Below are 57,671 nucleotides of genomic sequence, written 5' to 3' on the forward strand. Positions count from 1 at the left end.
GGCCGTCCTCGTCCAGCGCCGCACCCTGCGCGACGACTGACCCTCCTCACATCCCCCCGCACCAGCCCCGCCCCTCCCGGAGGTCGATCCGCCATGCCCGAGTCCCGTATCCCCAGCCGCAGAGGACTGCTCCTCGGCTCCGCCGCCGTCTCCGCCGGAGCGCTCCTCACGGCCTGTACCAGCAACGAGCCCAAGAACCAGGCCGCCCCCAGCGCCGCCGGCAACGCGCCCGTCGCGGACGACAAGCCCGGCCGGCCCGTCACCATCGGCTTCGCAGGACCCCAGGCCGACCACGGCTGGCTCAACGCCATCAACCAGAACGCCAAGGACCGCGCGAAGAAGTACGCCGACGTCACCCTGGAGATCACCGAGGGCTCCAACGACACTGCCGCGCAGATCGGCCAGATCCAGACCCTCATCAACAAGAAGGTCGACGTCCTGGTCATCCTCCCGGCCGACGGCAAGGCCCTCACCCAGGTCGGCCTCCAGGCCATGGCCGCCGGCATCCCCGTCGTCAACCTGGACCGCGTCTTCGGCTCCCCGCAGGCCTACCGCTGCTGGATCGGCGGCGACAACTACGGCATGGGCCTCAACGCCGGCCGCTACATCGGGGAGCAGCTCAAGGACAAGCCGAACGCCAAGGTCGTCGAGCTCGCCGGTCTGGACAACCTCGAACTGACCAAGCAGCGGTCCCAGGGCTTCGACGACGCCCTGAAGAACTACCCCAACATCACCAAGGTCGCCCGGCAGGCGGCCGAGTTCACCGTCGAGTCCGGCCAGGCCAAGATGGCCCAACTGCTCCAGGCGCAGCTGCAGTTCGACGCCCTGTGGAACCACGACGACGACCAGGGCGTCGGCGCCCTCCGCGCCATCGCCCAGGCCGGCCGCAAGGACTTCCTCATGGTGGGCGGCGCCGGGGCCAAGTCGGCCATGGACGCCATCAAGGCCGACGACGGCGTCCTCAAGGCCACCGTCCTCTACCCGCCGACGATGGCCGCCTCCGCCATCGACCTGGCCCGCGCCCTCGGACAGGGCAAGGGCATCGGCGGCATGGCCGAACTGGAGATCCCCTCGTCGGTGACCCTCTACTCGGCCGTCGTCACCAGGGACAACGTCGGCGACTACCTGCCCACCGGCTTCAACTGACCGCCCGCGCGCCGCCCCGGGCGGGCCCGGCGGCCGCTCCGCCGCCCGCCCGGGACCCCGGCGCACCGGGCACCACGGAGCCGACAGCTCCACCGGCCGCCACGGCCGGTACCGCGAGAGGAGACCCATGGAACAGAGGGACAGCGAGACCGCGCCGGCACTCGGCGTCGGCCTGATCGGGTACGCGTTCATGGGCGCCGCCCACTCCCAGGGGTGGCGCACCGCCGGACGCGTCTTCGACCTGCCGCTGCGTCCGGCCCTCGCCGCCGTCGCCGGCCGGGACCGCGCCGCCGTGCACGCCGCGGCCGCCCGGCACGGCTGGGCGGCCGCCGAGACCGACTGGCGGCGCCTCATCGCCCGCGACGACGTCCACCTCGTCGACATCTGCACCCCGGGCGACCGCCACGCCGAGATCGCCGTCGCGGCGCTCGACGCCGGCAAGCACGTGCTGTGCGAGAAGCCGCTCGCCAACACCGTCGCCGAGGCCGAGGCGATGGCCGAGGCCGCCGAACGGGCCGGGAGTCGCGGCCAGGTGGCGATGGTCGGCTTCAACTACCGGCGCGTCCCCGCGCTCGCCCTCGCCCGCCGGCTCGTCGCGGAGGGCCGCGTCGGCGCCCTCCGCCACGTTCGCCTGACGTACCTTCAGGATTGGCTCGTGGACCCGGACTTCCCGCTGACCTGGCGGCTGGAACGGCAGCACGCGGGCTCCGGCGCCCTCGGCGACCTCGGTGCGCACATCGTCGACCTCGCACAGTTTCTGGCGGGGGAGCCGCTGGTCGGGGTCTCGGCGCAACTGGAGACCTTCGTCAGGGAGCGTCCCCTGCTCGCGGGTGTCTCCGCCGGGCTGAGCGGGGCGGGCGGCGCCGGCCGCGGCCCCGTCACCGTGGACGACGCGGCCGTCTTCACCGGCCGGCTCGCGTCCGGGGCCCTGGCGACCTTCGAGGCGAGCCGCGTGGCCCCCGGCCGCAAGAACGCCCTGCGCCTGGAGATCAGCGGCGAACTCGGCTCCCTCGCCTTCGACCTGGAACGCCTGAACGAACTGCTCTACCACGACCACCAGGAGCCGGCCGCCACCGCGGGGTTCCGCCGCATCCTCGTCACCGAGCCCGACCACCCCTACCTGGAGGCGTGGTGGCCGCCCGGCCACGTCCTCGGCTACGAGCACACCTTCGCCCACCAGGCGCGCGATCTGGTCATGACCATCGCCACGGGGGCGGAGCCCTCGCCGTCCTTCGCCGACGGCCTCCAGGTCCAGCGGGTCCTCGCGGCCGTCGAGGAGAGCGCCGGGCACAACGCCGTCTACACGCCCGTACCCGTGCCCCGCACCGCGCCCCCGCCCCCCGCGACGGCCGCCCCCGCCCGTACCGAGGCCCAGGTCTGAGGAGGAGACACCATGGCCCGTCCGTTCACCCTGTTCACCGGCCAGTGGGCCGACCTGCCCCTGGAGGAGGTCTGCGCACTGGCGCGCGACTTCGGCTACGACGGGCTCGAACTCGCCTGCTGGGGAGACCACTTCGAGGTCGACAAGGCCCTCGCCGACCCGGCCTACCTCGACGGGCGGCGCGCCCTCCTGGAGAAGTACGGCCTGCGCTGCTGGGCCGTCTCCAACCACCTCGTCGGCCAGGCCGTCTGCGACCACCCCATCGACGAACGCCACCAGGGCATCCTCCCTCCCCGGATCTGGGGCGACGGCGAGCCGGAAGGGGTGCGCAGGCGCGCGGCGGCCGAGCTGAAGGACACCGCCCGCGCCGCCGCCGCCCTCGGCGTCGACACCGTCGTCGGCTTCACCGGCTCCTCGATCTGGCACCTGGTCGCCATGTTCCCGCCCGTCCCCGAGCGCATGATCGAGCGCGGCTACGAGGACTTCGCCGAGCGCTGGAACCCGATCCTCGACGTCTTCGACGCGGAGGGCGTCCGCTTCGCCCACGAGGTCCACCCGAGCGAGATCGCCTACGACTACTGGACCACGAAGCGAGCCCTGGACGCCGTCGACAACCGGCCCGCCTTCGGACTCAACTTCGACCCCAGCCACTTCGTCTGGCAGGACCTCGACCCGGTCGGCTTCCTCTACGACTTCCGCGACCGGATCTACCACGTCGACTGCAAGGAGGCCCGCACCCGGCTCGACGGGCGGAACGGCCGCCTCGGCTCCCACCTGCCCTGGGGCGACCCGCGCCGCGGCTGGGACTTCGTCTCCGCCGGCCACGGCGACGTCCCCTGGGAGGACGTCTTCCGGATGCTCCGCTCCATCGGCTACGCCGGTCCGATCTCCGTCGAGTGGGAGGACGCGGGCATGGACCGGCTCGCCGGCGCGCCGGAGGCCCTCGCCCACCTCAGGCGCTTCGACTTCGACCCGCCGAGCGCCGCCTTCGACGCGGCCTTCTCGGGACGGGGCGAGTAGCCCCGCCGTACGGGCTCCGCCGCGCGACACCGCGCACGCGGGGCCACCCACGAGCGACGGCGGGCGAGGGGGCGCCGTACCCCCCGCCCGCCGTCTCCACCCCGATGACACCCCACATGTCAGGGAGGCAGCGCGTGCACCACGGGAACGCTCAGCGAACGCCGGCCGACGACCGGACCGGACGCACCGGAGTCTGGTTCGTCGGAGCTCGTGGCTCGGTGGCGACCACGGCCGTCGCCGGCTGCGCCGCCGTCACCGCCGGACTCCATCCTCCGACCGGCATGGTCACCGAGACGCCGCCGTTCACCGACGCCGGACTCCCCGGCCTCGACACCCTCGTCTTCGGCGGCCACGACACCTCCGACTGCCCGTTGCCGAAGCGCGCCGAGGACCTCACGTCGGACAGGGTCCTGCCCTCCGGACTCGCCCGCGCCGTGCACACCGAACTGGCAGCGGCCGACGAGGAGATACGGCCCGGCGGGCCGCTGCCCGGCGACCGCAGGACCGACGAGGAACTGATCACCCGCTTCACCGGCGACCTCGCCGGCTTCCGCACCCGCCACGCCCTCGCGCGGGTCGTCGTCGTCCACGTCGCCTCCACGGAGCCGCTCCCCGAGCCGGACGCCCCCCGCCTCCCGGCGAGCGCGCTCTACGCCGCCGCCGCGCTCCGAGCCGACTGCCCCTACGTCAACTTCACCCCCTCCACCGGCCTGTTCGCCCCCGCCCTCGCCGAGGCCGTCGCGGCGAGCGCCGTCCCGTACGCGGGCCGCGACGGCAAGACCGGCCAGACGCTGCTGCGGTCCGTCCTCGCCCCGATGCTCGTGCAGCGGGCGCTGGCCGTGCGCGCCTGGTCCGGCACCAATCTGCTGGGCGGCGGGGACGGCGCCACACTCGCCGACCCGGCCGCCGCCGCGGCGAAGAACGCGGGCAAGGAGCGCGTGCTCGCCGACATCCTCGGCCCCGGTGTCGAGGGCACCGTCCACATCGACGACGTCCCCGCCCTCGGTGAGTGGAAGACCGCCTGGGACCACATCGCCTTCGACGGGTTCCTCGGCTCCCGCATGATCCTCCAGACCATCTGGCAGGGCTGCGACTCGGCCCTCGCCGCCCCCCTCGTCCTGGACCTGGCCCGGTTCGCCGCCCGCGCCCACGAGGTCGGTCTCACCGGACCCCGTCCCGAACTCGGCTTCTACTTCAAGGACCCGGACGGCGGCCCCGCCGCCCTGGCCGCGCAGTTCGACGCCCTCGTCGCCTTCGCGGGCCGGCTCCGGGACGGGGCCCGATGACCGGCGCGCCGGGGCCGCGCCCGGGGACGGCACGGGCGTGGGGAGAACTGCTGCGGGTGTCGGCGCTGCCCAGCGTCCCCGGCGACGCCCTCGCGGGCGCGGCGGCCGCCGGACTGCGACCCGGCCGCGGGACCGCGTGGGCCGTAGGTGCCTCCGTCTGCCTGTACGAGGCGGGCATGGCGCTCAACGACTGGGCGGACCGCCACGTCGACGCCGTCGAACGCCCGCGGCGGCCCCTGCCGTCGGGCCGCGTCGCCCCGGCCGCCGCCCTCGGCGCGGCCGGCGCCCTCACCGCCACGGGCCTGGCGCTCGCGTCCCGGGCGGGACGGCCGGCGCTGGCCGTCGCCTCGGCGCTGGCCGCGACCGTGTGGGCCTACGACCTCCGGCTCAAGCACACGGCCGCGGGCCCGGCGGCGATGGCCGCCGCCCGGGGGCTCGACGTCCTCCTCGGCGCCCTCGCGACCGCCGCCCCTGGGCGGACGCGGGACACCCGACCCGCGGTGCCGAACCCGCCGCGAACCGCCGCGACGGCGAGCGGCGGGCGCGCCGGGCCGGCCGGTCGGGCCGGGATCGACGTGCTGGCCGCCGCCGCGCCGTCCGCCGCGGCCCTGGCCGCGCACACCTACGCCGTCACCGCCGTCTCCCGGCACGAGGCCGACGGCGGCTCCACGGCGGCTCCGGCGGGGGCCCTCGTCACGGCGGTGCTGCTCGGTCTCCTCACCGCCGGTGCCGGGCCGTACCCGCCGGGCGAGGTACGCCGCACCCGTGGGCGTACCGACCGCCGCGACCGGTCCGGCCCCGCGCGAGGACCCCGCCGCGCGACACCCCGGCCGGACGCCGGGCCGACCGCCCCCGGTGCCGGCCCCTCTCCGGCCCGCCACCGCCGCGTCGCGTCGGACCGGGTCGCGGTGCTCATGGCCGGCGCCTACCTCCGTACCGCCGCCGGCCCCCTCCTCCACGCCGTCCTGAACCCCTCCCCGTCCCTCACCCGGCGCGCGGTCGGCGGCGGCATCCGGGCCATGATCCCCCTCCAGGCCGTCCTGGCCGCCCGCTCCGGATCGCCGGTCGCGGGCGCGGCGCTGCTGGGCCTCGCGCCGGTCGCCCGCCGCCTCGCGCGAAAGGTCAGCCCCACATGACCGAGCGCCGCATGACCGAGCCCCGCGTGGCCGAACCCCACATGACCGGGCCCCACTCAACCGATTCCCACTCGACCTATCCCCACTCGACCGATCCCCACATGACCGAAGCCCGCTCCTCCACCGCGTCCTCCGCCCTCCGATACGGGTACGGCACCAACGGGCTGACCGACCTCCGCCTCGACGACGCCCTCGCCCTCCTCGCCGACCTCGGCTACGACGGCGTCGGCCTCACCCTCGACCACATGCACCTCGACCCCCTCGCCCCCGACCTGGCCGCCCGCACCGCCCGTGTCGCGCGCCGACTGGGCGCCCTCGGCCTCACCGTCACCGTCGAGACCGGCGCCCGCTACGTCCTCGATCCGCGCCGCAAGCACGGCCCCTCCCTGCTGGACCCCGACCCGGAGGCCCGCGCGGCGCGTGTGCGGCTGCTCCTCACCGCCGTGCGGACCGCCGCCGACCTCGACGCCCACGCCGTGCACTGCTTCAGCGGGCCCGCCCCACCGGGTACCGACCCGGACACCGCCTGGGCGCGTCTCGCCACCACCCTCACCCCGGTGGTCGAGGCGGCCGACGCAGCGGGCGTACCGCTCGCGATCGAACCCGAACCCGGCCATCTCCTCGCCACCCTCGCCGACTTCCACCACCTGCGCGCCCTCACCGGAAGCCCCGCCGCCCTCGGCCTCACGCTCGACATCGGCCACTGCCGATGCCTGGAACCCGCACCGGTCGCCGACTGCGTCCGGGCAGCGGGCCCCTGGCTGCGCCACGTCCAGATCGAGGACATGCGGCGCGGCGTCCACGAGCACCTTCCGTTCGGCGACGGCGAGATCGACTTTCCTCCGGTCCTCGACGCCCTCGCGTCCACCGGATACCAAGGGCTCACCGTCGTCGAGCTGCCGCGCCACTCCCACGCCGGCCCGGAACTCGCCCGCTCCTCCCTGTCCTTCCTCCGCGCCGTGCAGCCGAAAGGACCGCTGACCGCGTGAACGCGACCCCGCCCCAGGACACCCTCCGCCACCTGCGCACGCCGCTCCCTCCAGGGCCCCGGGCCTGGCTCGACGACGCCTTGGCCGAGGCGGAACGGACCGGCGGCCCGTCCTCGACCGACCCTCCGGGAACCACCCCCGCCTGGGAACTGCGGTTCGCCGCCGCCGGACGTTCCTGCGGAGCCGAGCACGCCGACGCCGTCCGCACCGCCCTCCTCGCGGCGGTCCGCCCCGCACCGGAGGACCTCGCGCGCCTCTACCACCACGGCAGCGCCGCCGAACGCCGCGCCGTGCTCCACGCCCTGCCGCACCTCCTCACCGGCCCCCACGCCCTGCCCCTCGTCGAGGACGCCCTGCGCACCCACGACGCACGGCTCGTCGCCGCCGCCGTCGGCCCCTACGCGGCAGCCCACCTCGACCAGCACGCGTGGCGGCACGCCGTCCTCAAGTGCCTCTTCACCGAGGTCCCCGTCAGCGCCGTCGCCGACCTGCCCCGGCGCGCCCGCGGCGACGCCGACCTGGCGCGCATGCTCGCCGACCACGCCGCCGAGCGCACCGCCGCCGGCCGCCCCGTCCCCGACGACCTGTACCACGTGCTCGCCCTGGCCGCCCAAGGCCCCCGCCGACCCGCGGAGGAGTGCTGATGCGTCTCTTCGACCCGCACATCCACATGACCTCCCGCACCACCGACGACTACGAGGCCATGTACGCCGCCGGGGTGCGCGCCCTGGTCGAGCCCGCCTTCTGGCTCGGCCAGCCGCGCACCTCCCCGGCGAGCTTCCTCGACTACTTCGACGCGCTCCTCGGCTGGGAGCCGTACCGGGCCGCCCAGTACGGCATCGCGCACCACTGCGCCCTCGCGCTCAACCCCAAGGAGGCCAACGACCCCCGCTGCGTCCCCGTCCTCGACGTCCTGCCCCGCTACCTCGTCAAGGACTCCGTCGTCGCGGTCGGCGAGATCGGCTACGACTCGATGACCCCCGCCGAGGACACCGCCCTCGCCGCCCAGCTCCAGATGGCCGCCGACCACGGGCTGCCCGCCCTCGTCCACACCCCGCACCGCGACAAGCTCGCGGGGCTGCGCCGCACGCTCGACGTCGTGCGGGAGTCCGCGCTGGCACCCGACCACGTGCTGCTCGACCACCTCAACGAGACGACGGTGGGGGAGGCGAAGGAGAGCGGCTGCTGGCTGGGCTTCTCCGTCTACCCGGACACCAAGATGGACGAGGACCGGATGGTCGCGGTCCTGCGCGCCCACGGGCCGGAGAAGGTGCTCGTCAACTCGGCGGCGGACTGGGGGAGGAGCGATCCGCTCAAGACCCGCGCCGTCGCCGACGCGATGCTCGCCGCGGGCTTCGGCGAGGACGACGTGGACCTGGTCCTGTGGCGCAACCCCGTCGCCTTCTACGGGATCAGCGGCCGCCTCGCCCTCGACGTGCCACCGGCCCTAGGCACCCACGAGGGCAACTCCGTGCTGCGCGGCGGGGAATGAGGAGGCGGTACCGAGATGCGCTTCCGCCATGCCGACGGCTCCGTCGTCCACCTCGCCTACTGCACCAACGTCCATCCGGCCGAGACCCTCGACGGCGTCCTCGCCCAGCTCCGCGATCACTGCGAACCCGTCCGCCGCAGACTCGGCCGCGACCGGCTCGGCATCGGCCTGTGGCTCGCCAGGCCGGCGGCCCGCGCCCTCGTCGACGACCCCGGTGCCCTGCGGGGCCTGCGGGCCGAGCTGGAGCGGCGCGGCCTGGAGGTCGTCACACTCAACGGCTTCCCGTACGAGGGCTTCGGCGGGGAGGAGGTCAAGTACCGCGTGTACCGACCGGACTGGGCCCATCCCGCCAGACTGGCCCACACCACCGATCTCGCCCGCCTCCTCGCGGCCCTCCTGCCCGACGACGTCACCGAGGGCACGATCTCCACCCTGCCCCTCGGCTGGCGCACGGGTTTCGGGCCCGCCCGGGCCGAAGCCTGCCGCGCGGCCCTCACCACCCTCGCGGAGCGTCTCGACGCGCTGGAGGAACTGACCGGCCGGTCCCTCCGCGTCGCGCTCGAACCCGAACCCGGCTGCGTCGTGGAGACGACCACCGACGCCATCGCCCCCCTCACCGCCGTCGGGGCACCGCACCGCATCGGCGTCTGCGTCGACACCTGCCACCTCGCCACCTCGTTCGAGGACCCGCCCGCCGCGCTCGCCGCCCTCCACGCGGCGGGCGTCCCCGTCCCCAAGGCCCAGCTCTCCGCCGCCCTCCACGCCGAGCACCCGCACCTCCCCGCCGTGCGCGAGGCGCTCGCGGCGTACGTCGAACCCCGCTTCCTCCACCAGACCCGCGCCCTCACCCCCGAGGGCCGACGCGGCACCGACGACCTCGACGAAGCCCTCACCGGAGCCGCCCTCCCCGGCACGACCCCCTGGCGCTCCCACTTCCACGTCCCCCTGCACGCACGTCCCGCCCCGCCGCTGACCTCCACGATGCCGGTCCTGAGGGAGACCCTCGGGCTGCTCGTCGGCGGTTCCGTCCCCCGCACCCGCCACCTGGAGGTCGAGACGTACACCTGGCAGGCCCTGCCTCCGGCACTGCGGCCGCGCACGCGGGCCCGGCTCCACGACGGCATCGCCGCCGAACTCGACCTGGCCCGCTCCCTCCTGACCGACCTCGGCCTCAAGGAGCTCCCATGACCACTCCCACCGCCGCGCCGACCGCCCGCCCCACGCCGCTCCTCGTCCTGGACGTCGTCGGCCTCACTCCCCGGCTCCTCGCCCACATGCCGAACCTGCGGGCCCTGGCCGCGTCGGGCTCGCACGCCCCGCTGACCACCGTCCTGCCGGCCGTCACGTGCACCGTCCAGACCACCTTCCTGACCGGCGCCCTCCCCTCGGAGCACGGCGTCGTCGCCAACGGCTGGTACTTCCGCGAACTCGGCGAGGTCCTGCTCTGGCGCCAGCACCACGCCCTCGTGGGCGGCGACCGCGTCTGGGACGCCGCCCGCCGCACCTGGCCCGACTACACCGTCGCCAACATCTGCTGGTGGTACGCGATGGGCGCGGACACCGACCTCACCGTCACCCCCCGCCCCGTGTACCACGCCGACGGACGCAAGGAACCCGACTGCTACACCCGTCCGGCCGCGCTCCACGACGAACTCACCGCGCTGCTGGGCACCTTCCCGCTGTTCCGCTTCTGGGGCCCCGGCGCCGACATCGTCTCCAGCCGCTGGATCGCCGACGCCACCCGGCACGTCATGCGGACCCGCCGCCCCGACCTCACCCTGTGCTACCTGCCCCACCTCGACTACGACCTCCAGCGCTACGGCCCCGACGACCCGCGCGCGCACCGGGCCGCCGCCGAACTCGACACGGTCATCGGCCCGCTGCTGGAGGACGCCCGGCGCGAAGGGCGCACGGTCGTGGCGCTGTCCGAGTACGGCATCACCCGTGTGCGCCGTCCCGTCGACATCAACCGCGCCCTGCGGCGCGCCGGACTCCTGGAGGTCCACACCCAGGCCGGCATGGAGTACCTCGACCCGGCCGCCTCCCGCGCCTTCGCGGTCGCCGACCACCAGCTCGCCCACGTGTACGTCCGCAGGCCCGAGGACGTCCCGGCCGCGCGCGAAGCCCTCGCCGACCTGCCCGGGGTCGACCGGCTCCTCGACAGCGACGGCAAGAAGGAGCACGGCCTCGACCACCCGCGCTCCGGCGAGCTCGTCGCCGTCGCCGAGCCGGACGCGTGGTTCACGTACTACTACTGGCTCGACGACGCCAGGGCTCCCGACTTCGCGCAGCTGGTCGACATCCACCGCAAGCCCGGCTACGACCCCGCCGAACTCTTCATGGACCCCGAGAACCCCTACGTGCGCGTCAAGGCGGCGACCGCGCTCGCCCGCAAGAAGCTCGGAATGCGCTACCGCCTCGCCGTGGTCCCCCTCGATCCCGCCCCCGTCCGCGGCAGCCACGGCCGCCTCCCCGCCGCCGACGACGAAGGCCCGCTCGTCCTGTGCTCGGCGCCGGGCGCCCTGCCCGGCCGCCTCGCGGCCACGGAGGTGAAGGCCCTCCTGCTGGCCCTGGCCACGACGCCGCCGGACTGACCCGCCGGGGAGAAGCCGGACAGCATCGACACGGCGCCGACGGCGCGGTCGAACGCGCGGTGGCCGGTCCCCGTGCTCCTCGTCACCCGGTCAGCGCCGCCGGCCCCGCAGCCCGTGCAGGTGCGGCAGCAGGCGGTCCGGTGTCAGGGGCAGGTCGCGCAGGCGCACGCCCACGGCGTGGTGCACGGCGTTCGCCACGGCGGCCGCCGTGCCGACGATGCCGATCTCCCCGATCCCCTTGCTGCCCATGGGATTGAGGTGGGGATCCTCCTCGTCGAGCCAGTGCGCCTCCACGGACGGTACGTCGGCGTTGACGGGGACGTGGTACGAGGCCAGGTCCCGCTCCACGAACTCCCCGGACCGAAGGTCGAGGGTGCTGCCCTCGGTCAGCGCCATGCCGATGCCCATGGTCATGCCCCCGACGAACTGGGAGCGGGCGGTCCGCGGGTTGAGGATCCGGCCGGCGGCGAAGACGCCGAGCAGCCGGCGCACCCGCACCTCGCCGGTCACCGCGTCCACCTCGACCTCCGCGAAGTGGGCACCGAAGGCGTGCCGGGCGTACGAGGACTCCTTCCCCGCCTCGTCCGCGGTGTCGGCCCGCGCGGTCAGGCCCTCGGGCGGCAGCGGGCCGGAGCGGGTGCGCAGCCGTTCGGCGAGGTCGGTGCAGGCCTGGTGGACGGCCCAGCCCCAGGACGACGTGCCCGAGGAGCCGCCCGCCAGCGGGGCGTCGGGCAGGGCACTGCTGCCGAGTTCCACCCGGACCGAGTCCACCGGGGTGCCGAGCGCGTCGGCGGCGATCTGTGCGAGGACGGTGCGCGCCCCGGTGCCGATGTCCGTGGCGTCGAGCCGCACGGTGTGCGTGCCGTCGGGTGCGGCGTGGACGGTCGCCGTCGACGGGCCGACGAGGTACGGGTAGGTCGCCGAGGCCACGCCCGTGCCCGAGAGGAGGTCGCCGGAGCGGCGCACGCCCGGCCGGGGGTCGCGGCCCTCCCAACCGAAGAGCCGGGCGCCCTCGCGGAGACAGCCGGCGAGGTTCCTGCTGCTGAACGGCCGGCCGCTGTCGGGTTCCCGGTCCGGTTCGTTGCGCAGGCGGAGTTCGACGGGGTCGAGGCCGGTGGCGGCGGCGAGCTCGTCCATGGCGGCTTCGAGGGCGTACATGCCGGACGCCTCGCCGGGGGCGCGCATCCACGAGGGCGTGGGGACGTCGAGGGCCACCACACGGTGGGTCGTGCGGCTGTGCGGCGAGGTGTACATGACGCGGGCGGGGACGGCGGCCTGCTCCACGAACTCCTTGACGGTGGAGGTCTGTGTGGTGACGTCGTGGGCGAGTGCGCGGATCACGCCGTGGGTGTCCGCGCCGATGCGGACGCGCTGGACGGTGGGGGCGCGGTGGCCGACGACGGCGGGCAGGTGGCGGCGGGGGAGCGAGAGCTTGACGGGGCGTCCGGTGTACCGCGCCGCCATGACCGCGAGGACGACCTGGGGGCGCGGGGTGCCCTTGGAGCCGAACCCGCCGCCGACGTGGGCGGCACTGACCGTGACCCGCTCCCGGGGCACGGCGAACAGCCGGGAGAGGACCTTCCGTACGGTCGTGGACCCCTGGTTCGAGTCATGGACGGTCAGGTCGCCGTCGGTCCACCAGGCTGTGGAGGCGTGCGGTTCCATGGGGTGGTTGTGCAGGGCGGTCAGGGTGTACGTGGCGTCGACGCGGACGGCCGAGGCGGCGAAGGCGTCGTCGAAGTCGCCCCTCTCGCGGACGGCGGGGTGGCCGCCGTTCGCCTCCTCCGGGGTGTAGAGGCGGGGATGGCCGTCGGCCGGTCCGGCGTCGTGTTCCTCGGGGGCGTACTCCACGCGCAGGGCGTCGGCGGCCTCGCGGGCGTTCTCCGGGGTGTCGGCGACGACGAGGGCGACGTACCACCCGCGGTGGGGGACGCGGTCGTTCTGGAGCACGGCCAGGGTCGGGTCGTCGGTCTCGCCGAGCCGAGGGGCGTTCTCGTGGCTGAGGACGGCGTGGACGCCGGGCCGGCGCAGGATCTCGTCGGCGTGCACGGCGGTGATCCGGCCCCGGGCGACGGTGGCGGGTACGGGCGCGGCGTGCAGACAGCCGGGAGGGGTGTGCTCGGCGGCGTAGCGGGCGGTTCCGGTGACCTTGTGCCGGGCGTCGCGGCGTTCGGTGTCGGCGCCTGAGGCCGGTGCGGAGGGTGTCGGCGGGGGGCACATGCGGGGTGGCTCCTCAGCTGGCGGCGGCGAGGTCGGTGAGCACGCGGACGGCGAGGCCTCGGGCGAGCGGCACCTTGAAGCCGTTGTCGCGCAGCGGCCGGGCTGCCGCCAGTTCGGCGTCGACGGCACGGCCGAAGGTCTCCTCGTCGGCGGGCGCTCCCCGCAGGACCTCCTCGGCGGCGCGGGCACGCCAGGGCCGGTGGGCGAGTCCGCCGAAGGCGAGGGCCACGTGCCGGACGCGGCCGTCGGCGACGTCGAGGACGGCGCCGACGGAAGCGAGGGCGAAGGCGTACGAGGCGCGGTCGCGGGCCTTCCGGTAGGCGCTGGTTCCCGCGGCCGGAGGGAGGACGACCTCGGTGACGAGTTCTCCGGGGAGCAGGACGGTGTCCTGTTCCGGCCGGTCGCCCGGCAGCCGGTGGAAGTCGGTGAGCGGGACCTCGCGCGCGCCGTCGGGGCCGAGCAGGCGCACCCGGGCGTCGAGGGCGGCCAGGGCGACGGCCATGTCCGACGGGTGGGTGGCGACGCAGTGCGCCGAATGGCCGAGTACGGCGAGATCGCGGTGGACGCCTTCCCGCGCGGGGCAGCCGGTGCCGGGTTCCCGCTTGTTGCACGGGTGGGAGACGTCCTGGAAGTACGGGCAGCGGGTGCGCTGGAGGAGGTTGCCGCCGGTGGTGGCGGCGTTGCGGAGCTGGGGGGAGGCCCCGGAGAGGAGGGCCTGCGACAGGGCGGGGTAGCGGGCGCGGACGAGCGGGTGGGCCGCCAGGTCGCTGTTGCGGACGGTGGCGCCGATGCCGAGGCCCCCGTCGGACGTCTCGGCGACGATGTCCAGCGGCAGCCGGCCGATGTCCACGAGGAGCGGAGGGTCGGCCACGCCGAGCTTCATCAGGTCGACGAGATTGGTCCCGCCCGCGAGGTACTGGGCGCGGGGGTGGCGGGCGTGGGCGGCGAGGGCCTGCTCGGTGCGCTCGGCGCGCACGTGCTCGAAGGGCTTCACCGGACGCTCTCCCGGTGCGCGTCGGCGACGGCGTCGACGATGCGGGGATAGGCGCCGCAGCGGCAGAGGTTGCCGCTCATGCGCTCGCGGATCTCGTCGCGGGTGAGATCCGCGGCGCCTTCGGCGCCTGCGGCGCGCGGTGGCGTCACATGGGAGGGGTGCCCGGCGGCCGCCTCGTCGAGGAGGGCGACGGCGGAGCAGATCTGCCCGGGGGTGCAGTAGCCGCACTGGAGGGCGTCGCGGGCGACGAAGGCCTCCTGGAGCGGATGGAGCCGGCCGTCCCGTGCGAGGCCCTCGACGGTGGTGACGGGCTCGTCGCAGGCGACCGCGAGGAGCAGGCAGCTGTTCACGCGGCGCCCCCCGACCAGGACGGTGCAGGCACCGCACTGCCCGTGGTCGCACCCCTTCTTGGCTCCGGTCAGGTCCAGGTGCTCGCGCAGGGCGTCGAGGAGGGTGGTGCGGTTGTCCAGCCGGAGGTCGTGGACGGCCTCGTTGACCTGGAGGGTCACGGACGACGTGGACTTCTCCGGCCCGTCGCGTCCCTCGCCGCGACCGTCGTCGCGGCCGGCCGTTCCGTCGCGGTCCACGGTGTCCGCCTTCCGTCGGTGGTGGGGGTCGCGTACCCCCGTCCCGGGCTTGGATTCCCCGCCCGCCGCGCCTGCCCCGCCGCCGGACCGGAGCCCACCCGTCCGAGGGGCGGCCGTCCGGCCGTCCACCGGCGTCGGAGCGGCGGCCCGGAGCCCCGGTGTCCGTGCGGGACCGCCGCATGCGGGTGCCCGCCGGAGGGACCGGCCGGGCCGGACGGTGCCGTGGCTGCGACCACCGTCCGGCCCGGAGCGTGTGTGCCCGGTGCGTCAGGCCGCCTGCTCGTGCGCGCAGGTGTCCTCGACGCCGTACGTCTCCCAGGCGGGGAAGTCGTCGTCGGCGGGAACCGGCTCGCCCGGCGCGAGCAGGCAGGCGTCGAGTGCCGCGCGGAGGGCGTCGGCGCGCAGGCCGGTGCCGATGAGGACCAGTTCCTGGCCCTGCGTGCTGTCCCGGTCGTGCACGCCTGAGGGCTCGAAGCGCGCGACGGCGCCGGCCTGCGACCACAGGCCGATCACCCGGGGCCTGCTCGCGAGCCGGAAGAAGCCCTTGGAGCGCAGGACGCGTCCGTACGAGCCGCCGTCGAGGTCCCGGGTGACGAAGTCCCACAGCCGTCCGGGGTGGAAGGGCAGCTCGGAGCGGAAGACGAGCGAGGAGATGCCGTACTCCTCGGTCTCGGGCACGTGGTCGCCGTTGAGCTCCTTCACCCAGCCGGGGGCCTGCTGCGCCTTCTCGACGTCGAACAGGCCGGTGCCGAGGACGTGCTCCAGGGGGACCCGTCCGCGTACGGCGGGGACGATCCGCGCCTCCGGGTTGAGCCGCGCGAGCGCGGCACGCAGCCGGCGCGCCTCGTCCGGGTCGACCAGGTCGAGCTTGTTGAGGACGATGACGTCCGCGAACTCGACCTGGTCCACGAGGAGGTCGCTCACGGTGCGCTCGTCGTCCTCGTACGGGGCCAGGCCGCGCGCGGTGAGTTCGTCGCCGCCGTCGAGCTCGGGCAGGAAGTTCGCGGCGTCCACGACCGTCACCATCGTGTCGAGGCGGGCGAGGTCCCCGAGGGTGGCCCCGTCGTCCCTGGGGAAGGAGAACGTCGCCGCGACCGGCAGGGGTTCGGAGATGCCGCTGGACTCGATGAGCAGGTGGTCGAACCGGTCCTCGCGGGCGAGGCGGTCGACCTCTTCCAGGAGGTCGTCGCGCAGGGTGCAGCAGATGCACCCGTTGGTCATCTCGACCAGGCGCTCCTCGGTGCGGGAGAGGGCCGCCTCGCCGCCGCGCACGAGGGCGGCGTCGATGTTGACTTCACTCATGTCGTTGACGATGACCGCGACCCGCAGCCCTTGGCGGTTGCCGAGGACATGGTTGAGCAGCGTGGTCTTGCCCGCTCCGAGGAAGCCGGAGAGGACGGTGACCGGCAGAGGCGCGTACGGGGGCACGTCCTCAGCCCTCGGGGTGGATCAGGCCGCGCTCGTACGCCTTGACGAGACGCTGGGGGACCTGGTGCACGACGCCGTCGACGGTGACCGGCACGAGCTGGGGCGTGGTCGCCTTCCACCGGGCGCGGCGGTGGCGGGTGTTGCTGCGGGACATCTTCCGCTTGGGGACGGCCATGGTGGAACTCCTCGGTTCGGGGTGACACCGGGACGCTATATGGAAATGGATGCCATTATCAAACTTACTCGGAGTGACACTGCTGATCCGGTGTGTCGGCAGGGGGCACGCCGATGCGCCCGGATGCCGGGCTGCGGGCCTCGTCCGGTCGAAGAGTGCCGTGACACGGGGCATGGCTCGGGAGGAGCGGGAAGACGTGTGCCATGACCCCTACGGAATCCTCCACGCTGCGCGCCGTGGCACTCGTGTGCACGCTGTCTCCTTCCCCCGCGCGCTCCAGCTCCCAACTGCTGGCCGAGCAGACCCTGGAGGCGCTCGGCGACCACGGAGTGACCGGTCAGATCTTCCGGATCGTGGACCACGACGTGAAGCCGGGCGTGGAGACGGACATGGGCGGCGGCGACGCCTGGCCGCGGATCCGTGCGGAGATCCTCGACGCGGACATCCTGGTCCTGTCCACGCCGATCTGGCTCGGGCACCCCTCCAGCGTCGCCCAGCGCGTGCTGGAACGCCTGGACGCGGAGCTGTCCGAGACCGACGACGAGGGCCGCATGCTCACCTACGGCAAAGTCGCGGCCGTCTGCGTCGTCGGCAACGAGGACGGCGCCCACAAGGTCGGCGCCGACCTGTTCCAGGGGCTCAACGACGTCGGGTTCACTCTCGCGCCGAACGCCGTCACCTACTGGGTCGGCGAGGCCATGCAGGGCACCGACTACCAGGACCTCGACACCACCCCGGAGAAGACCGCCGCCACCACGGCCACTCTCGCGGCCAACACCGCTCACCTGGCCCGTCGCCTCAAGGCCGCCCCCTACCCGCCCTCATCCTGATCTTCCCGGGAGCCCCCATGGACGACACTCAAGACATGGACCGGGCGCATCAGGTGCCCGACGAGGTCGATGAGAAGACGGTGCGCGCGCTGGGCGCCCTCTCGAAAGCGCTGGAGACCACGGAGCGGGCCCGCGGCCACCTCTACGGCTTCCATCAGCTGACCGGGACCGCCGACTTCGAGCTCGGCGACGCCGTCCGGCTCCTGAGGGAGGCCGGGCACGAGGAGCAGGCGGCGAGGGTGGAGCGCGAGCTCGTGGGGCGCAACGTGATCCCGGGCCATTGGACGTTCCAGATCATCGAGGCGTACAACGCCACCTACTACCGGCCCTTCGCCGCGATGGAGCAGTACATCGTCGACGAGCTGGCCGACGGCCGCGACCACCTCCTGGAGGCCCTCTTCAAGACGGATCGCCGCACCCACCACCATCCGGACCACACCGCGACGCCCCCCGAGACCTGAGAGGCCCGCGCCCGTCCGAAGACGGCCTCGATCACCGTCCTGGGTCGCCGGGTGCGTCTTCCACCTCCGGATCGGCGAGCAGCCCGGCGTGCAGGGTGGTGAGGATGCGGGTGAGCAGGCGGGAGACGTGCATCTGGGAGAGGCCGAGCCGGCGGCCGATCTCGGCCTGTCGGCGGCGTTGCCGCGACCGACCTGACATGGCGGGGCGAGACGATCGCGGAGAACACCTCGATCACGAGGTCCCCGCACAGGACCTGTCGATTCCACTGTCCAGGATCCCCACCCGCCTTTTACATCGGCCGGCCCGTCCCCGTCGCCCCGTCGCCCCGCCGCCCCGAAGGCTCCCCGGTCCTGTGCGGCCCCGGGAGTCAGACGTCGGTCTCGTGGACCGTGGTGAGCTCGGCGAGGCCGGAGATCGTCAGGACGGGAGTGAGCAGCGGGGGCGCGACGAGTTCGACACGGTGGGAGTGGGTGAACAGCACGCTCAGGGCGGCGCTGTCGAGGTACTCCACCTCGGTGAGGTCGACGACGAGCGGGCCCGGCAGGTCGTCGAGGGCGGAGGCGAGGGCGTCGGCGTTGCTCATGTCGATCTCGCCGACCGCTCTCAGGACCGGGGTGCCGTCCGCCCGGCGGCCGGGGGTGAGGGTGAGCGGAGTCGTGGTCATGGGGCGATCCTCGTACACATGTCGACGGTGGTGCCGGCCGGGCCGGGGGTGATGGTGACCTGTCGCATCAGGGCGCGCATGAGGGTCACTCCGCGGCCGCGGTGGGGATGGGACCCGGGATCGGGCCGCTTCCAGCGGCCCGTGTCCGCGACACTGAGCCGCAGTTCGCTGCCGAGGGCCTCGGCGCGCAGGCGCACGGCGCCGCCGGGGGAGTCGCGGTGGCCGTGCTCGATCGCGTTGGCGCACGCCTCCCCGGCCGCGACAAGAGCGTTCTGGACCGTCCGCGAAGGCAGGTCGCACCGGTCGAGCCAGCCGCGGAGGTCCTGCCGCACCGTCGCGAGCTGTCCCGATTCCGCGGGGAACGTCACGTCGAGGGGCGCGGGGAGGCGGTGGAGCAGGAGGGCGACGTCGTCGTCGTAACCGTCCGCGGGGGCCAGCCGGGCCATGATGTCGCCGGCCAGGACGTCGAGGCTCGTGTCGCGGCCGTCCCGCAGGGCGCGGCCCGCCGCGGCGATGCCCTGGACGAGGGGTACACGACGGCGTTCGACCAGGCCGTCCGTGTAGAGCAGCAGCGTGGCACGGGCTGGCACGGTGCACGTGCCGGTCGGACGGTCCTTCCCCGGGGCGATGGCGAGGGGGGTGGAGCGACCCTCCTCCAGCAGGATCGTGGTGCCGTCGGGGTGGGTGAGGACACCGGGAGGATGGCCCGCGCTGGAATAGGTCAGGATTCCGGTGCTGTGGTCGAGCACACCGCAGAACACCGTGGTGCACAGCGCGCCGGGAACGCCGACGGCGAACTGGTCGAGCGCCATGAGGACCTGCGCCGGGTCCGGGTTCCGCAGGAGCAGTGCCCGGCAGGCGCTGCGGAGCTGGCCCATGACCGCGGCGGCCTCGAGTCCGCGGCCGACGCAGTCCCCGACGACGATGCCGACGCGCCCGTCGGGCAGCGACACGACGTCGTACCAGTCGCCGCCCACCTCGAGGGGCCGGACGGCCGGCTCGTAGCGCACGGCGAATCCCGCGGGGAGCTGTGCGGGGCCGAGTATGGCCCGCTGCAGCGCGAGTGCGGTCTCCCGCTGCTGGTCGATCTGGCGGGCGCGGGTCAGCGCCTGCGCCAGACGGCCGGCCAGCAGGGACAGCAGCAGCCCGTCCTCGTCGGTGAAGGGGCGCCGGTGACCGAGGTCGATCCGGAGGACGAGGGGGCCGTCGGGGTGCTCCAGAAGGACGGCGGCGCCGGAGGCGTCGGCGACCGGCGTGAGCGCGGGCCGCCCGCGGACCGCGGTCAGCAGCTGCCGCTCCTCGGCGCGGAGCCGGTCCCACGTCACCGCCGGCCCCGCCACGGTCAGCTCGGGTCGGTCCCCGTCCGTGAAGACGGCGGCCGTCGCCCGGTGCGCGCGCCACAGGCTCCGCAGTTCGTCCAGCGCGCCCGCGAGCGCTTCGGCCGTGCTGCCGGCCTCCGACAGCCGGGTGCCGAAGGCGGCCAGGGCGCTGTCACGCTGGACGGCGTGGTGCTCGGCGGTGACGTCGCGGAAGGTGCCCACGACGACGCGCCGGCCGGTGTCGGGGTCCTGGACCTCGATGGTGGCGACGCTCACCCAGACCCTCCGTCCGTCCCGGTGGGTGAGGGGGACGGTGGAGGCGCCCTGTGTCGTCCCGGCCGACCGGGCGAAGCACTCCTCGACCTGCTCGCGTGCTTCCGGGTCGAGCCGCGCGTCGGGCCACCACGGAGGGACGGGCGCGTACGGCAGTCCCTCGGGCCCGTACCCGAGGATGCCGGTGAAGGCGGCGTTGATCTCGACGACGGCACCCGTCTCGTCGCGGACGAAGAACCCTTCCTGGAGGGAGTCCACGAGGGCGGTGCGCCAGCGGGCCTGATGATTGCGGAGCCGCGCGAGTTCCACGGTGGCGCGCACGCGGGCGAGGAGCTCGACGGCCGCGAAGGGCTTGACGAGGTAGTCGTCGGAGCCCGCCCGCAGGCCCTCGACGGAGGCTTCCTGACCGGCCCGGGCGGAGAGCAGCAGGATGGGGACGGTGGCGGTGCGGGGGTCGGCGCGCAGCGCGGTCACGAGCGCCAGACCGTCCAGGCGGGGCATCATCACGTCGCTGACGACCAGGTCGGGCAGCTGGGCGCGGATCGCGGCGAGGGCCTCCTGGCCGTCGCGCACCCCCCGTACCCCGTAACCGGCACCCGACAGCAGACGGGTGAGGTACTCGCGCATGTCCGCGTTGTCGTCGGCGACGAGGACCGTCGCGGCGCCGCCCGGAGCGCTTCTCCCGCTCGGCTCCACGGCGGTCCCGGCGCCGGTCCGAGCTCCTGCCTCCGTCCCGCTCCCGGCGCCGGCCGCGCCGCTTCCGGCAGGCGCGACGGCCGGCCCCGGGGCCGCCTCTCCGCCGGGCAGCCAGCGCAGCGCCTCCTGGACATAGGGTTCGGCCGCGCCGTCCCCGCCGGCCGACGGGGACGCGGGCACCACCGCGTCCGCGGGCAGGTGCGCGGTGCCGAACGGCAGGCGGATCGTGAAGCGGGTGCCCTCGCCCTCGACGGACTCGGCGGTGACGGTGCCGCCGTGCAGCTCGACGAGCTCCCGGACCATGGCGAGCCCGATGCCGCTGCCCTCACCGGAGCGCGCGCGGGCCTTTTCGACACGGTGGAAGCGCTCGAAGAGCCGCGGAACCTCGTCGGCCGGCACGCCGGTGCCGGTGTCCGTGACCGTCACCACCGCCTCCGCGCGCTCCGAACGCACGGACACGCCGATCGTTCCCTCGAACGTGAACTTCAGAGCGTTGGACAGCAGGTTCAGGATCACCTTCTCCCACATCCCGCGGTCCACGTACACCGGGGCATCCAGGGCCGGGCAATCGACGACGAGGGCGAGCCCGGCCCTGTCGATGGCGGAACGGAACACGCCGGCCAGGTCGGCGGTGGCCGTGGCGAGGTCCACGGGCTCGTACCGTCCTTCCAGGCGCCCGGCCTCGATCTGGGAGAAGTCGAGCAGGTCGTTGACCAGCCTGCCCATCCGGAGCCCGTTGCGGCGGATGACGTCGAGTTCGTCGCGCACGGCGGGATCGGCGTCCGCCAAGCGGGTGCGCAGCTCCTCGACCGGGCCCGTGATCAGGGTCAGCGGGGTCCGGAACTCGTGGCTGATGTTGGAGAAGAAGACGGTCTTGGCACGGTCGAGCTCGGCGAGCTCCTCGGCCCGCCGCTGCTGGGCCCGGTAGCTGCGGGCACGAGAGATGCCGGCCGCGAGGTGCCCCGCCACGAGTTCGACGAAGCCGCGGTAGTCCTCGTCCAGTGGCCGGTAGCGGTTCAGGGCCGCCACCAGGAAGCCGTACGGCGCGGCGCCCCGATCCCGCAGGGGCACGGTCAGCGCGCGGGTCGGCGGCTCGGACCAGGCGCCACCCGGCAGCGCCTCGTGGGCCGGACCGTCCAGGGCCACCAGCGCGGTCTCCTGCCGGGTCGACGCCGGCCACGGCGCCGAGGTGTCGCCGGCCGCCAGCACCTCGGGGGCGGCGGGATGTCCGGCGGCGATGCCGGTGGTTCCCGCCAGCCGGGCGGAGCCGTCCTCCTGGAAGAGGTACGTGAGGGTGAACGGCAGGTCCTCGGCGTTGCGCTCCAGCTGCCGGCCCGCGAAGGCCACCAGCTCCTGCTCGGTCAGGAGCGCGCGGGAGTCCGAACCCAGGTCCCGCAGCGTGCTCATGCGGCGCTCGGCGATGACGCGGTCGGTCTCCTCGCTGACGACGCAGAGCACGCCGACGACCTGCCCGTCCTCGTCGCGGAGCGGACTGTACGAGAAGGTGTGGTAGCTCTCCTCCGGGAAGCCGGAGCGCCGCACGAACAGCAGCAGCGCCTCGTCCCACGTGGCACTGCCGGTGAGGACGCTCTCGATCCGGGGGCGGACGTCCTCCCAGATCTCCGACCAGACCTCCCGCACCGGCCGGCCGAGCGCCCACGGGTACTTGCGCCCGAGCGTGTCGCGCCGGTAGGCGGCGTTGCAGAAGAACGTCAGTTCCGGCCCCCACGCCAGCCACATCGAGAAGCGGGACGACAGCAGGATGCTCACGGCGGTGCGCAGACTCTGCGGCCAGCTCTCCGGATCTCCCAGGGGGGTCGCCGCCCAGTCCACCGCCGCCAGATCACGGCCGACCTCCTGGTCGGCCGCGAACACCTCGGGCACGGCCGTCCCCGTCGTACGGGCCTCCCGGCCCTCACGTTCGACCACCGGCCACCCTCCCGTGCTCGCGCCCGCGCCTTCTGTCCGTGAGGCCGGGGCCGTGATCGCGTCGCCCGCGACCGTCCGACGCGGTCATCGGCCGACACGCCCGCGACCCGCGAGAACCCCGCATGATCCGTAGGATAAACCTGCCACCGCGCCCGCGGGCGTGTGCGCCCCGGCCCGCGAGGCCGAGGCGCGCGCGGGCCGGCGCGGGGAACCGCACCCGGTCGTGAGGGCGGTGACACATACTCCGCCGGACCGTGGAGAGGCGAAGGACACCGGGGACGACGGCTCGCTCCGTAGGCTCCGCAGCCCGGCCGACGAACCGTACGCCCTCAGTCGCACAGGAGAACCGGTGGACGATCACACTCTCACCATCAACCCGCAGCACACCGTCCCGGGCGCCACGGTCCTGGTCGTGGAGGGCGAACTCGACCACGACACCGCGCCGCTCCTCGCCGACTTCCTCGGGGAGGAGGCGTTCGTCCCGGACGCTCGCGTCGTACTCGACCTGACGGCTCTCACCTACTGCGACTCGACCGGCGTGACCGTCCTCGTCAGCGCCTACCAGAAGGCGCACGCGGCGGGCTGCGTCCTGGCACTCGCCGGAGTGAACGACGACCTGTCCCGGGTCTTCGGGATCATGGGCCTGGACCAGGTCTTCACCCTCGTGCCCACGGTCGCGGACGCGCTGGGCCCCGCGGGGCCCTGATCGGGGACGCACCCGATCGGGTACGGGAGCGATCGGGTGAGGAACCGATCGGGGACGGATCCGATCGGCGGGCGGATCGGTGCATGAGACGGGAATCGCGGGACAGGCGGCTGTCAGGAGGTTGATGACAATGATTCCTTTGCTGCTGGTCCTGCTTCTCGTCCTGATCCTTTTCGGCGCGGGTTTCGCCCTCAAGGTGCTCTGGTGGGTCGCCATAGCCGTGCTGGTGATATGGCTGCTCGGCTTCGTCATGCGGTCCACCAACGCAGGGGGCGGCCGCGGCCGTTGGTACAGATGGTGAGGTGAGCGACGGCGCGCTTCCTCGCGCGCCGCACGCCTCGGGGCCCGACCGGACGGAACCGGCCGGGCCCTGAGGCGCTTCGGTCAGCTGCGGCGCGGCCGACATGCGAGGGACGGCCGGCCGACGCGGAAGGCCCGCGGCGCCGAGCCCCGCCTCACTCCGAAGGACCGGTGACGCGGACCGCCATCAGCGCGATGTCGTCCTCCCCGTCGGGCGGGAACGCCGTCAGCAACCCGTCGCACACCCCCTCCACGTCGGCCGGCAGCGTGCCCAGGACGGTCGACAGACGCGTCAGCGAGTCGCCGAGATCCTCGTGGCGCCGCTCGATCAGGCCGTCCGTCGTCATCACGAGGACGGAGCCGGGCGGCGCGGCCACCCGGACCGCCGCGGGCTGCGGGAGCCGCAGACCGAGGAGGGGCCCGTGCTCGTCGACGAAGCGGACGCTTCCGTCGGGAGTGCGCAGGAGCGGTGGCAGGTGGCCCGCGTTGGCGACGTGCAGCAGCCCCGTCCCGCCGTCCACGAGGACGATGCACAGGGTGAGGGTGAGCTGTGCCTCGACGGCCACGAGGAGGTTCTCGATGCGTTCGAGGATCGTCTGCGGCGAGTGCTCCTCGATCGCGTAGGCGCGCAGGGCATGACGGATCTGCCCCATCAGCATCGCCGCGTCGAGGGAGTGGCCGGCCACGTCGCCCACGGCCAGCAGCAGCCCGTCCCGGGTGGGCAGGGCTTCGTAGAAGTCGCCGCCGATCTCCGCGTGTTCGCTGGCGGGCAGGTAGCGCACCGCCAGATCGGCCAGCGGGGAGCGGGGCAGGGTGTCGGGCAGGAAGCTCCGCTGGAGCGTGAGCGCCAGATCGTGTTCCTCGGTGTAGCTCCGCAGTGCCTCCAGGGCCAGGGCGCATGCCTGGGCCAGCTGGGTGAGCAGTTGTTCGTCGTCCGGCGTCGCGACGACCTCGGCGGGCACCGCGAGGCAGACCGGGGGGCGCCCCGGCTTCGCCCGGGCGACGCCGACGGCGAGCGTGCCCCGGGGTATCAGATCGGCCGGGAAGCCCGGCCAGGGCCGGGCCTCGGTCCGCAGGAGCCGGGTACCGGTCCGCTCACCGAACTCGTCGTACGACGGCAGCTCCCGCACGTCGACCTTGCAGACCTCCACACCGCGCGGTGCCTCCTCGGCCCGCGCCGCCGTGCGGACCGCCGAGGCGGGCTCGCCGTGCGGGGAGATCAGAGCAGCCACCGCCGTCGTCCCCAGTACGGTCGCGGCGCCTTCCGCCGCCGCCCGGGCGACCTCGGTGGCGCTGTCCGCGCTGTAGAGCCGGTGCGTGGCCTCGTTGAGGTGGAGGAGACGGTCGGCCAGGTGCTCGGCCCGGCGCCGGGCGCGGGCGTAGCGCAGGGCGGCGGTGACCGTGGCGAGGAGCTCGTCCGGGGCGATGGGTTCGGTGAGGTACGCGTCGGCTCCGCGGTTGAGTCCCTGTGTCCGGTCGGTGGCGGTGATCGCCGAGGCGGAGACGTGGATGACGGGGAGAGCCGCCGTGACGGCGTCCGCCTTGATGCGCTCGCAGACGTCGAAGCCGGTCATGTCCGGCAGGCGCACGTCGACGATGGCGACCTCCGGCAGGGGTTCGCCGGACCTGAGGATCGCCAGGGCCTGGGTGCCGTCCTCGGCCTCGACGACCGCGTGACCCGCCCGCGACAGCGTGGTCCTCAGCACGTAGCGGTTCGTCGGGTTGTCGTCGACGATGAGGATGCTCGCCGGGGAGTTGTCGGACGGGGACGGGTCGGGGATCACACTGTCGTCTTTCCGCTCTCGGCGGGCGCGTCTCCCGCCATCGGGGGAGGGGGAGCGGCGGGCACCGGGTCGAGGCCCAGGGCCAGCAGGATGCGCTCGCGGGTGAGGTGGGTCTTGTTCAGCACGGAACGGGCGTGGGTGAGCCGGGTCCGGTCCACCTCGCTCGGGTCGGTGGAGGTCAGCACCACGACCGGGACGCGCGCCGTGACCGGGTCGCGGGCCAGGACCCCGAGCAGGGTGTAGCCGTCCGGCGCGGGCATGACGAGGTCGATCAGGATCGCGTCCGGTCGCCGGTCCCGGATGACGTCGAAGGCCCGCGCGCTGACCGTGACCTCGGTGACGTCGTCGGCGACGCGCTCCAAGGTCGGGCGCAGCAGGTCGAGGAACGTCGGGTCGTCGTCCACGACCACGAGGGAGCCCAGCCGCGCGGTGGGTTCGACCGCCTGCGGCACGTCGCCGTCCGCACCCGGCGCCTCCCCGGCGGAAGCGTCGAGCTGGGCGGGGACGTCCACGCGGACGGTGGTTCCCTCACCGGGGGAGCTGGTCAGCGTGAGGGTGCCGCCGAGGATCGCGGTGAGCCGGCGCGCGTACGGCAGTCCCAGCCCGGTGCCGGACTGGCTGCGCTGGTGCACGCCCAGGACCTGGTAGAACTCCTCGAACACCCGCTCCTGTTGGTCCAGCGGGATCCCGACGCCCGTGTCGGTCGTGGTGAACGCGAACCAGGTCCGCCCGCCGCGCGTCTCGGTCTCGACGGTGAGCCGGACCTCGCCGGACGTCGTGAACTTCAGCCCGTTGGAGAGCACGTTGCGCAGGACGCGGGTCAGCATGACCTCGTCGGTGACCAGCCGCGGAGCATCCGACACGTCGGGAATGTCCAGACGCACCCCCTCGTGCGCCATGCCGCCGAGCGTCCCGCGGAGCTGATGGAGCAGCGTCCGCAGGTCGGTTTCGGCCGGCACGGGCTCCAGCCGCCCGGACTCCGCCTTCGCCACGTCGAGGAGCTCCTCCACGAGCGCGAGGAGGGTGCTGCCGGAGCCGGCGATCAGGGCCAGCTGCTGCCGCTGTTCCTCGCTCAGCGGATCGGCGCCGGGCGCCATGAGCAGACGCGCCAGGGAGATGACCGAGTTGACCGGGGCACGCAGCTCATGGCTCACATTGGCCCAGAACCTCGTCTTGGCCTCGCTGGCCAGACGCAACTGCCGCGTCATGTCCTCCAGTTCGGCGTAGAGGGCGACCACGCCCGTGTTCGTCTCCTCCAGCTCCGCGGACAGCTCGCTATAGAGCGCGACCACTCCCTTGTTGGTCTCCTCCAGCTCCTCGTTCAGTCGCCGCAGCTCCTCCTGCTGGGCCCGCGACTCCTCCAGGGCCCGGAGCAGCTGCCGGTTCTGCGACCGCAGCTCCTCGGCCATGCTGAGGTCCCCCGAGCCGAGGAGCGCCGCGCGGGCCCGCTCCACGCGCTGTCCGGGGGGAGTGTTCGAGGAGGGCAGTCGCTGTCCCACCGTCAAGGTGTGCCCTTCGTCCGAGGTGCCGTGCACGCTGTGGTCCAGGAGCCGGTGCGCCGCCCGTACGGTCTCGGTGCCGGGGCGCCGGTGACCGCCCCAGGTGAAGGAGGCGAGGAAGTGCACTCCGCCGGGCAGCGGAGCGGTCCGAAGTCCCACGCGAAGCCCCGGGGATCCCAGAAGATCACGCCCCACCTCACTCAGTACGGTCACCACCCGGACCAGTTCGTGACCCTCCAGTCCCAAGGCCTTGCACAGCAGCTGTCCCTGCCTGCGGAGTTCAAACACATCTCTGTCGGCGCTCAGGGCCAGTTCGCTGAACTCGTGGCTTCCGTCGGCTCTCACGAGCCGGCCGCCCGGACGACGACGATGCCGGCGTCGTCGCGTCGCACTCCCGCCTGACCGAGGATCTGCGCGGCGATGAGCGCCGGACGCCGCCCGAACAGTCCGGGAAAGGAAGCGGGGGACCAGCGGTCGCTCAGCCCGTCGGAGTGGAGGACCAGGACACCGCTCCGGTCCAGGGGCACCTTGTAGGTCCTCAGAGTGGGCATCTGGTGGCCCACGATCCCGGGAACCGACAGCAGCGCGTGCCGCTTGTCCCCGCTGACCACGCAGGCGCTGATGTTGCCCACTCCGCAGTGCTCGACGGTGCCGCGGGCGTAGTCGGCGCGCGCCACCGAGACCGCCGCGCCACGCGTCCCCCTCAACTCGTCGTGCAGCGCCCTCAGGACCAGCTCCGGCGACCTGTGCGCGTTGGTCCGGAACGCGGCCCGTGCCCGTTCGCCGGCCAGCGCCGCCAGCGGGCCGTGACCGAGCCCGTCGCACATCATGGCGGTGACCACGACGCCGTCGGGCCCCTCGTCGGTGCGCGCGGCCCAGCTGTCCCCGCACACGGTCTCACCGCTGATCGGCCGGGTCAGCCCGGCCACCGACGGCTCGGCGTCCCCGGACGCACCGTCCGGACCGGCGGACCAGAACCGGGCGAGCAGCGCCGTTCCGGTCCCCGGCAGGGAGTACACGTCGAACGTGTCGGCGCACCGCGCGATGGAGCCCAGGCCCATGCCGAGGGTGCCGCCGCTGGAGGAGCCGTCGGCGAGCGCCGCCGAGAGGTTCGGGATCCCGGGACCGCTGTCCAGCGACAGCAGCTCGACGGCCGCCCGGGCGGGCGCGCGGACGATCCTCAGCGCGAGGGATCCGTCCTTCGCGTACTTCTGCAGGTTGGTGGCCGCCTCGGTGACCGCGAGCTCCACCTCGGCCACCCTGTCCGCGGACATGCCGATGCGGTGCGCCAGACGCGCGGCCTCACGGCGCGCGACCGCGTCCAGCGCCGCGCCCAGGCGCATCCACACGACGTCCTCGGCCTCGGTCCCGTGGCCGTCGGCCACGGGATTCACCGCGCCCACTTCAGCACCGTCACCGTGGTCCCGACACCGGGCGTCGAATCGAGCTCGAACTCGTCGACGAGCCGGCGGGCGCCGCTGAGACCCAGCCCCATGCCGCTGCCGGACGTCCAACCGTCCGTGAGGGCCAGGTCCATGTCAGGAATGCCGGGGCCGGTGTCGGCGAAGCGCACCCAGACGCCGACCCTGGCCACGTCACGGACGATCGCCGCCTGGACCGTGCCCCCGCCGCCGTAGATGAGCGTGTTGCGGCCGAGCTCACTCGCGGCGGTGACGAGCTTCGTCTGATTGACCAGGGACAGGCCGGCCTGCTGGGCGAGCAGACGCACCGTCTGGCGCGCCTTCACCACGTCCCCGCTGGCCTGGACCGCCACTTCCTCGCGTGAGGCCTCGTCGGCCGGGTACTGCCTCACCGGCTCGCCGGAGGTGACACCTGCGCGCGACGAAGGTAGCCCAGCCCGAGCTCGAGGTTCAGGGCCGTCCGGACGCCGCCGAGCGACAGCCCGAGCTCCACCAGGGTCATGGCGACCGCGGGCCGCATGCCCACGACGACCGTCTCCGCGCCCAGGACACGGGAGATCGCCGCCGTGGTGGCGAGCATCCGCCCCACGAAGGAGTCGACGATCTCCAGGGCGGAGATGTCGATGACCACGCCGCGGGCGGAGGTGGCGACGATCTGCTGGGACAGGTCGTCCTGCAGGTCGAGCACCATCTGGTCCTCCAGGTCGACCTGGATGGACACGAGGAGGATGTCACCGATCTTCAGGACCGGAACGCGATCGCTCACAGCAGGCCCGCCGCACGCGTCGCAGCGGCCTTGTCGATCTCGCCCAGGGCGTGACGCAGGGCGTCCGCCAGGGTGGCCTTGGTCGGGATGTCACCGAACTCGATGCCGAGCCCGACGATGGTCTGCGCGATCTGCGGCCGGATCCCCGAGATGACGCACTCCGCACCCATCATGCGCGCCGCGACGACGGTCTTGAGCAGGTGCTGCGCCACCTGGGTGTCCACCGCGGGGACACCCGTGATGTCGATGATCGCGTGGGCGGAGTTCGAGTCCAGCAGGGCCTGGAGGAGCTTCTCCATGACCACCTGCGTACGGGCGGAGTCCAGGGTGCCCACGAGCGGCACGCCCACGACGCCGTCCCACAGCTTCACGACCGGAGTGGACAGCTCCAGGAGCTGCTGCGACTGCGCGGAGATGATCTCCTCGCGGGTCCGCGCGTACTCCTCCACCGTGAAGAGGCCCAGATCGTCGAGGAGGCGCGAGAACTGGACGTAGACGCGGACGTCGTCGACGGACCCGCCGAGCAGGGACTCCAGCACCTCCTTGAGCGCGAACACGCTCACGGCGGTCTCGGTGGGGGTGAAGCCCTGACGCGCCCGGTTCCGGGACAGCTCCACCAGGAGGCTGCGCACGACCGCGTACTCGGAGCTCCGCCCGGCGAATCCGCCGGTCGTGAGGGCGTCGATGATCGCCTCGTACAGCTCGTTCAGCTCGCGGCCCAGCTCCACGGCGCTCAGCCGCCCGTGCAGGGACGCCCCGACGGCCTGCTCCCACTGCGTGACCAGCTCGGTACGGCGTGACGTGAGCAGTTCCAGCAGCCGCTTCGAATCGCCGCTGTCCATACGCAGTTCCCTCCACATGTCACACAAGTCAGAACGCTGCCGACCCTACGGCACTGCCCACGGCGTCAGTCGAACCAGTTGTCGCGAAAAGGGGCCTTCGTGGGCCCGACCCGGTGCCCGACCCCCCCATCGGGGGACCCCTGCCCCCGCACACGCGGTCCATACCTCTCACGCGAACGTGAGACATATCACGCCGCAGACGCGAGCGGAACGCGCCCGAGGCCGTGGGGGCGCCGGGGTGGGATCCGGACAACCCCCGCGCGCGCCGGTCGGCACCGCACGTCGTCGGCCTGCGTTCCCGTGACGGGCGTGTGACGGATCCGGCCGAGACGCCGCGCCGTGCGCCCTCCGTGCGCCCGGTGCCCCGTTCTTCCGGGGGCGTCATGGGCAGAGGGGTGGGGGTGACCGCTCGCGTCGTGCACCCCTGTCACGACGCAGGACCGAAGGGCTGGGAATGATACGAGTGACGGTGGTCTACGAGGCACAGCTCCTGCGCACCGCGCTCGAGGAACTGCTGAGGTCGAGCGGGATCCATGTGGCCTCCTCGCTGGCCCGGTGGTCCGACGGCCCGGCCGCCGGACGGGCGGAGACGGACGTGTACGTCGTCGACGCCGAGTGTCTGCCGCCCTCCGGCTTACCCGCTACGGCCTGCTTACCCTCGTCCGGAGCCGGCGCGGCGGGCCGCTCGGCGCTCCTGGCCCTCGTCCCGGGGCACCGGCCGGGGGTGCTGAGGCGGGCGCACGCGGCAGGAGCGGCCGGCTTCGTCGACAAGGACAGTCCGAAGTGTCGACTGGTGGAGGCCGTACACCGTCTGGCCAGAGGGGAGCGCTTCATCGACGAGACGCTGGCGCTCGGCTTCCTCCAGGCCGCGGAGATGCCCCTGACCCGGCGCGAACTGAGTGTCCTGTCGCTGGCCGCCGACGGAGCGCCGATCTCCGAGATCGCCACGATCCTGTTCCTGTCCAAGGGAACCGTCCGCAACTACATGGCGAGCGTCATCCGCAAGGTCGGCGCCCGCAACCGTGTGGACGCCATCCGGATCGCCCAGGGCGCCGGGTGGACCTGAACCCCGGCCGCGTGAGGTCGCCGCCGCCGGGGTGACTCATCGCTCGGTCTCGCCCCAGTGCCCCGTGAGGTCGCGGTAGAGAGCGGAACGCCGCAGCAGCTCCGCGTGGGTGCCGTACTCGGCGCGGGTGCCGTCGAGGACGAGGACGCGGTCGGCCCGGAGCGCGGACGACAGCCGGTGGGCGACGACGACCAGGGCTCCCGGCCGGGCCCGCAGGGCGTGTTCGGCCGTGGCCTCCGCGACGGGATCCATGTGGCAGGTCGCCTCGTCGAGCAGCAACAGCGGCGCGGCGGCCAGATGGGCCCGTCCCAGGGCGATGAGCTGGCGTTCGCCGAGGGACAGGGTGTCGGGCGTCAGCGTACGGTCGAGACCGCCCACCCGGTCGACGAGCGGCCCCAGGGCCAGCGCGTCCACGGCCCCGTCGACATCGGACCGACCGGCGTCGGACCGCAGGTAGCACAGGTTCTCCCGCAGGGTGCCCGTGAAGACGTATGCCTCCTGGGGAAGGAGCACGCGCAGGGCCGCGCGTTCCGGCGGCCGGCAGGTGCCGATCGCGTGGCCGAACAGCCGTACCTCTCCCCGATCGGGCGTCAGCAGGCCCGCCATCACGTGCAGAAGGGTGGATTTGCCGATGCCGCTCGGGCCGACGACCGCGAGGTGTTCACCCCGTTCGACGGTCAGTTCCAGATCGTCCAGTACGGGACGGGCCCCGGGTCCGTACGCGACGCGCACGCGACGCAGTTCCAGGGCCGCGGTCGCCCGGCCCTCGCGACGGGGACCGGCCGTGGGGGAGGGGGCCGTGGGGGAGGGGGTGGCGGGCAGCGGCCGGGTGAGCCGGTCCAGGATGACGAACAGCCGCGCGCCCGCCGCTCCCAGCACGGTCATCAGGGTGTGCAGGGCGGGGAGCAGCGACTGGAGGACGTAGGTGAGCGCCCCCACGATGGCGCCCGCCGTGACCCCCTGGCGGAGGAGCCACGGGGTCGCGGCGAGCAGCAGGAACACCGGGAGCTGCCCGGCCGTCGCCACGGAGAGCGTGCGGACGGCCGCCCAGCGGGCCAGGACACGCTGGGCGGCCGCGGCCTCCTCGACGGCACGGCGGTTCTCCGCGGCGGTCGCCTCCTGGGCACCGCAGGCCACGATGTCGCGCAGGGCGGTACGGGTGACCTCGGCGCGCCGGCCGACCGCCTCGTCGGCGTCGAGGTAGCGGTGCTGGGCCCGTGCCATGGGTCGTAGCGACGCCGTGAAGAGGGCGAGGCCCAGCGCCAGGGGAGGGATCACGACGAGGAGGAACTGTGGCGCGAGCGACACCAGGCCGGCGAGGGCCCCCACGGCGACGAACACGAAGGAGCGGCCCGCGAGCACCAGTCCGGCGAAACTGTCCCGGGCGATCTCGGTCTGGCTCGTCAGCCGGGACACCGCGGTGGTGTCCGGGCCGCGGTCCGAGGCGGTGGCCGAGCGCAGGGCCCGTACGACCGACCCCCGTACGAGATCGTCCCTCAACGACTCCGTGAAGTGGGGGAGTTGGGCGAAGACGCCCCGGACGACAGGAGCGCCGAGAAGGATGGCCACGGCGGCTCCCGCCAGCCAGAGGAGTCCTGTGGCGGGGGAGCTCCTCAAGAAGCCGTCGTCGAGGGAGCGGGCCACGCAGTAGCCGCCGAGGAAGGTCTGGGCGGACTCGGCGGCCGACCATGCCGCCAGTCTCGCCAGGGCGCCCTTGCGGCGGCGCAGGAGGGACCGGACGGGCGCCATGGCGCGCCGGGCCGTGGCCGCCTCCTCGGAGACCGGACCCGGAGCCGCCGGAGGCTTCGACGCCGGAGCGTCCGCCTCCGTCGCGTGCTTCGCCCGCGTCGAGCGCGGCGCCGGTGTCACGTGCGCGCCTCCGCTCCGGTCGGCGGCGCCGATGGCTTCGTCCCGGGTGTCACCGCTTCCGCTTCGGCTGGGACGACGTCCGCCTCGGCCGCCGGCGTCGAAGCCTCCGCCGCGAACACCGCGCGGTACTCCGGGTCCTCCCACAGCAGACGGTGGGGTCCGGTCCCGCGCACGCGGCCCGCCTCCAGCCAGACCACCCGGTCCGCCCGGGCGGCGGTGGACACCCGGTGGGCGACGATCAGCCTGGTGCACGGTCGTGGTGACGCGGCGAGGGCGCGTTCCACCTGCCGTTCGGTGGCGGTGTCGAGGCTGGACGTCGCGTCGTCGAGGATCATCAGGCGTCCGTGGTTGACGAAGGCCCGTGCCAGGCCCAGGCGTTGGGCCTCTCCGCCGGACAGCGGCGCCTCGTCCACCGGGGTCTCGTAGCCGCGGGGCAGCAGCCGGAGGAAGGCGTCGGCGCGGACGGCCGTCGCGGCCTCCTCGACCCGCTCCACCGTGGCGGGGCCCTGTGCGGGGCCGGTTCCGGCGGCCAGCGCCGCGCCGATCGTGACGGTGGCGCCGCCGTCGAAGACCGGACGTGCGAAGGCGTACGCGGTGGCCCCCCGCAGCTCTCCGACGGCCAGGTCGGCCAGGTCGACACCGTCCAGGAGCACGTGTCCGGCATCGGGGTCGGTCAGCCGGCCCGCGACGGCCGCCAGGGTGGACTTGCCCGCACCCGAGCGGCCCACGACGGCCACCGTCGAGCCGCCCTCGACGGCGAGCGTCACGTCCGCGATCAGGGCGACGCCCCCGCGCACCACCCGCACCCGGCGCAGCTCCAGATCGCCGGGCCCGTCGGGCGGCAGGACGGCGGCACCGTGGGCCATCGGTTCCAGACCGGCGAGCTCGGCGGTGCGGCGGCCCGCGCCGCGGGCCCGGACCAGGGTGCCGAGGGGCGCCGCGACGCCTCCGATCCCGGCGGCGAGCGCCGCGTACCGGGACGCGGCCATCAGCTCGCCCACGCTGACGTCACCCGCGGCGAGACGCATGCCCGCCACCGCGACGACGGCCGTGGTGAGCAGCGGGAGCAGGACTCCGCTCCGGGCCACGGCACGGCCGTGGACGAGCCACATGCGCGTGCCGTGCAGGGTCAGTTCCGGCAGCGGGGCCAGGACGCGGTCCTCCTCGCGGCGCGCCGTGTCGGCGGCGGCGATGGTACGGGCGCCGCCCAGCGCTTCGGCCAGCCGGGCGGCCATGACGCCCTGCGCCTGCTGGTACCGGCCGACCGAGTCGGAGGACTGGGTGGCGAACGCGCGCAGGAGCAGAAGGAGCAGCGGGAGACCGGCGGCGAAGACCATCGCGGTCCAGGGATGGATGAGCGCCAGGGCCACGAGCGCTCCGATCGGTACGAGCACGGAGGACACGGAGGTCGCGAGGGCCGCGGGGGCGGTGCCGCTGTCGTTGGCGTTGACGCACAGCCGTGCGGCGACGTCACCGCCCGAGTGGGGCGCCGCCCGGTGGGGGGCGGTGCCGAGGAGGCCGGCCAGGGCGCGCAGCCGGATCCAGGCCGTGGCGCGGGTGTTGGCGAGCTGGGTCAAGAGCACGGTGCCGGTCTCCGCGACGATCTCCACGGCGAGCAGCGCGGCGGTCCACGCCAGCCACGTCCCCGCCCCGGGCCCGCCGCGCAACAACAGGTCCAGGGTCCCGCCCGCGAGCGCGGGGACGGCGAGCGAGCAGGCGGCGCCGACGACGGAACAGAGCAGCAGCGCCGCGGTGAGGCCCGCGGTGTGCCGTGCGGCGCCGATGAGCAGCCGGTCGGAACCGGTCGGCGAGGCCATCCGATCCCCTCTTCCCTTCTCTTCCCTTTCCGTACCGGAACGCGCCCCGGGACCGCGGACGGTGTCCGGTCCCGACGGCCGGTGCCCCGGGAGCAGCGCTCCAGGGGCACCGTGACTCCACACCGGCGTTCAGACGCCGTGCGGGAAGCCGGATCGGGTCAGTTGCAGGTCGTCACGCTGAGGCTGCTGTCGCCACAGAGCAGGAGGCTCGCGCGGCTCCCGGTCTCGACGTCACCCATGGCCTCGTCCTTGGGGGTCTCCAGCGACTGAAGGTCGAACAGGTTCATGATCGTTTCCTTTCGTAGAGGACGGATGGTGCGGACGACCCCGTCATGGGGCCGGTTCGTGGGGCCGCGGAAGCGGCGGGAGGAACGGCAGCTGCGCCGGGCGGTCGTCCAGCGCCGCCGCGAGGGCCAGCAGGACGCCGGCGGTGCCGGTGGAGAGGTCCATGGAGAGGCGCATCATCTGCTCGCCGGGGAAGGCGAGGTGACCCCGGTAGGACATGGCGTGCCAGGTGAGGCATCCGACCTGGCGGCGTACGTCCTCCGGCTCCGTACCGGGTCCGCCGGCGTTCGTGCGGGAGAGGTGGAGCACCATCCCGGCGACGCCCCGGAAGAGGCCCGGCTGGGCGTAGAAGGTGGCCTGCGCCGCCCCTACGATCTCGCGGCGGGCCCGGTCCAGGGCGTCGTCGTACCGGTGGAGGAGACAGTCGTCGATCACCATGCCGATGCCGACACTGCCCGCGCCGAGGTAGGGCATCGTGCGTCGGCCCTCGTCGACCTGCAGGGTCCCGGAGGCCCCGCGGACGCAACGGGAGAGGTCGTCGTGGAGCGCCTCGGCGGCGAGGTCGAGCAGCGCGGAGTCCCGCGTGCGTTCGTAGAGCCGTACGAACAGCAGGGCCCGTCCGGCACCGCCGTGCAGCAGCCCCGTGCGTACCTCGCCCGGCGCCGCCGCCCCCGTCGTCCGGGCGGACGTCCGGAGCGGACGGGCCGTCAGCTCGGCGCAGCGCAGCGCCGCCGCGTGCAGGGCGCTCTCGCCGGTGGCGGTGGCCAGGGCGTCCAGGGCGAGGCCGATGCCGGCGGTCCCTCCGTGCAGGTCGGGGGCGAGGGCCTCGTGGTCCTGTTCGAGGACGAGCGCGGCCAGTTCGAGCGCGGCGGCCGCGTGCCCGAGCCGGTCGAGGGTCCACGCGACGCCGGTGAGTCCGTCGTAGAAGCCGAGCGGCGTCCCGGAGTCGGGTGCCTTGGCGTACCGCAGCAGTCTGTCCTCGGCCTCCGGACATCGGGGGGCGCCGCTCTCCCGCAGGGCGTGGAGCACTCCCGCGGTGCCGTACGCGACGGACATGCCCCCGCCGGCGGTGGCGAACTGAGCGATGTCGCCGGGGAAGAAGCGGTCCTCCCTGTCCGGCGTCGCCGACGCGTGGACGGCGCGCACCAGGGAGTCACGGGCAGCCGGCCAGTCTCCCGGCTCCACGGGCAGGAACCGGGCGCCGTCCGGGTGTCGAGCGGGCATCCGGAGGGTCTCCCGGGGCGGATTCCCGGCCGGCTCGCGCAGGATCTCCCGCACCGCCTCGTCCAGGAAGCCGGGGGGCACCGGGAACCGCGCCGCGGCGGCCTGCGCCAGGTGCGCGGCCTTGCCCCGGTCCACGGCCAGCAGACTCGTGAGGGGGATGAACAGGGCGATCCGGAGGCACGCGAGGGCGTACCGGTCCACGTCGAGGCCCCGTCGGTCGGCCGGTGCCACGAACGCGGGGTTGGCGACGGTCTGGCGACCGCCCTCCGAAGCGGGCTCGGCGGCTTCGAAGTCCAGCAGCACCACCGAGGACTCGTCCTCGGACACCATGATGTTGAACAGGTGCAGGTCGTTGAAGACGATCCCGCGAGCGTGGACGTCGGCCACGGCCCGCTCGACGAGCCCGTGGATCCGCAGGGCCCACTCCGTGTACTCCGCGAGCTTCTCCGCCGGCGGGTCGGCCTCCATCAGGGGATGCCGCCGGGCGAAGAAGGTGTTGAGCGGCTTGCCCTCCACGAACTCCAGCGCCAGGAAGTGGTGCTCGCCGACCGTGAAGCCGTCGAGGACCTCCGGCGTGCAGGCGAGACCGGACAGCCTCTCCAGCGCCTCGCGCTCGCGGCGCAGCCGGGTCACGGCGTCCGCCCCGTCCGCGGCCAGCCCGGCGTACGGGCGCGCCTCCTTCAGGACGACCCGCCGACCGGTCGGCCGGTGCCGGGCCTCGTACACTCCGCCGCCGTTGGAGAAGTGCAGCGCCTTCACGATCTCGTACGGCAGTTCCTCCACGGTCACCGCGGCCCGTGCCGCGAGGTGCGGGAGCAGGAAGGCGGGCGGGGTCACCCAGTCGGGTACGTGGAAGACGGGACCACGGCGGTCGGGCACGAGCGTCCCGGACGCGTCCTCCAGGGCCGGCCGCAGCTCCCCGTGCTCGTCGTAGCAGTGGCGGCGGGTGAAGCTTCCGTACCGCAGGTGGACGGGGCCCCGGCCCCACCGCAGGTCGCTCAGGATGTACGGACCGGCCTCACCGTCCAGCAGCCCGGCCAGGTCGGTGGCCACGCGCTCGCACTCCCGGTCGTCGGCCGGGTAGACGGTGATGAACTTGCCGCTCGCCGAGCGGTCCGCGTACTTGGCGTTGCGCTGGTGCAGCAGGTAGCGACCGGGGACGAACTTGAAGGCGACGTCCCTCCCCAGGCAGTACTCCCGGACCGTGGCGAGGATCGCCTCCGCGTTGTCGAGACCGGCCGAGACGTGGATCTTCCAGCCCTGCGCGGGGAGCGGGCGGTCCAGCGGACGCAGGGCGAGCCAGTCGCCCGTCCGGTGAGAGGTCCAGCCCTCGGGCACGGGGAGGGTGGCGGCCCGGTAGAGCGAGCCGCTCCCGGCCTCGCCGAAGACGAGGCGGTGGGGCGCGTCGTAGAAGTGACGGTCTGCGTCGCAGAAGACCGCGTACCCCTTGTTCACTGCGCACTCCCTCGGTCGGTGACGGACACGACGTTGTCACGCCCCTCACGAGCGCCGACAGTCGCCGCTGTCACCATCCGTATGTGCGGAACGCACCGGTAACCAGGGCCCCGTGCACGCCCTTCGATCCCCGGCCGCCTCGATGGACGCACCGTGGAGGTCCGGCGTCCGGCGGTCAGCCCTCCTCCGTCGCACGGCGCACCGAGGTGGTGCGGGCGGGACGGGTGTGTGCGCGTGGCTCACGGGAGCCGGCCCCGTACGCCTCTCATCCGGGCTGCCAGGTGCGGGAGAGGGCCTCCGGGGTGAGCACTCGGGCGGGGGCGCCCTGTTCGACGAGCCGGCCGTCCCCGAGCAGCAGACAGGTGCCCGCCGTGCGGGCGGTCTCCAGGTCGTGGGTGGCCTGGACGACCGTGGTGCCGTCGGCGACCAGCCCCGTCAGCAGGGTCGCGATCCGCTCGCGGGACGCGGGGTCGAGACCGGTGGTCGGTTCGTCCAGCAGGAGGAGGTCGGACTCCTGGGCGAGGCCCTGGGCGATCAGGACGCGCTGGCGCTGACCGCCCGACAGCTCCCCGAGCTGCCGGCCGGCCAGGTCGGCGACGGCCAGCCGCTCCATGGCGGAGTCCACCACCGCCCGGTCCTCCCGGGTCTGCCTCCGCCACAGGCCGCGTTCTCCCCAGCGGCCCATCTCCACCGTCTGGCGCGCGGTGAGCGGCAGGGCGTCCCCGACGGCACCGCGCTGTGGCACGAACGCCGGCGGACGGCCCTCGGCGAACCGGACCTCTCCCGCTGTGCCCCGGATCACTCCGGCCAGTACGCCGAGCAGGGTCGACTTCCCGCTTCCGTTCGGCCCGACGAGCGCCGTCATGGTCAAAGCCGGTATGTCGCAGGTGAGTTGACGCAGGACGGGTATGCCCGGGTATCCGGCGTCCAGGGCGGTGATCCTGACGCGGGGGCCGGTCGCCACGCCCCGGTGGGTCTCTGGGGGGTTGTTGTTGAACATGATTGTCATTGTAGGGTCAGCGTATGGAGTGGTTGACGGCGCCGTTCGAGGTGACCTTTGTGCAGCGTGCCCTGTGGGCCGGGATCCTCGTGTCGGCGATCTGCGCCCTCGCGGGGACATGGGTGGTGCTTCGGGGAATGGCGTTCCTCGGTGACGCCATGTCCCACGGACTGCTGCCCGGTGTCGCGGTCGCGGCGCTGCTCGGCGGCAACCTGATGGTGGGCGCGCTGGTGAGCGCGGCCGTCATGACGGCCGGCGTCACCGCGCTCGGACGCACACCGAGACTGTCCCAGGACACCGGTATCGGCCTGCTCTTCGTCGGCATGCTGTCCCTCGGCGTGATCATCGTCTCGCGGTCGCAGTCGTTCGCGGTGGACCTCACCGGCTTCCTCTTCGGCGACGTGCTCGCGGTCCGCGCGAGCGACCTGATGACCCTGGGGGCGGCCCTGGTGCTCGCGCTGGCCGTCGCGGTGGCCGGCCACCGGGCCTTCCTCGCTCTGGCGTTCGACCCCTGCAAGGCCCGGACGCTCGGACTGCGGCCCCGCCTCGCCCACGCCGCGCTGCTCGGGCTGCTGGCCGTGGCCATCGTCGCCTCCTTCCACATCGTGGGGACGCTGCTGGTCCTCGGCCTACTCATCGCCCCGCCGGCGGCGGCCCTGCCCTGGGCGCGGAGCGTGCGCGCCGCGATGCTCCTCGCGGCCGCCCTCGGCGCCGTCGCCACCTTCGGTGGGCTGCTGCTCTCCTGGCATCTGGGCACGGCGGCCGGAGCGACCGTCGCCGCCCTCGCCGTCGGCCTGTTCTTCCTGTCCCACCTGGCCTCCGGCGTCCGCCACCGCCGCCGCGCGCGCCGCGAGCGTGCCCCCGGGAGCGCCGCGACGCACACCCCCTCCGCGCCCGCGGTCCCCATCCCCTCGCCCACTCCCGCAGTCTCCGCCCCCGCGAACCGACCGATCGAAACCTGAGGCGATCTCCTTGCCTGCCCGCACACACCCCACCTCCCTCATACCGGCTCTGCTGGCCGTCACCCTGCTGGCCACGGGCTGCGCCGGCCAGGACGGCCCCGAGCCCACGTCCGCCGACGCCTCCCCCTCGGCCCTTCCCCACGGTCACGTCGAGGGAGCCACCGAGGCCGCCGAACAGCAGCCCCGGCTGGTGCTCGGCGACACCGAACACGGGGACACCCGCGTGCTGGACCTCGTCACCGGCGAGGTCCACGACACCGCCCGCAGGCCTGGGGTCACCGGACTGACCACGGACGGACGCTTCGGCTACCTCCACGCGGCGGACGGCACCCATGTCCTCGACAGCGGCGCGTGGACGGTCGACCACGGAGACCATGCGCACCACTACCGCGCGAGGATCCGGGACATCGGTGGACTTCCCGCGGGCCCCGGCACCGAGGCGGGCGCGGACCCGGACGTACGCGGCGACGCGGGCGTGACCGTGGTGACCGGCGTCGGCGGAACCGCGCGGGTCCATCCCCGCGCCGACCTGGAGAAGGGGGTGATCGGTACCCCCGCCGAACTCCCCGGCACCTTCGCGGCGCCGGTGGTGCCGTACGCGGAACACCTGATCGCCCTCACCCCGGACGGCGACGGCCCCGCCGATGTCGTCGTGCTCGACCGCTCCGGCAGGCGCGTCGCCTCCCTGCCGCAGAAATGCGAGGACCCGTCGGGTGACGCCGTCACCCGACGCGGTGTCGTCCTCGGCTGCGCCGACGGAGCCCTGCTCGTCCACGAGGACGACGGCACCTTCGCCGCCGGCAGGATTCCCTACGGCGAGGACGTGCCGAAGGCCCGGCGGGCCACGGATTTCCGGCACCGCGCGGGCAGTTCCGTGCTCACCGCGCCCGCGGGGAAGACCGCCGTCTGGGTCCTGGACGTGACCGAGCGCGCCTGGACGAAGGTGGAGACCGGTCCCGTGGTCGCGGCCAACACCGCCGGTGAGGGAGCCCCGTTGCTCGTCCTGGAGACCGACGGAGCCCTCCACGGCTACGACATCGCCGCCGGCGAGGAGACCGCGGTCACCGCCCCCCTGCTGACGGACCTGCCGGAGGCCGGGACGGGCGGGACCCCGGTCATCGAGGTCGACCGCAGTCGAGCCTACGTCAACGACCCCGAGGGCAGACGCGTGCACGAGATCGACTACAGCGACGACCTCCGGGTGGCCCGGACGTTCGACCTGGGCATCCGGCCCGACCTGATGGTGGAGACGGGACGATGAGCGTGCGCGCGACAACGGCTCGGATCCGCGCCCTGCTGCTGGGCCTGACCGGCTTCACCGTCCTCGCGGCGGCGACCGGCTGCGCGGGCGGTGTCGAGGACCGGCCGCGGGTCGTGGTGACCACGAACATCCTCGGTGACATCACCCGCGAGATCGTCGGCGACGAGGCGGACGTCAGCGTTCTGATGAAGCCCGGCGCGGATCCGCACTCCTTCGGCCTCTCGGCCGTGCAGGCCGCCGAGCTGGAGAGCGCCGACCTCGTCGTCCACAACGGCCTGGGTCTCGAGGAGAACGTGCTCCGGCACGTCGAGACCGCCCGGGAGTCGGGCGTGCCCACCTTCGCGGCGGGTGAGGCGGTGGATCCCCTCACCTTCCACGCGGGGGACGACGGCGGCGCCGCCGATGAGGCGGGAAAGGCCGACCCGCACTTCTGGACCGACCCCGACAGGGTGCGCAAGGCCGTCGGCCTGATCGCCGACCGCGTCGTCGAGCACGTCGAGGGCGTGAGCGAGAAGGCCGTCCGGGACAACGCGGAGCGCTACGAGGGCCGACTCGCCGACCTGACCGCCTGGATGGAGACGTCCTTCGCCCGCGTACCGGAGGACCGGCGCGCCCTGGTGACCAACCACCACGTCTTCGGCTACCTCGCCGAACGCTTCGGCTTCCGGGTGGTCGGCGCCGTCATCCCCAGCGGCACCACCCTCGCCTCGCCCAGCTCCTCCGACCTGCGCTCCCTGACCCGGGCCATGGAGGACGCCGGGGTGCGCACCGTCTTCGCCGACTCCTCCCGGCCCACCCGGCTGGCCGACGTCCTCCGCCACGAGACGGGCGGCGACGTGGACGTCGTCCCCCTCTACTCCGAGTCGCTCACCGAGAAGGGCAAGGGCGCCGGCACCTACCTGGAGATGATGCGCGCCAACACCACCGCCATGGCCGAGAGTCTCGCCCGCGACTGACCGGGCCTGGCCGCTGATCCCGTCCCGCGCCTCGTCCCGTCCCGCGACTTGTCCGCCCCGCGACCGACAGGCCTCCCGCCAACGGGTCGCGATTCCCCGTGGCCGACGGACCGACCGCCGGCCGTTCCACCACAGAAACCGGACCCCCTGAGTGGGAGCCCGAGAGGAAGCACACCATGACCACGTCCATACGCGCCAAGGCGCTCACGGGAACCGCCCTCGCCCTGGCGGCCTCCCTCACGCTGACCGCCTGCGGCGGCGGCGAGAACACCGCCTCGGCCGGCGCCGTACCGAAGCCGCCGAAGGGCAGCGAGAGCGCCGCCGTCAAGAACCCGCTGGTCGCGACCTTCGACGGCGGGCTGTACGTCCTCGACGGAGAGACCCTGCAGCCCTCGAAGACGCTCGAGCTGCCCGGCTTCAACCGGGTCAACCCGGCCGGCGACGACAAGCACGTCTTCGTCTCCACCGACAGCGGCTTCCGGGCCTTCGACGCGGTCCGGGGAGCCTTCACCGAAGCCGAGTTCAGGGGCGCGAAGCCCGGGCACGTGGTGCGGCACGGCGGCAGGACGGTCCTCTTCACCGACGGCACCGGCGAGGTCCACGTCCTCGACCCCGCGGACCTGGCCGACGGCAAGAAGCCCGAGACCCGCGGCCACACCTCCGCCGAGCCCCACCACGGCGTCGCCATCGAGCTGGCCGACGGCACGCTCGTCAGCACCATCGGCACCGAGGAGAAGCGCACCGGCGCCCTGGCCCTCGACAAGGACGGCAAGGAGATCGCGCGCTCCGAGAGCTGCCCCGGCGTGCACGGCGAGGCCGCGGCCCAGGGCGAGGTGGTCGGACTCGGCTGCGAGGACGGCGTCCTGCTCTACAAGGACGGGAAGTTCACCAAGGTCGACGCCCCCGGTGACTACGCCCGCACCGGCAACCAGGCGGGCAGCGACGCCTCCCCGATCCTCCTCGGCGACTACAAGACCGACCCGAGGCGGAGTTGGAGCGGCCCACCCGCATCTCGCTGATCGACACCCGCACCGCGAAGATGAAGCTGGTCGACCTCGGCACCAGCTACTCCTTCCGCTCCCTCGCGCGCGGCCCGCACGGCGAAGCCCTCGTGCTCGGCACCAACGGCGTCCTGCACGTCATCGACCCGGAGACCGGGAAGGTCGAGAAGAAGATCGAGGCCGTCGGTGACTGGACGGAGCCCTTGGACTGGCAGCAGGCCAGGCCCACCCTGTTCGTCCGCGACCACACGGCCTACGTCAGCGACCCGGGCAAGCGCCAAGTGCACGCCTTCGACGTGGAGTCGGGCGAGAAGATCAACTCCGTGACCCTGCCGAACGGCACCAACGAACTGTCCGGCGTCGTCGCCGGCCACTGATCCCGTCCCCGCGGCCCGGTCCGGCGCGACGCCTGCCCACCCGCCGTTCAGGGGGCGAGAGGCGCCTGACGGACGGAAGTCCAGGTCAGGCGCCTCCATTTAGTGCCCCTAGAAGAAGCCGAGCTTCTTCGGTGAGTAGCTCTGCAGGATGTTCTTCGTCTGCTGGTAGTGGTCCAGCATCATCCGGTGGTTCTCACGGCCGATGCCCGACTGCTTGTATCCGCCGAAGGCGGCGTGGGCGGAGTTTGATCGAACTCCGTATACGTGGAAGGCGGCTGAACAGGCATGATGACGGATGCGGAGTGGCTTGACCACTGGTTGCAACGGGCTCCTGCCCTCCCCGAGGCGACCCTGGAGCGCATCGTGGAACACCTGGCCGAGGATGATGACGACTGACGAGCTCGTGCACGGTAAGCGGTGAGACGTCGAGGACTCCGGCGGGCCTGATGCTCACACCTGTCGTCGTGGGTTTAGGTCCGCGGTCTGCTGGTGGGACAGTAGGCCGGCGACGGCCCGGATGGTGTCGCTGATGTGCTCGCGGCGGCCGAGGTGGTGTCGGGACGTGTCACCGCTCGCCTCTGGGAGACTGTCTCCGCAGGCCAGCAGGCGGTGAACCGGTCCCACGCGACGATCCGGGCCCTGGCCGAGAAGGCCGTCGCCACCCTCAAGTCCTGGCGGCTCCTCCGCAAACTCCGGTGCCCGACCACCCGGATCACCAGCCTCGTCCAGGCCGTCCTCACTGCATCTGACCAGCTCAGAATGAGGATGGAAAAGGCTCACTGATGTACTGGGACACCGGCCAGCGAGCCGGTCACGTCGCGCTCTGCCTCGGAAACGGAAAGATCGCCTCCAACGACATCAGGCGCAAGGACTGTATCGAGATCGTCCACCCGGACGGCTGGAGGTGGTCGCGGTTCTGGATCAATCCGGTTAGCCTCGCCGACCGCGGCTTCGTCGGCACAACGGCACGGAGCCAGTCCCGCACGCCGACCTCATTCCATGGCTCCGGGCCGTCGCCGGCAGTTCCTGCTCGGGCCGGGACCGAGCTCCTGGGGCAGGTGCTCCGCACTGGGTGCCGGTGTACAGGACGAGCGAATTCCGCGCAGGGCCCGCCGTCAGGCATCCGGCGGCCGCCCCGCCACCTGCTCCGGTGCCGGCGGCAACGGCTCGATCACGACCACAGTTCATCCGGTGCGGTTCACGGCTGGGCGTGCCTCGTCAGGCGATGCGGAGGGCGCCGTCGCTGCGGGGCCATCCGTGCAGGTCCTTCCAGAGCATGGCGGTCGCGGCGCGCCAGTCGAGCTGCCAGCCGGGGCGGTAGCCGCGGGCTCCCCAGCCGTCCGGGCGCTTGCCTGGGATCGTGCGGCCGGCCTGCTGTGCTTCATGCGCGGCCCGATACGTCTGCTGGGCGAGGCGGAGGGCGGTGTCGGGATCGGTGGCCAGGCCGGTGAAGACGTGTATGCCGCTGTTTCCGGCGGGGCTTCGCATGGGGACGTGGACCTCGTAGTAGGCCATGGCTCCGCCTCCTTTCAGGCGCTGGAGGTCCGCGTGGGAGGTGAGGTGTTGCGGCAACCGGAGGTTGCGGGTGAGAGCCGTGCGCCTGGGCGTCTCCGGCCGCGCCGGTCCACGAGGACGGTCCGTACGGCATCCGCAGTGCGAAGCCCGTACCGCTCGCGAGCATGCCGAACGCTCGATCTGCCACGTCCCGGTGCACGGTGTGCTCAGGCCGGGCAGCTCGCCGTTGCTGTTTGGCCATGCCGAGCACCCGTGCCTCCGGGGTAAACGCCGGAGCGAAAGGCCCTGGCGCTGCTGCGCCGGTCGCGGACGGCGACGGTGGCGCTGGTCCTGCCGGTGGCCGCCTGGCTGACCGTCTACGGCGGCACCCTCGGCGACAAGTCGTCCGCCGGCGGGGACCTCACCTGGTCAGCCACAACGTCAGCCAGAACAACCCCCACCCCCAGGCCACCGCCCGGACGCTCCTCGCGTCCGGCGCGGACGTCGTCGCGCTCCAGGAGCTCAGCCCGGAGACCGCGCCCGCCCACGAGGCCGCCCTGGCCGACGCGTATCCGTACCACTTCCAGCAGGGGACGGTCGGCCTCTGGAACACCCTCCCGCCGCGCGACGCCCGCGCCGTCCCGATCATGCCGTGGACCCGCGCCATGCGCGCCACGGTCGACACCGCCCACGGGCCGCTCGCGGTCCACGTCGTCCATCTGCCGTCCGTCCGTGTCGGTCCCTCCGGCTTCACCGCGGGCGCCCGCGACGACGTCATCACCGTCGTGGAGGGTGTCCTCCGGGCCGAACGCGTCCCGCGTGCCGTCCACCGACGACCGCGCCTTCCGTCCCCTCACCAGGCGCATGACCTCGGCCCAGTCCTCGGCCGGCGCGGGCTTCGGCTTCACGTGGCCCGCCGGCTTCCCCGTCGTCCGGATCGACCAGATCCTCGTCGCCGGCGTACGGGCCACCGGGGCCTGGACCCTTCCGGCACACCCAGCGACCACCTCCCGGTCGCGGCCCGCGTCAGCCTCCGTCCCGCTCGATGAAGGCGGGAAGTCGTCTTGACGTCGGTCACGTCCCGTGTGCTCTGGGTGATGCGCGCTCGTGGATTCGGTGAGACGGGCGACCGAATGCGTTCACTTGCATTGGATCTATGAAAGCTTGCAATATTGATGCCGGTGGGACATTGCAGAAATCTTGAACGGCTTCTCAGTGGGCTGTTAGCGTCCGGCCACCGCACTCCATGGATTCGGACAGGAGTCCCATGAACCCCCCTCGTGCTCTGCGTCTCACGCTGCTCACCTCCCTCGCCGTCCTCGCCCCGCTGGTCCCGTTCGCGTCCCTGGACGAGGCCACGGCCGCCCCCTCGGCCGCGCCTCTGACCGTGGTCAACGGCGGCTTCGAGCAGGGCACCACCGGCTGGACCTTCACCTCCGGCGCCGGCGTCGCCACCAATGTTCCGCACAGCGGCTCTGAGCTGGCCTATCTCGACGAGGGCACGGCCAAGAAGGCCGGCCAGACCATCACCGCCACCGGTGACGGTGTGGTCGACCTCTCCGTTTGGGTCAAGACGGGCGGCGCCGGCGCCACGTTCGTCGCCAAGGTCAACGGCTCCACCGTGGGCTCCGCCGTCCTGGCCAAGCGCGCCGCCTACACCCGGTACACGATCCCCCGGGTGGCGGTGAAGAACGGAGACTCGGTGGAGATCTCCCTCGTGGGCGGCACCGGCGTCAGCTACGTCAACATCGACGACGTCGAGGCGACCCCCTCCCTCATCCCGGCGGTGGAGATCACCAACCCCGGCTTCGAGCAGGGCACCGCGGGGTGGACCTTCACCTCCGGCGCCGGTATCGCCACCAACCTCCCGCACGGTGGCACCAAGCTCGCCTACCTCGACCAGACCGCGGCGAAGAAGATCACCCAGACCATCACCGCCAAGGGCAACGGGATGTTCGACTTCTCGACCTGGGCCGCCACCGGCGGCTCCGGCGGCAAGTTCCTCGTGCGCGTCAACGGCACCCTCGCGGGCTTCGCGGACCTGCCCAGCCGCTCCACCTACTCCCGCCACACGGTCAGCCGCGTGGCGGTGAAGACCGGCGACAAGGTGGAGGTCGTCTTCGAGGGCGGCTCCAGCTGGTTCAACGTGGACGACCTCTCCGTCTCCCCCTCGGCCCCGGTGGACCCCGTCGTCACGTCCTCCGACCCGAAGATCGTCGCGATGTTCGACTGGGCCAAGCGCAAGGCCAACAGTTTCGTCCAGCTGCCCGGAGCCATCGGCCCGATCAACGTGGACGAGGGGAACCTCGCCGGAACCGGCACCGCCCCCTACGCCCCGTCGTACTGGGCGGGCTACGCCAACCGCTCCGGCTACTACACCCGCGACCTGGCGCACCAGGTCGGCGGAGCCGCGGTCCTCGGCCTGAACACCGAGAACAGGGAGATGCTGCGCATGCACGCGGCGTCCGCCACCGCGGAGCACAAGTACTACCCGGTGTGGGCGTTCAACTTCGACAACCAGAACTACCTGGCCACCGACTACAAGAACCCCGACTTCTTCGTCCGGGAGGTGCCGGCGGCCTTCGAGGTGGTGGAGAAGGCGAACGCCGCGTACCGGTGGAGCGGGGACAACGCCTACATCAACGACCCCGTGCTCTGGGACTACTACAAGCACGCCACCAAGGAGTTCATCGAGCTCCATGACGGCGCGAAGCCCAACGGTGTCGCCGAGGGGAAGGGCACCCACATCTTCGACGGCGCCGCGAGCTACAAGGAGGACGGCGACCTGCACGTCATCGAGGCCGGTGACGGCGTCGCCGCCCAGTACCAGGCGTTCCGGGCGATGTCCGACCTCGCGAAGAGCAAGGGCGACACCACCCTGTCGAACACCTACAAGCAGAAGGCCGACGACCTCAAGGCGTACTTCAACGACACCTGGGCCGGCAGCGGCAACGGTGCCGACATGGTCCGCGCCTACACCAAGGAGGGCGCGCCGGTCACCGGGTGGGGCAAGGAGATGAGCTGGATCATGCTCCAGAAGGAGATCACGGCGACGGGCGCCCGGACCGACGCCTACCTGACCTACGTGGACACGGAGTCCCAGGGCTCCGGCCGGTCGCGCAACATCGAGGCGTACACCTACCTGCCGGACACCTTCTTCACGTACGACTGGAACGACACGGCGTGGAAGTGGATGCAGTACGTCTACGACCAGCGCGACGTCCAGCACGTCGTCTCCAAGCAGGGTCCGAACGGCGACTACCCCGAGGTCTCCTACACCCTGGTCAGCCAGACGGTCGAGGGCCTGATGGGCGTGCGCCCCGACGCCCCCGCCAAGTCCCTGGCCACCCACTCCCGGCTGCCCTCGGGCATGGACTGGCTCCAGGTGAAGGACGTGAAGGTCGGCGGCAACACCTTCACCCTGCGCCACGACGGCGCGACGTCGTCGAAGCTCACCAACACCGCCGGCTCGGACTCGTACTCCTGGGAAGCCCGCTTCCCCGGCAACAAGTCCACGATCAAGGTCAACGGCGTGGCCCAGACGGCCAAGACGAAGACCGTGAACGGCAAGACGTACACCTACGCCGCGGTCACGGTCGCCCCGGGCCAGACGGCCACCGTCACCGTGTCCTGACCGGGCCGGCTCCCAGGGGGGGGCAGGCAGACCTTCCGCCGTGGGCGGGCGCGTCGCGCCCGCCCACGGCATCGGCGTTCACGAGGGCCGATGCCGGATGCGGAGGTCAGGCGTCCGGGCGTACGGAGTCGGGGGAGTCGGGGAACTCGAACAGTTCGCGGTCGCAGCGGTCGAGCGCCACACGGAGCGCGCCCATCGCGACCGCCTCCACACCCAGTCGGGAGACACGCACATGCGGAGGATCGATGCACAGCCCCTCCAGGTGTCGGCGCACCGGGTCCACCAGGATCTCGCCCGCCCGGGAGAGGCCGCCACCGACCACGACCAGGTCGGGGTTGACGGTCAGCACCATGGCGGCGGTCCCCAGCGCGTAGGTGCGGGCGAACCGGTCCACGCGCAGGAGGGCGGCCTCGTCCCCGTCCGCCGCGTCGGCGAACACCTGGGCCACGTCCGCGCCGCCGCGAAGGGCGTCCCGGTCGGTGCCGTCCCAGCCGAGGACCGCGAGCCCGGCGATCTCGCCGGCCGCTCCGGCGCGGCCCCGGCGCAGCCGTCCGTCGAGCATGACGGCGGCGCCGGTGCGCTGGCCGATCAGGAGGTGGATGAAGTCCTCGCAGTCCTGGGCGGCGCCCCGCCAGTGCTCGGCGACGGCGGCGAGGTTGGCGTCGTTGTCGGCGACGGCGGGGCAGCCGAACCAGTCCGACGCCCGCTCGGCGAGATCGAGCCCGTTCCACTCCGGCAGCAGGTCGCAGTGGCGGACGGCCCCTCGCGCGTCGACGATGCCGGGCACTCCCAGGCAGAGGGCGCGGGGGCGGGCGTCCGGGTGGTCGCCGACGAAGCGCACGGCCGCGCGCCGGATGGCCTCCAGCCGCTCCGCGCCCGTCCCGTCCATGCCCTCCGTGACCAGCCGGCGCCCGACGGGCTCGCCGTTGAGGTCCGCGAGCATGAACAGGACGGAGGAGCTGCCGACGTCGATGCCCAGCACGTGTCCCGCCTCGGCGCGGAAGCGGTAGCGGCGGGCCGGGCGGCCCTTGGTGCGGCCCGGGGCCACCTCCTCGACCCAGCCCTGGTCCTGGAACTCCTCCAGGACGAGGTCGACCGTCTGCCGCGACAGCGAAGCGGCGGTCGCGATGTCCGAGAGCGTCATCGGATCGCGGCCGCGCAGGGCGCGCAGGACGGCGTCGTTGTTGAGCCGGCGGAGCAGGGCGGGATCGCCTCCGTTGATGGCCGACCGCTTCACCGTGTGCCTCCTTAGCCGCGGATGTGCCTCGTGCATGCCCGCGCAGCCATGCTAGCCCGCATCCCCCACTAATGCCGAGTTGTTACGTAAGTATTCGACGAAAGCCATTGACCTGCCAGTTCGGCTTTCCCTACGATCCAGACATACCCCTTATGGAAGAACCCTCCATAAGTTGTTCCGTCATCGCACCACTGGAGCCGGTCATGACTTCCACTCCCGACACCGCACCTCGCCGCAGAGCATTCGTCCGCCCCCTGGCCGTCGTCTGTACCGCGGCGGTCGCGGCGGGTGCGCTCAGCGCCTGCGGCACCCCCGGCGCCGCCCCCTCCAAGGCCGCTCCGAGCACCGGCGCGGTGTCGACCGCGATCCCGACGGAGAAGGTGACGCTGTCGATCCTGACCTCGGACGAGTCGCCCACCAGCAAGGCGCTCACCGACGCGTTCACCAAGAAGCACCCGAACGTGACGATCGACTACCGCTTCACCGCGTACGACAGCTACAACACCAGCCTCGGACTCGCGCTCAACTCCGAGAACGCCCCCGACCTCGCCCTGCTGAACCTGCTCGGCAACACCGCCAAGTCGGGCCAGATCCGCGCCCTCGATCCCTACGTCGACGCGTACGGCTGGGACAAGACCGTGCCCAAGAGCCAGCTGGACCAGTGGCGCAGCGACGGCAAGGGCAGCCAGCTGGGCAACGGCAAGCTGTGGGCGGCGCCGGCGGGCTTCTCCCTGGTCGGCGTCTACTACAACAAGCAGATCGCGTCGAAGCTCGGCATCTCCGGCCCGCCGAAGACGCTCGGCGAGTTCGAGGGGCAGCTCGCCAAGGCGAAGGCCGCCGGACAGCTGCCGATCCAGGTGTCCAACCTGGACGGCCACTCGTCCTTCGTCTTCCAGGCGCTGGTCAACCAGTTCCAGAAGCCTCTCTACAGCACCGCCTGGGCCTTCGGCCTCCCCACCGCGACCCTAGAGAACGAAGCCGGCACGCAGGCCGCGGAGAAGCTGGCCGACTGGGCGAAGAAGGGCTACCTCCCCGAGGGCGCCAACGGCGTCGACAACGCCGGGGCCGTCGCCGCCTTCACCAAGGGCCAGGGCTTGTTCATGTTCGACGGAAACTGGGACGCCGGCGCCGTGGACAAGGCGATGCCCCAGGGCACCGGCTTCTTCACCCTGCCCGGCACCGTCCCCGGCGCCCCGGCGGCGGGCGTCGGCACCTCCCTGGCCTACGCGATCTCCGCGAAGGCCAAGAACCCGGACCTCGCCGCGGCCTTCCTCGACTTCCTCGGCAGCCCCGAAGCCGGCCAGATCCAGCTCGACAACGGCTTCATGCCGGTCTCCCAGGACCCGTCGATCAAGGCGCAGAAGGGCAGCGTCCGGGCGGACTTCGTCACCGCCTGGAAGAAGGTCGGCGAGAGCAACGGCCTCACGCCCTACTTCAACAACGCCACGCCGACCATGAACGACGTCCTCACCTCGCAGGGCCAGCAGCTCATCGCCGGCAAGACCAGCCCCGGCGCCTACCTCAAGGCCGTGCAGGCCGAGTGGGACAAGGGGCAGAAGTGACCTCCGTCCTCAAGACGGCGCACGACTCCGCTCCCGGCCCCTCCGCCCTCCCCGGCGGACGGGCCGGGGCGGGCCCCCGCTCCGCCGGGCGCCGCGGCGCCGCCGCCCGGCGGAGGCGGCGGGCCAGCGCCTACCTTTTCCTCGCACCCGCGTTCGTGATGTACACCGCCTTCGTCATCGTCCCGTGGGCACAGGCCATCCAGCTGTCCTTCTACGACTGGGACGGCATCAGCCCCGGCATCTGGGCCGGACTGGAGAACTACCGCACCGTCCTCACCGATCCGCAGCTCGTCGGATCGCTGGTGCACGCCCTGGGCCTGATCGGCTTCTACTCCGTCCTGCCGATCTGCGCCGGACTGGTGCTCGCCGCGGTGATCGGCCGCGGCCGGCGCGGCGGCAACTTCGCCATCTCACGCACCGTGCTCTTCCTGCCCCAGATCATCCCGCTCGTCGCCGTCGGCGTGATCTGGCGCGCCCTGTACGCGCCGGACGGCCTGGTCAACGAGGGACTGAGCGCCATCGGCCTCGGCTCCTGGACCCGCGCCTGGCTCGGCGACTTCACCTGGGCCTACGTGGCGGTCGGCCTGGTCGGCAGCTGGGTGATGCTCGGCCTGTGCCTGGTCCTCTTCCAGTCCGGCATCCAGAAGATCGACACCAGCCTCTACGAGGCCGCCCGGATCGACGGCGCCGGCCCCGTCAGGGAGTTCCTCTCGGTCACCCTGCCCGGACTGCGCGCGGAGATCGGCGTCGCGGTCACCGTCACCGTCATCGCCGCCCTCGCCAGCTTCGACATCGTCTTCGTGACGACCGGCGGCGGACCCGGCGACTCGACCACCGTGCCCGGCGTGCTGATCTACCGGCTCGCCTTCACCAGCGGCCAGGTGGGCACCGCCTGCGCCCTCGCCGTGGTCCTCAGCCTGCTCATCTCGCTGGTGGTCCTCGCCATCGGCCGTCTCACCCGGGAGCGCGCATGAGCCGCACCGACCTGCTGACCGGCCGGGCCCTCGTCGCCCTGTTCTGCGCGGGCGTGCTCATCCCGTTCGCCGCCCTGGTCCTCACGGCGCTCAACCCGCCCGGCACCGCCGTCAGCGGCCTCGCCTGGCCCGAGGACCCGACCTTCGCCTCCTTCCGCGAGGCATGGTCGGCGGCCGGCTTCGGCGCCCTCCTCGCCAACAGCGCGTTCGTCGTCCTCGGCGTGGTGCCGCTGGCCCTGGTGTGCGCGACGCTCGCGGGCTACGCCTTCGCCACGATGGACTTCCGCGGCAAGGGACTGCTGTTCGGCGTGCTGCTCGTCGGCCTCACGCTTCCCTACGAGGCCGCCGTCGTCCCGCTGTACTACAACATGCAGTCCCTCGGGCTCACGGACACCCCGTACGCGCTGATCCTCGCCCTCGTCGGCCTCTACATGCCCTTCGGCGCCTTCTGGATGCGCCAGCAGTTCGCCTCCCTGCCGAAGGAACTGCGCGAAGCGGCCTCCCTGGACGGAGCCGGGGACTGGATGCTGCTGTGGCGGGTCCTCGTACCGTGCATCAAGCCCGGCCTCACCACACTCGGACTGCTCTACTTCCTCTGGGCGTGGAACCAGTTCCTCCTCACGCTCATCCTGATCCAGAGCCCCGAGGAGCGCACCGCCCCCTCCGGACTGGCCTTCTTCGTCGGCGCGCACTCCACCGACGTGCCCATGCTGGCCGCGGCCACGCTGATCGTGATCGCCCCCGTCGTGCTGGTCTACCTCTTCTTCCAGCGCAACTTCATCGCCGGCATGGTCTCCGGCGCCGTCAAGGGCTGACCGGCCGTCCAGCCCTCCGCACCACCGCCCCGTCGCCGGCACGGCGACCGGGCCACACCGCCCTCCCACCACACGGAAGACAGGGAACCATGCTGGATCTTCACGTGGGCCTCATCGGCGCCGGCGTCATGGCGCAGACGCACCTCGAAGCGTGGATCACGCTCGGGGCCCGGGTCAGCGTCTACTCCGACGACGGCCGCCACGCCCTCCTCGCCACCACGCACTCCGCCCACGGAGTCGAGGCCGCCCCCTCCCTGGAGCACCTCCTCGACGCCTGCGCCCTCGTCGACATCTGCACCCCCACCGGCAGCCACAAGGAACTGATCCTCGCCGCCGTCGCGGCCGGGCGCCACGTCGTCTGCGAGAAGCCGCTGGCCATGCACCCCGAGGACGCCCAGGAGGCCGCCGACGCCGCCGCCCGCGCCGGTGTGCGCCTCTTCCCCGCCCACGTGGTGCGGTACTTCCCCGAGTACGAGGCACTGCACCGCGCCGTCACCGCCGGAGCCGTGGGAACGCCCGCCATCCTGCACTTCACCCGGACCACGGCCTACCCCGACTGGTCGCCCTGGTTCCGGGACGACACGCAGTCCGGCGGCATCCTCACCGACCAGATGATCCACGACTTCGACTTCGCCCGCTCCCTCGTCGGAGACCCGGTGCGCGTCTACGCCCAGGTCCGCGAGAGCCAGGACGGCGACGGCCGCCGCATCGCCGCCGGCACCGCCGTCCTCACTCACGCCACGGGCGCCATCAGCTACTTCCACGGCCTGTGGGGCCAGCCCGGCACCGCCTTCCGCACCACCTTCCGGGTCGCCGGCTCCGACGGCCTCCTGCATCACGACTCGCACCGCACCACCGCCTTCCGCGTCCTCGCCCAGCCGGCCGGCGGCGAGGACGACCGCATCCCGCCGGTCGCGCTCTTCGCCAATCCGTACGCCGCCGAACTGCGGGACTTCGCCCGGACCGTCACCACCGGACGGCCCCCTCGGGTCACCGCCCACGACGGCGTCATGGCCGTGCGCATCGCCGAGGCCGCCCGTGAATCCGCGCGGACCGGCCGCGCCATCGACCTGACCGCCGAGGAGGCAACCCGATGAAGGTCGGCCTGCTGTCGTTCGCCCACACCCACGCCCTCTCGTACGCGGCGCTGCTCCGCGACATGGACGGCATCGAGCTCCTCACCACCGACCCCGACAGCCTCGCCGAGGAGCCCCGCCCCGGGTGGCCACGGGGCCGGGAGCTCGCCCGCGACCTCGGCGTGCCCTACGCCGACAGCTACGAGGAGGTGTTCGCCTGGGGACCCGACGCCGTCATCGTCGCCGCCGAGAACACCCGCCACCGGTACCTCGTGGAACTCGCCGCGAGCCACGGCGTCGACGTCCTCTGCGAGAAGCCCCTCGCGACCACCGCCGAGGACGCCGAGGCCATGATCAAGGCATGCCGGGCCGCCGGGACACGCCTCGCCATCGCCCACCCGGTCCGCTTCAGCCCCGCCTACGAAGCGGCCCGCGCCGCCGTCAAGGGCGGCCACCTCGGCACGATCCTCGCGGTCCGCGGCGCGAACTTCGGCCGCCTGTCCGACGCCGAGCGGCCCTGGTTCGCCGACCCCGCGCTCGCCGGCGGCGGCGCCCTCATGGACCACACCGTGCACATCGCCGACCTCCTCGACGACCTGCTCGGCGCCCGCGCCACCGAGGTCTACGCCCAGTCCAACACCCTCCTGTACCCGGATCACGCCACGGAGACCGCCGGCCTGGTCACCATCGACTACGACAACGGCACCCACGTCACCATCGACTGCAGCTGGAGCCAGCCCGCCCACCACCCGCAGTGGGGCGACGTCGAGATCCAGCTCGTCGGCGACAAGGCCACCGTCGAGTTCGCCGCCTTCTCCCAGAACGTCAGCGGCTACGACGAGGCGAACCGCACCTCCACCGTCCACCCCTGGGGGACCGACCTCGACGAGCGGCTCCTCACCACCTTCCTCCACGGCGCCGAGGACGGCGGCATCGACGTCCCCGACGGCGAGTCCGGACTGCGCACGCTCCAGATCGTCCTGGCGGGCTACGCCTCCGCCCAGGAGGGACAGCCGGCCCCCGTGGCCTGACGGACCGGCGGGGCGGGCCCGGCCCGCGGTCGCGCGAGCCGCCCCCGCCCCGCCTCCCACCCCCACCCACGCCGCCCCGCCCCGCATGCTCCGACCGAAAGACGAACCCCCGTGAGGCCCGAACCCCGTCCCCTGCCCACCGAGACGGCGACCCCGCAGGACTCCGTGCTGGCCCTCGACATCGGCGGCACCGGCCTGAAGGGAGCGGTGGTCGACCGCACCCTCGCCCCGGTCGAGACGCTGAGGGTGTCCACCCCACGCGCCGAAGGACCGAGCGCGGTCGTGGACGCCGTCACCGACCTCCTCACGGAACTACGGCGCCGGGCCCACGACCGGGGACTGCACCCCCTCCACGCGGGAGTCGTCGTCCCCGGCATCGTGGACGAGGCCCGCGGACGCGTGCTCTGGGCGGTGAACCTCGGCTGGCGCGACCTCCCCCTCGCCGCCGAACTCGAACAGCGCACCGGGCTGCGTGTCACGCTCGGGCACGACGTACGGGCGGGCGGCACGGCCGAGTTCCTCCACGGCGCCGCCCGCGGCGCGCGCAACGCCCTCTTCGTCGCCCTCGGCACCGGCGTGGCCGCCGCGCTCGTGTGCGACGGCGTCGCCGTGACCTCCGACGGATACGCGGGCGAGCTCGGGCACCTGGTCGTGGATCCGCAGGGCCTGCCCTGCCGGTGCGGCGGCGTCGGCTGCCTGGAGACCGTGGCCTCCGCGAGCGCCGTCGTCGCCGGGTACAACGTCGCCGCGGAGCGGGCCGTCCCGGGCGCCGTGGAGGTCGCGGCCCTCGCCCGGAGGGGTGACCCGATCGCACAGGCGGTATGGGAGCGCGCCGTGGAGGGCCTCGCCAAAGCCCTGGCCTCCGCCGCCACCCTGCTCGCTCCGGAGAGGATCGTGCTGGGAGGCGGTCTCGCCGAAGCCGGCCCCCTCCTCCTCGACCCGCTGCGCGTCGCCCTGGCCGACCGGCTCACCTTCCAGCGCCGCCCCGTCGTCGTACGGGCGGCCCTCGGCGACCACGCCGGCCGCGCCGGCGCCGGGATCGCCGCGTGGCGATCGGCCGGACTCGACACGACCGCCGCGCGCCTCCCCGCCCCCGCCCTCTAGCCCCCACCGGAGCGCCCCATGGCTTCTTTCGCTCCTCGTTCTCCCCGGACGCCGGATGCCCCTCTCGACCCCGCGACCGGCGCGGCGGCGCCTTCCGCCGCGCCGGTCCGGACACGGGGTCGGCGTCCCGGGCCCGGAGCGTTCCGGGAAGAGCCGAGGAGGGTCGGCCTCTCCGAGATCGCGGCTCGGGCCGGGGTGAGCGAGGCCACGGTGAGCCGGGTCGTCAACCGGCGCCAGGGGGTGGCGAGGAGGACGCGCGCCGTGGTCGAGAAGGCCGCGGCGGAGCTCGGGTACGCGCGTCAGGTGCACGGCCGGCTCGTGGCGGTCGTGACGGAGCACGTGACCAACCCGTTCTTCGCGGAGCTCGCCGAGCGCATCGAGGCGGCGCTGGCGCCGCACGGCCTGAGGACCCTGGTGTGTCCCGCGTTCGCCGGCGGCGTGCAGGAGCGGGACTACGTCGAGGCCATGGCCGACAAGGGGGTCGTGGCCGTCGTGTTCCTGTCGGTGTCGAACACGCTGGCCGGTGCCCCTGCCCGGATGTACGAGCGGCTGCGCCTCAGGGAGATCCCCTACGTCGGGGTGAACGGCGTCTTCGCCGACGGAGTAGCCGTCCCCGTGTACTCCACCGACGATCTGCTCGCGGCCGAGCTCGCGGTCGAGCATCTGTACCGGCTCGGGCACCGGTCGATCGGCATGGTCTCCGGGCCCGAGGGCAACACCCCCGCCGACCGGAGGGTGCGGGGCTTCCTCGACGCGATGGCGAGGAGGGGGCTCGGCGACGCCGGCCGCCTGGTGGTCCGTCAGTCCTTCGGCGTCGAAGGCGGCCAGGCCGCCGCGCAGACACTGTTCGCCCGCCGCGCGACCGCGATCGTGGCCGCCAGCGACTTCATGGCGCTCGGGGCGATCCGCGGTCTGCGCCGACTGGGGTGCTCCGTCCCCGGGGACGTGTCGGTCATCGGCTACGACGGGTCGGCCATCACCGAGTTCGTCGAACCGCCCCTCACCACCGTCCGCCAGCCCTCGGACCGCCTCGCCCTCGAGGTCACCCGGACCGTTCTGGCGCTGGTCGCCCGTCGCGAGGTCCCGGTGGGCGAGCTGCTCTTCGACCCCGAACTGGTCGTCCGCGCGACGACGGGCCCCGCTCCCCGTCGGTGACGGGCGGCGGCGACGGACAGTGGAGCCGTCGCGCTCAGTCGTCCTGTGTCGTCCCCGCGATCACTCGTCCCGTGTCGTCGCCGCGGGCGTCCGGTCCGGCCGTTCCCGCGGGGCCGGCCCGTCGAGGCGGCCGAGTTCGGTGAGGGCGGGGCCGGCGACGAGCGCCGCGAGCGCAGCCGTCGCTCCGGCGAGGAGCAGGAGGCCGTCCGCGCCCGTACGGCCGGCGAGGGTGCCGGCCAGGGCCGGGCCGCAGGCGTGTCCGGCGGCGTGCGCGACCGAGCCCCGGCTCCGGGTCCGTATCTACGCTTCCGGCGGGCTGAGGCGGCCCAGGATCTCGAAGGCCGGCGCCGCCGGCGGTGCCACGGAGAGTCCGGCGA

At 73.3% G+C, this 57,671-nt stretch carries 49 protein-coding genes and 3 pseudogenes (1 of these 52 running past the window's edge); 29 read left to right on the forward strand and 23 right to left on the reverse strand.

Features of this window, described 5'->3' with window-relative positions; translation table 11 throughout:
* From ACF1BN_RS08405 to ACF1BN_RS08455, 11 genes are all read left to right on the forward strand, one after another.
* Positions 1–40, forward strand: the final stretch of a protein-coding gene (locus ACF1BN_RS08405) for an ABC transporter permease (protein ID WP_392330806.1). Its footprint begins 986 nt before the window's first position; only the last 40 of its 1,026 coding nucleotides appear in the window; its start codon lies beyond the left edge, outside the window; its stop codon occupies positions 38–40.
* A gap of 53 nt (positions 41–93) precedes the next feature.
* A complete protein-coding gene (locus ACF1BN_RS08410; RefSeq protein ID WP_392330807.1) occupies positions 94–1,146 on the forward strand; it encodes a substrate-binding domain-containing protein in 1,053 nt (350 codons plus the stop codon).
* 127 nt (positions 1,147–1,273) lie between these two features.
* Positions 1,274–2,527, forward strand: coding sequence for a Gfo/Idh/MocA family protein (locus ACF1BN_RS08415; protein ID WP_392330808.1), 1,254 nt, complete (start codon positions 1,274–1,276; stop codon positions 2,525–2,527).
* 12 nt (positions 2,528–2,539) lie between these two features.
* A complete protein-coding gene (locus ACF1BN_RS08420; protein WP_392330809.1) occupies positions 2,540–3,547 on the forward strand; it encodes a sugar phosphate isomerase/epimerase family protein in 1,008 nt (335 codons plus the stop codon).
* 116 nt (positions 3,548–3,663) lie between these two features.
* Entirely contained in the window at positions 3,664–4,833 is a 1,170-nt protein-coding gene (locus tag ACF1BN_RS08425) for an inositol-3-phosphate synthase (RefSeq protein WP_392330810.1), read from the forward strand.
* A complete protein-coding gene (locus tag ACF1BN_RS08430) occupies positions 4,830–5,969 on the forward strand; it encodes an SCO3242 family prenyltransferase (RefSeq protein WP_392330811.1) in 1,140 nt (379 codons plus the stop codon). Before ACF1BN_RS08425 ends, ACF1BN_RS08430 begins: the two co-directional genes overlap by 4 nt.
* A 101-nt stretch (positions 5,970–6,070) precedes the next feature.
* A complete protein-coding gene (locus ACF1BN_RS08435) occupies positions 6,071–6,958 on the forward strand; it encodes a sugar phosphate isomerase/epimerase family protein (protein WP_392330812.1) in 888 nt (295 codons plus the stop codon).
* Entirely contained in the window at positions 6,955–7,602 is a 648-nt protein-coding gene (locus ACF1BN_RS08440; protein ID WP_392330813.1) for an EboA domain-containing protein, read from the forward strand. Before ACF1BN_RS08435 ends, ACF1BN_RS08440 begins: the two co-directional genes overlap by 4 nt.
* Entirely contained in the window at positions 7,602–8,450 is an 849-nt protein-coding gene (locus ACF1BN_RS08445; protein ID WP_392330814.1) for a TatD family hydrolase, read from the forward strand. Before ACF1BN_RS08440 ends, ACF1BN_RS08445 begins: the two co-directional genes overlap by 1 nt.
* 15 nt (positions 8,451–8,465) lie before the next feature.
* Positions 8,466–9,638, forward strand: a complete 1,173-nt coding sequence (eboE, locus tag ACF1BN_RS08450; RefSeq protein ID WP_392330815.1) for a metabolite traffic protein EboE — start codon at positions 8,466–8,468, stop codon at positions 9,636–9,638.
* On the forward strand, positions 9,635–11,044 hold the full coding sequence (locus tag ACF1BN_RS08455) for an alkaline phosphatase family protein (RefSeq protein WP_392330816.1): 1,410 nt from the start codon (positions 9,635–9,637) through the stop codon (positions 11,042–11,044). The genes eboE and ACF1BN_RS08455 overlap by 4 nt, the downstream gene beginning before the upstream one ends.
* Before the next feature lie 90 nt (positions 11,045–11,134).
* On the opposite strand, the gene ACF1BN_RS08460 is transcribed toward ACF1BN_RS08455, so the two are convergent.
* The 5 genes from ACF1BN_RS08460 to rpmF form a co-directional block, all read right to left on the reverse strand.
* Complete coding sequence (locus ACF1BN_RS08460) at positions 11,135–13,264, reverse strand: xanthine dehydrogenase family protein molybdopterin-binding subunit (RefSeq protein ID WP_392330817.1); 2,130 nt, start codon at positions 13,262–13,264, stop codon at positions 11,135–11,137.
* Positions 13,265–13,277: 13 nt separating this feature from the next.
* Complete coding sequence (locus tag ACF1BN_RS08465; protein ID WP_392330818.1) at positions 13,278–14,258, reverse strand: FAD binding domain-containing protein; 981 nt, start codon at positions 14,256–14,258, stop codon at positions 13,278–13,280.
* Positions 14,255–14,845: a 2Fe-2S iron-sulfur cluster-binding protein gene (locus tag ACF1BN_RS08470; RefSeq protein ID WP_392330819.1), complete on the reverse strand. Its 591-nt coding sequence runs from the start codon at positions 14,843–14,845 to the stop codon at positions 14,255–14,257. The genes ACF1BN_RS08465 and ACF1BN_RS08470 overlap by 4 nt, the downstream gene beginning before the upstream one ends.
* Positions 14,846–15,112: 267 nt before the next feature.
* A complete protein-coding gene (locus ACF1BN_RS08475) occupies positions 15,113–16,273 on the reverse strand; it encodes a GTP-binding protein (RefSeq protein WP_392330820.1) in 1,161 nt (386 codons plus the stop codon).
* Between the two features lie 4 nt (positions 16,274–16,277).
* A complete protein-coding gene (gene rpmF, locus ACF1BN_RS08480; RefSeq protein ID WP_392330821.1) occupies positions 16,278–16,448 on the reverse strand; it encodes a 50S ribosomal protein L32 in 171 nt (56 codons plus the stop codon).
* A gap of 203 nt (positions 16,449–16,651) precedes the next feature.
* On the opposite strand from rpmF, the gene ACF1BN_RS08485 reads away from it, so the two are divergent.
* On the forward strand, positions 16,652–17,278 hold the full coding sequence (locus ACF1BN_RS08485; protein ID WP_392330822.1) for a flavodoxin family protein: 627 nt from the start codon (positions 16,652–16,654) through the stop codon (positions 17,276–17,278).
* A gap of 17 nt (positions 17,279–17,295) precedes the next feature.
* Entirely contained in the window at positions 17,296–17,739 is a 444-nt protein-coding gene (locus tag ACF1BN_RS08490; RefSeq protein ID WP_392330823.1) for a hypothetical protein, read from the forward strand.
* 31 nt (positions 17,740–17,770) lie between these two features.
* On the opposite strand, the gene ACF1BN_RS08495 is transcribed toward ACF1BN_RS08490, so the two are convergent.
* The 3 genes from ACF1BN_RS08495 to ACF1BN_RS08505 all read right to left on the reverse strand — a co-directional run bounded on the left by ACF1BN_RS08495 (position 17,771) and on the right by ACF1BN_RS08505 (position 22,621).
* Positions 17,771–17,938, reverse strand: coding sequence for a sigma factor-like helix-turn-helix DNA-binding protein (locus ACF1BN_RS08495; protein ID WP_392330824.1), 168 nt, complete (start codon positions 17,936–17,938; stop codon positions 17,771–17,773).
* A 169-nt stretch (positions 17,939–18,107) separates the two neighbouring features.
* Complete coding sequence (locus ACF1BN_RS08500; protein WP_392330825.1) at positions 18,108–18,404, reverse strand: STAS domain-containing protein; 297 nt, start codon at positions 18,402–18,404, stop codon at positions 18,108–18,110.
* Complete coding sequence (locus tag ACF1BN_RS08505; protein WP_392330826.1) at positions 18,401–22,621, reverse strand: SpoIIE family protein phosphatase; 4,221 nt, start codon at positions 22,619–22,621, stop codon at positions 18,401–18,403. The genes ACF1BN_RS08500 and ACF1BN_RS08505 overlap by 4 nt, the downstream gene beginning before the upstream one ends.
* 349 nt (positions 22,622–22,970) lie before the next feature.
* Between ACF1BN_RS08505 and ACF1BN_RS08510 the strand changes: the two genes are divergently transcribed.
* Both ACF1BN_RS08510 and ACF1BN_RS08515 read left to right on the forward strand, forming a co-directional pair.
* Positions 22,971–23,327 (forward strand): STAS domain-containing protein, encoded by a 357-nt coding sequence (locus ACF1BN_RS08510; protein WP_392330827.1) that lies wholly within the window; start codon positions 22,971–22,973, stop codon positions 23,325–23,327.
* A gap of 130 nt (positions 23,328–23,457) precedes the next feature.
* A complete protein-coding gene (locus ACF1BN_RS08515; protein ID WP_392331014.1) occupies positions 23,458–23,628 on the forward strand; it encodes a hydrophobic protein in 171 nt (56 codons plus the stop codon).
* 154 nt (positions 23,629–23,782) lie between these two features.
* Here the strand turns inward: ACF1BN_RS08515 and ACF1BN_RS08520 are convergent, their stop codons facing one another.
* The 6 genes from ACF1BN_RS08520 to ACF1BN_RS08545 are packed head-to-tail and all read right to left on the reverse strand — an operon-like array spanning position 23,783 to position 29,939.
* Entirely contained in the window at positions 23,783–25,408 is a 1,626-nt protein-coding gene (locus ACF1BN_RS08520; RefSeq protein WP_392331015.1) for a SpoIIE family protein phosphatase, read from the reverse strand.
* Positions 25,408–27,255: an ATP-binding protein gene (locus ACF1BN_RS08525; RefSeq protein WP_392330828.1), complete on the reverse strand. Its 1,848-nt coding sequence runs from the start codon at positions 27,253–27,255 to the stop codon at positions 25,408–25,410. The genes ACF1BN_RS08520 and ACF1BN_RS08525 overlap by 1 nt, the downstream gene beginning before the upstream one ends.
* Entirely contained in the window at positions 27,252–28,295 is a 1,044-nt protein-coding gene (locus tag ACF1BN_RS08530) for an ATP-binding SpoIIE family protein phosphatase (RefSeq protein WP_392330829.1), read from the reverse strand. The genes ACF1BN_RS08525 and ACF1BN_RS08530 overlap by 4 nt, the downstream gene beginning before the upstream one ends.
* Before the next feature lie 5 nt (positions 28,296–28,300).
* A complete protein-coding gene (locus ACF1BN_RS08535; protein ID WP_392330830.1) occupies positions 28,301–28,723 on the reverse strand; it encodes an anti-sigma regulatory factor in 423 nt (140 codons plus the stop codon).
* Positions 28,720–29,097, reverse strand: a complete 378-nt coding sequence (locus ACF1BN_RS08540) for an STAS domain-containing protein (protein ID WP_351846482.1) — start codon at positions 29,095–29,097, stop codon at positions 28,720–28,722. The genes ACF1BN_RS08535 and ACF1BN_RS08540 overlap by 4 nt, the downstream gene beginning before the upstream one ends.
* Positions 29,094–29,939, reverse strand: a complete 846-nt coding sequence (locus ACF1BN_RS08545) for an STAS domain-containing protein (protein WP_392330831.1) — start codon at positions 29,937–29,939, stop codon at positions 29,094–29,096. Before ACF1BN_RS08545 ends, ACF1BN_RS08540 begins: the two co-directional genes overlap by 4 nt.
* A 454-nt stretch (positions 29,940–30,393) precedes the next feature.
* On the opposite strand from ACF1BN_RS08545, the gene ACF1BN_RS08550 reads away from it, so the two are divergent.
* Entirely contained in the window at positions 30,394–31,005 is a 612-nt protein-coding gene (locus ACF1BN_RS08550) for a LuxR C-terminal-related transcriptional regulator (RefSeq protein ID WP_392330832.1), read from the forward strand.
* 36 nt (positions 31,006–31,041) lie between these two features.
* Here ACF1BN_RS08550 and ACF1BN_RS08555 read toward each other — a convergent pair whose 3' ends face one another.
* From ACF1BN_RS08555 to aztA, 5 genes are all read right to left on the reverse strand, one after another.
* Positions 31,042–32,874: an ATP-binding cassette domain-containing protein gene (locus ACF1BN_RS08555; protein ID WP_392330833.1), complete on the reverse strand. Its 1,833-nt coding sequence runs from the start codon at positions 32,872–32,874 to the stop codon at positions 31,042–31,044.
* The gene (locus ACF1BN_RS08560) at positions 32,871–34,691 is read right to left on the reverse strand and encodes an ABC transporter ATP-binding protein (RefSeq protein ID WP_392330834.1); all 1,821 of its coding nucleotides are present in this window, start codon (positions 34,689–34,691) and stop codon (positions 32,871–32,873) included. The genes ACF1BN_RS08555 and ACF1BN_RS08560 overlap by 4 nt, the downstream gene beginning before the upstream one ends.
* Positions 34,692–34,849: 158 nt before the next feature.
* Positions 34,850–34,978, reverse strand: a complete 129-nt coding sequence (locus tag ACF1BN_RS08565) for a SapB/AmfS family lanthipeptide (protein ID WP_352023216.1) — start codon at positions 34,976–34,978, stop codon at positions 34,850–34,852.
* 43 nt (positions 34,979–35,021) lie between these two features.
* Positions 35,022–37,655 (reverse strand): class III lanthionine synthetase LanKC, encoded by a 2,634-nt coding sequence (gene lanKC, locus ACF1BN_RS08570; RefSeq protein ID WP_392330835.1) that lies wholly within the window; start codon positions 37,653–37,655, stop codon positions 35,022–35,024.
* Positions 37,656–37,920: 265 nt separating this feature from the next.
* Entirely contained in the window at positions 37,921–38,664 is a 744-nt protein-coding gene (gene aztA / locus ACF1BN_RS08575; protein ID WP_392330836.1) for a zinc ABC transporter ATP-binding protein AztA, read from the reverse strand.
* 14 nt (positions 38,665–38,678) lie between these two features.
* Between aztA and aztB the strand changes: the two genes are divergently transcribed.
* The 4 genes and pseudogenes from aztB (at position 38,679) to aztD (ending at position 43,212) form a co-directional block, all read left to right on the forward strand.
* Positions 38,679–39,617 (forward strand): zinc ABC transporter permease AztB, encoded by a 939-nt coding sequence (aztB, locus tag ACF1BN_RS08580; RefSeq protein ID WP_392330837.1) that lies wholly within the window; start codon positions 38,679–38,681, stop codon positions 39,615–39,617.
* Between the two features lie 10 nt (positions 39,618–39,627).
* Complete coding sequence (locus ACF1BN_RS08585) at positions 39,628–40,878, forward strand: hypothetical protein (RefSeq protein WP_392330838.1); 1,251 nt, start codon at positions 39,628–39,630, stop codon at positions 40,876–40,878.
* A complete protein-coding gene (gene aztC / locus ACF1BN_RS08590; RefSeq protein ID WP_392330839.1) occupies positions 40,875–41,834 on the forward strand; it encodes a zinc ABC transporter substrate-binding protein AztC in 960 nt (319 codons plus the stop codon). Before ACF1BN_RS08585 ends, aztC begins: the two co-directional genes overlap by 4 nt.
* 176 nt (positions 41,835–42,010) lie before the next feature.
* A pseudogene (gene aztD / locus ACF1BN_RS08595) lies at positions 42,011–43,212 on the forward strand (zinc metallochaperone AztD).
* 108 nt (positions 43,213–43,320) lie between these two features.
* Here the strand turns inward: aztD and ACF1BN_RS08600 are convergent.
* Positions 43,321–43,455, reverse strand: a pseudogene (locus ACF1BN_RS08600) (aldehyde dehydrogenase family protein); the annotation flags it as partial.
* A 336-nt stretch (positions 43,456–43,791) separates the two neighbouring features.
* Between ACF1BN_RS08600 and ACF1BN_RS08605 the strand changes: the two are divergent.
* Positions 43,792–43,975 (forward strand): annotated as a pseudogene (locus ACF1BN_RS08605) (IS5/IS1182 family transposase); the annotation flags it as partial.
* Between the two features lie 455 nt (positions 43,976–44,430).
* On the opposite strand, the gene ACF1BN_RS08610 reads toward ACF1BN_RS08605, so the two are convergent.
* Both ACF1BN_RS08610 and ACF1BN_RS08615 read right to left on the reverse strand, forming a co-directional pair.
* The gene (locus ACF1BN_RS08610; protein WP_392330840.1) at positions 44,431–44,727 is read right to left on the reverse strand and encodes a hypothetical protein; all 297 of its coding nucleotides are present in this window, start codon (positions 44,725–44,727) and stop codon (positions 44,431–44,433) included.
* Positions 44,728–45,083: 356 nt separating this feature from the next.
* Entirely contained in the window at positions 45,084–45,614 is a 531-nt protein-coding gene (locus ACF1BN_RS08615; RefSeq protein ID WP_392330841.1) for a hypothetical protein, read from the reverse strand.
* A 359-nt stretch (positions 45,615–45,973) separates the two neighbouring features.
* Between ACF1BN_RS08615 and ACF1BN_RS08620 the strand changes: the two genes are divergently transcribed.
* Positions 45,974–48,340: a hypothetical protein gene (locus ACF1BN_RS08620; RefSeq protein WP_392330842.1), complete on the forward strand. Its 2,367-nt coding sequence runs from the start codon at positions 45,974–45,976 to the stop codon at positions 48,338–48,340.
* A gap of 106 nt (positions 48,341–48,446) precedes the next feature.
* Here the strand turns inward: ACF1BN_RS08620 and ACF1BN_RS08625 are convergent, their stop codons facing one another.
* Positions 48,447–49,577, reverse strand: a complete 1,131-nt coding sequence (locus ACF1BN_RS08625) for an ROK family protein (protein WP_388876246.1) — start codon at positions 49,575–49,577, stop codon at positions 48,447–48,449.
* A 203-nt stretch (positions 49,578–49,780) separates the two neighbouring features.
* On the opposite strand from ACF1BN_RS08625, the gene ACF1BN_RS08630 reads away from it, so the two are divergent.
* From ACF1BN_RS08630 to ACF1BN_RS08660, 7 genes are all read left to right on the forward strand, one after another.
* A complete protein-coding gene (locus ACF1BN_RS08630; protein ID WP_392330843.1) occupies positions 49,781–51,139 on the forward strand; it encodes an ABC transporter substrate-binding protein in 1,359 nt (452 codons plus the stop codon).
* Positions 51,136–52,113, forward strand: a complete 978-nt coding sequence (locus ACF1BN_RS08635) for a carbohydrate ABC transporter permease (RefSeq protein ID WP_392330844.1) — start codon at positions 51,136–51,138, stop codon at positions 52,111–52,113. Before ACF1BN_RS08630 ends, ACF1BN_RS08635 begins: the two co-directional genes overlap by 4 nt.
* Positions 52,110–52,928 (forward strand): carbohydrate ABC transporter permease, encoded by an 819-nt coding sequence (locus ACF1BN_RS08640; protein WP_388876237.1) that lies wholly within the window; start codon positions 52,110–52,112, stop codon positions 52,926–52,928. Before ACF1BN_RS08635 ends, ACF1BN_RS08640 begins: the two co-directional genes overlap by 4 nt.
* 89 nt (positions 52,929–53,017) lie before the next feature.
* Positions 53,018–54,025 (forward strand): Gfo/Idh/MocA family protein, encoded by a 1,008-nt coding sequence (locus ACF1BN_RS08645; RefSeq protein ID WP_392330845.1) that lies wholly within the window; start codon positions 53,018–53,020, stop codon positions 54,023–54,025.
* Entirely contained in the window at positions 54,022–55,035 is a 1,014-nt protein-coding gene (locus tag ACF1BN_RS08650; RefSeq protein ID WP_392330846.1) for a Gfo/Idh/MocA family protein, read from the forward strand. Before ACF1BN_RS08645 ends, ACF1BN_RS08650 begins: the two co-directional genes overlap by 4 nt.
* A 111-nt stretch (positions 55,036–55,146) precedes the next feature.
* A complete protein-coding gene (locus tag ACF1BN_RS08655; RefSeq protein WP_392330847.1) occupies positions 55,147–56,139 on the forward strand; it encodes an ROK family protein in 993 nt (330 codons plus the stop codon).
* 18 nt (positions 56,140–56,157) lie between these two features.
* Positions 56,158–57,294 (forward strand): LacI family DNA-binding transcriptional regulator, encoded by a 1,137-nt coding sequence (locus ACF1BN_RS08660; RefSeq protein ID WP_392330848.1) that lies wholly within the window; start codon positions 56,158–56,160, stop codon positions 57,292–57,294.
* The last annotated feature ends 377 nt before the right edge of the window (positions 57,295–57,671 follow it).

The sequence above is a fragment of the Streptomyces sp. NPDC014861 genome, from assembly GCF_043081625.1.
Taxonomy (GTDB): Bacteria; Actinomycetota; Actinomycetes; order Streptomycetales; family Streptomycetaceae; genus Streptomyces.

Excerpts from the sequence above, each read along its gene's own strand:
- ACF1BN_RS08410 (WP_392330807.1), top strand. The coding sequence starts at position 94 with ATGCCCGAGTCCCGTATCCCCAGCCGCAGAGGACTGCTCCTCGGCTCC.
- ACF1BN_RS08415 (WP_392330808.1), top strand. The coding sequence starts at position 1,274 with ATGGAACAGAGGGACAGCGAGACCGCGCCGGCACTCGGCGTCGGCCTG.
- ACF1BN_RS08420 (WP_392330809.1), top strand. The coding sequence starts at position 2,540 with ATGGCCCGTCCGTTCACCCTGTTCACCGGCCAGTGGGCCGACCTGCCC.
- ACF1BN_RS08425 (WP_392330810.1), top strand. The coding sequence starts at position 3,664 with ATGTCAGGGAGGCAGCGCGTGCACCACGGGAACGCTCAGCGAACGCCG.
- ACF1BN_RS08430 (WP_392330811.1), top strand. The coding sequence starts at position 4,830 with ATGACCGGCGCGCCGGGGCCGCGCCCGGGGACGGCACGGGCGTGGGGA.
- ACF1BN_RS08435 (WP_392330812.1), top strand. The coding sequence starts at position 6,071 with ATGACCGAAGCCCGCTCCTCCACCGCGTCCTCCGCCCTCCGATACGGG.
- ACF1BN_RS08445 (WP_392330814.1), top strand. The coding sequence starts at position 7,602 with ATGCGTCTCTTCGACCCGCACATCCACATGACCTCCCGCACCACCGAC.
- eboE (WP_392330815.1), top strand. The coding sequence starts at position 8,466 with ATGCGCTTCCGCCATGCCGACGGCTCCGTCGTCCACCTCGCCTACTGC.
- ACF1BN_RS08455 (WP_392330816.1), top strand. The coding sequence starts at position 9,635 with ATGACCACTCCCACCGCCGCGCCGACCGCCCGCCCCACGCCGCTCCTC.
- ACF1BN_RS08460 (WP_392330817.1), bottom strand. The coding sequence starts at position 13,264 with ATGTGCCCCCCGCCGACACCCTCCGCACCGGCCTCAGGCGCCGACACC.
- rpmF (WP_392330821.1), bottom strand. The coding sequence starts at position 16,448 with ATGGCCGTCCCCAAGCGGAAGATGTCCCGCAGCAACACCCGCCACCGC.
- ACF1BN_RS08485 (WP_392330822.1), top strand. The coding sequence starts at position 16,652 with ATGACCCCTACGGAATCCTCCACGCTGCGCGCCGTGGCACTCGTGTGC.
- ACF1BN_RS08490 (WP_392330823.1), top strand. The coding sequence starts at position 17,296 with ATGGACGACACTCAAGACATGGACCGGGCGCATCAGGTGCCCGACGAG.
- ACF1BN_RS08495 (WP_392330824.1), bottom strand. The coding sequence starts at position 17,938 with ATGTCAGGTCGGTCGCGGCAACGCCGCCGACAGGCCGAGATCGGCCGC.
- ACF1BN_RS08500 (WP_392330825.1), bottom strand. The coding sequence starts at position 18,404 with ATGACCACGACTCCGCTCACCCTCACCCCCGGCCGCCGGGCGGACGGC.
- ACF1BN_RS08515 (WP_392331014.1), top strand. The coding sequence starts at position 23,458 with ATGATTCCTTTGCTGCTGGTCCTGCTTCTCGTCCTGATCCTTTTCGGC.
- ACF1BN_RS08545 (WP_392330831.1), bottom strand. The coding sequence starts at position 29,939 with ATGGACAGCGGCGATTCGAAGCGGCTGCTGGAACTGCTCACGTCACGC.
- ACF1BN_RS08550 (WP_392330832.1), top strand. The coding sequence starts at position 30,394 with ATGATACGAGTGACGGTGGTCTACGAGGCACAGCTCCTGCGCACCGCG.
- ACF1BN_RS08560 (WP_392330834.1), bottom strand. The coding sequence starts at position 34,691 with ATGGCCTCGCCGACCGGTTCCGACCGGCTGCTCATCGGCGCCGCACGG.
- ACF1BN_RS08565 (WP_352023216.1), bottom strand. The coding sequence starts at position 34,978 with ATGAACCTGTTCGACCTTCAGTCGCTGGAGACCCCCAAGGACGAGGCC.
- aztA (WP_392330836.1), bottom strand. The coding sequence starts at position 38,664 with ATGACAATCATGTTCAACAACAACCCCCCAGAGACCCACCGGGGCGTG.
- aztB (WP_392330837.1), top strand. The coding sequence starts at position 38,679 with ATGGAGTGGTTGACGGCGCCGTTCGAGGTGACCTTTGTGCAGCGTGCC.
- aztC (WP_392330839.1), top strand. The coding sequence starts at position 40,875 with ATGAGCGTGCGCGCGACAACGGCTCGGATCCGCGCCCTGCTGCTGGGC.
- ACF1BN_RS08610 (WP_392330840.1), bottom strand. The coding sequence starts at position 44,727 with ATGGCCTACTACGAGGTCCACGTCCCCATGCGAAGCCCCGCCGGAAAC.
- ACF1BN_RS08620 (WP_392330842.1), top strand. The coding sequence starts at position 45,974 with ATGAACCCCCCTCGTGCTCTGCGTCTCACGCTGCTCACCTCCCTCGCC.
- ACF1BN_RS08630 (WP_392330843.1), top strand. The coding sequence starts at position 49,781 with ATGACTTCCACTCCCGACACCGCACCTCGCCGCAGAGCATTCGTCCGC.
- ACF1BN_RS08640 (WP_388876237.1), top strand. The coding sequence starts at position 52,110 with ATGAGCCGCACCGACCTGCTGACCGGCCGGGCCCTCGTCGCCCTGTTC.
- ACF1BN_RS08645 (WP_392330845.1), top strand. The coding sequence starts at position 53,018 with ATGCTGGATCTTCACGTGGGCCTCATCGGCGCCGGCGTCATGGCGCAG.
- ACF1BN_RS08650 (WP_392330846.1), top strand. The coding sequence starts at position 54,022 with ATGAAGGTCGGCCTGCTGTCGTTCGCCCACACCCACGCCCTCTCGTAC.
- ACF1BN_RS08660 (WP_392330848.1), top strand. The coding sequence starts at position 56,158 with ATGGCTTCTTTCGCTCCTCGTTCTCCCCGGACGCCGGATGCCCCTCTC.